The 40,662-nt window shown below is 69.4% G+C and carries 30 protein-coding genes (1 of these 30 running past the window's edge); 17 read left to right on the top strand and 13 right to left on the bottom strand.

Annotated elements, in window-relative coordinates; all coding sequences use genetic code 11:
- Nucleotides 1-171: 171 nt before the first annotated feature.
- The 5 genes from ENSA7_RS24955 to ENSA7_RS24935 form a co-directional block, all read right to left on the bottom strand.
- Nucleotides 172-1,911, bottom strand: coding sequence for an FG-GAP repeat domain-containing protein (locus ENSA7_RS24955; RefSeq protein ID WP_106091847.1), 1,740 nt, complete (start codon nt 1,909-1,911; stop codon nt 172-174).
- 127 nt (nt 1,912-2,038) lie between these two features.
- On the bottom strand, nt 2,039-3,742 hold the full coding sequence (locus ENSA7_RS24950) for an FG-GAP repeat domain-containing protein (protein ID WP_146158101.1): 1,704 nt from the start codon (nt 3,740-3,742) through the stop codon (nt 2,039-2,041).
- Nucleotides 3,743-3,887: 145 nt separating this feature from the next.
- A complete protein-coding gene (locus ENSA7_RS24945) occupies nt 3,888-5,012 on the bottom strand; it encodes a hypothetical protein (RefSeq protein ID WP_146158100.1) in 1,125 nt (374 codons plus the stop codon).
- 114 nt (nt 5,013-5,126) lie between these two features.
- Nucleotides 5,127-6,473, bottom strand: a complete 1,347-nt coding sequence (locus tag ENSA7_RS24940) for a FecR domain-containing protein (RefSeq protein ID WP_106091844.1) — start codon at nt 6,471-6,473, stop codon at nt 5,127-5,129.
- Nucleotides 6,473-7,051, bottom strand: a complete 579-nt coding sequence (locus tag ENSA7_RS24935) for an RNA polymerase sigma factor (protein ID WP_181234077.1) — start codon at nt 7,049-7,051, stop codon at nt 6,473-6,475. Before ENSA7_RS24935 ends, ENSA7_RS24940 begins: the two co-directional genes overlap by 1 nt.
- 462 nt (nt 7,052-7,513) lie before the next feature.
- Here ENSA7_RS24935 and ENSA7_RS24930 point away from each other — a divergent pair, with 462 nt between their 5' ends.
- Both ENSA7_RS24930 and ENSA7_RS24925 read left to right on the top strand, forming a co-directional pair.
- Entirely contained in the window at nt 7,514-7,942 is a 429-nt protein-coding gene (locus ENSA7_RS24930) for a response regulator transcription factor (protein ID WP_106091842.1), read from the top strand.
- A gap of 103 nt (nt 7,943-8,045) precedes the next feature.
- Nucleotides 8,046-8,324, top strand: a complete 279-nt coding sequence (locus ENSA7_RS24925; protein WP_146158099.1) for a hypothetical protein — start codon at nt 8,046-8,048, stop codon at nt 8,322-8,324.
- On the opposite strand, the gene ENSA7_RS24920 is transcribed toward ENSA7_RS24925, so the two are convergent.
- Together ENSA7_RS24920 and ENSA7_RS24915 are read right to left on the bottom strand one after the other, a co-directional pair.
- Complete coding sequence (locus ENSA7_RS24920; RefSeq protein WP_106091840.1) at nt 8,321-8,743, bottom strand: ExbD/TolR family protein; 423 nt, start codon at nt 8,741-8,743, stop codon at nt 8,321-8,323. The genes ENSA7_RS24925 and ENSA7_RS24920 overlap by 4 nt on opposite strands.
- A complete protein-coding gene (locus ENSA7_RS24915) occupies nt 8,740-9,432 on the bottom strand; it encodes a MotA/TolQ/ExbB proton channel family protein (RefSeq protein ID WP_181234076.1) in 693 nt (230 codons plus the stop codon). Before ENSA7_RS24915 ends, ENSA7_RS24920 begins: the two co-directional genes overlap by 4 nt.
- Before the next feature lie 121 nt (nt 9,433-9,553).
- Here ENSA7_RS24915 and ENSA7_RS24910 point away from each other — a divergent pair, with 121 nt between their 5' ends.
- Nucleotides 9,554-10,300 (top strand): hypothetical protein, encoded by a 747-nt coding sequence (locus tag ENSA7_RS24910; RefSeq protein WP_181234075.1) that lies wholly within the window; start codon nt 9,554-9,556, stop codon nt 10,298-10,300.
- A gap of 25 nt (nt 10,301-10,325) precedes the next feature.
- Here the strand turns inward: ENSA7_RS24910 and ENSA7_RS24905 are convergent, their stop codons facing one another.
- On the bottom strand, nt 10,326-10,676 hold the full coding sequence (locus ENSA7_RS24905; RefSeq protein WP_106091837.1) for a hypothetical protein: 351 nt from the start codon (nt 10,674-10,676) through the stop codon (nt 10,326-10,328).
- A gap of 309 nt (nt 10,677-10,985) precedes the next feature.
- Between ENSA7_RS24905 and ENSA7_RS24900 the strand changes: the two genes are divergently transcribed.
- The 4 genes from ENSA7_RS24900 to ENSA7_RS24885 all read left to right on the top strand — a co-directional run bounded on the left by ENSA7_RS24900 (nt 10,986) and on the right by ENSA7_RS24885 (nt 22,244).
- A complete protein-coding gene (locus ENSA7_RS24900; protein WP_106091836.1) occupies nt 10,986-12,659 on the top strand; it encodes an NAD(P)/FAD-dependent oxidoreductase in 1,674 nt (557 codons plus the stop codon).
- Nucleotides 12,656-13,495, top strand: a complete 840-nt coding sequence (locus ENSA7_RS24895) for a hypothetical protein (RefSeq protein WP_106091835.1) — start codon at nt 12,656-12,658, stop codon at nt 13,493-13,495. Before ENSA7_RS24900 ends, ENSA7_RS24895 begins: the two co-directional genes overlap by 4 nt.
- A 239-nt stretch (nt 13,496-13,734) precedes the next feature.
- Nucleotides 13,735-21,111 (top strand): thioester reductase domain-containing protein, encoded by a 7,377-nt coding sequence (locus ENSA7_RS24890; protein WP_181234074.1) that lies wholly within the window; start codon nt 13,735-13,737, stop codon nt 21,109-21,111.
- The gene (locus ENSA7_RS24885; RefSeq protein ID WP_106091833.1) at nt 21,108-22,244 is read left to right on the top strand and encodes an alpha/beta hydrolase; all 1,137 of its coding nucleotides are present in this window, start codon (nt 21,108-21,110) and stop codon (nt 22,242-22,244) included. The genes ENSA7_RS24890 and ENSA7_RS24885 overlap by 4 nt, the downstream gene beginning before the upstream one ends.
- A 62-nt stretch (nt 22,245-22,306) precedes the next feature.
- Here ENSA7_RS24885 and ENSA7_RS24880 read toward each other — a convergent pair whose 3' ends face one another.
- Genes ENSA7_RS24880 through ENSA7_RS24870 form a run of 3 tightly spaced genes read right to left on the bottom strand, consistent with a single transcriptional unit; the run spans nt 22,307 to nt 28,097 of the window.
- Nucleotides 22,307-22,573, bottom strand: coding sequence for a hypothetical protein (locus ENSA7_RS24880; protein WP_146158098.1), 267 nt, complete (start codon nt 22,571-22,573; stop codon nt 22,307-22,309).
- Nucleotides 22,574-22,575: 2 nt separating this feature from the next.
- Complete coding sequence (locus ENSA7_RS24875; RefSeq protein WP_106091831.1) at nt 22,576-22,845, bottom strand: hypothetical protein; 270 nt, start codon at nt 22,843-22,845, stop codon at nt 22,576-22,578.
- A 14-nt stretch (nt 22,846-22,859) separates the two neighbouring features.
- Entirely contained in the window at nt 22,860-28,097 is a 5,238-nt protein-coding gene (locus ENSA7_RS24870) for an RHS repeat-associated core domain-containing protein (RefSeq protein ID WP_280524034.1), read from the bottom strand.
- Between ENSA7_RS24870 and ENSA7_RS44125 the strand changes: the two genes are divergently transcribed.
- Together ENSA7_RS44125 and ENSA7_RS24865 are read left to right on the top strand one after the other, a co-directional pair.
- Nucleotides 28,030-28,263, top strand: a complete 234-nt coding sequence (locus tag ENSA7_RS44125) for a hypothetical protein (RefSeq protein ID WP_181234072.1) — start codon at nt 28,030-28,032, stop codon at nt 28,261-28,263. The genes ENSA7_RS24870 and ENSA7_RS44125 overlap by 68 nt on opposite strands.
- Before the next feature lie 352 nt (nt 28,264-28,615).
- Entirely contained in the window at nt 28,616-29,743 is a 1,128-nt protein-coding gene (locus ENSA7_RS24865; RefSeq protein ID WP_106091829.1) for a DUF1295 domain-containing protein, read from the top strand.
- On the opposite strand, the gene ENSA7_RS24860 is transcribed toward ENSA7_RS24865, so the two are convergent.
- Nucleotides 29,724-30,455, bottom strand: a complete 732-nt coding sequence (locus tag ENSA7_RS24860) for a ferritin-like domain-containing protein (protein ID WP_106091828.1) — start codon at nt 30,453-30,455, stop codon at nt 29,724-29,726. The genes ENSA7_RS24865 and ENSA7_RS24860 overlap by 20 nt on opposite strands.
- Nucleotides 30,456-30,765: 310 nt before the next feature.
- Between ENSA7_RS24860 and ENSA7_RS24855 the strand changes: the two genes are divergently transcribed.
- The 6 genes from ENSA7_RS24855 (at nt 30,766) to ENSA7_RS24830 (ending at nt 38,790) form a co-directional block, all read left to right on the top strand.
- Nucleotides 30,766-32,463: a B12-binding domain-containing radical SAM protein gene (locus tag ENSA7_RS24855; protein ID WP_181234071.1), complete on the top strand. Its 1,698-nt coding sequence runs from the start codon at nt 30,766-30,768 to the stop codon at nt 32,461-32,463.
- Nucleotides 32,451-33,236 carry a phytanoyl-CoA dioxygenase family protein gene (locus ENSA7_RS24850; RefSeq protein WP_106091826.1) on the top strand — a complete coding sequence of 262 codons (786 nt, stop codon included), beginning with the start codon at nt 32,451-32,453 and terminating at the stop codon, nt 33,234-33,236. Before ENSA7_RS24855 ends, ENSA7_RS24850 begins: the two co-directional genes overlap by 13 nt.
- A complete protein-coding gene (locus ENSA7_RS24845; protein WP_106091825.1) occupies nt 33,229-34,023 on the top strand; it encodes a phytanoyl-CoA dioxygenase family protein in 795 nt (264 codons plus the stop codon). Before ENSA7_RS24850 ends, ENSA7_RS24845 begins: the two co-directional genes overlap by 8 nt.
- On the top strand, nt 34,020-35,756 hold the full coding sequence (locus ENSA7_RS24840) for a B12-binding domain-containing radical SAM protein (protein WP_106091824.1): 1,737 nt from the start codon (nt 34,020-34,022) through the stop codon (nt 35,754-35,756). Before ENSA7_RS24845 ends, ENSA7_RS24840 begins: the two co-directional genes overlap by 4 nt.
- An 80-nt stretch (nt 35,757-35,836) precedes the next feature.
- The gene (locus tag ENSA7_RS24835; RefSeq protein WP_106091823.1) at nt 35,837-36,613 is read left to right on the top strand and encodes a phytanoyl-CoA dioxygenase family protein; all 777 of its coding nucleotides are present in this window, start codon (nt 35,837-35,839) and stop codon (nt 36,611-36,613) included.
- Between the two features lie 80 nt (nt 36,614-36,693).
- Entirely contained in the window at nt 36,694-38,790 is a 2,097-nt protein-coding gene (locus ENSA7_RS24830) for a methyl-accepting chemotaxis protein (RefSeq protein WP_106091822.1), read from the top strand.
- On the opposite strand, the gene ENSA7_RS24825 is transcribed toward ENSA7_RS24830, so the two are convergent.
- Nucleotides 38,698-39,606 (bottom strand): sulfite exporter TauE/SafE family protein, encoded by a 909-nt coding sequence (locus ENSA7_RS24825; protein ID WP_181234070.1) that lies wholly within the window; start codon nt 39,604-39,606, stop codon nt 38,698-38,700. The two genes, ENSA7_RS24830 and ENSA7_RS24825, sit on opposite strands and share 93 nt — an antisense overlap.
- Nucleotides 39,607-39,756: 150 nt before the next feature.
- On the opposite strand from ENSA7_RS24825, the gene ENSA7_RS44120 reads away from it, so the two are divergent.
- Nucleotides 39,757-40,572, top strand: coding sequence for a hypothetical protein (locus ENSA7_RS44120; RefSeq protein WP_181234069.1), 816 nt, complete (start codon nt 39,757-39,759; stop codon nt 40,570-40,572).
- Nucleotides 40,569-40,662: the 5' end (the start) of a TAXI family TRAP transporter solute-binding subunit gene (locus ENSA7_RS24820; RefSeq protein WP_181234068.1), read on the top strand. It continues 2,285 nt past the right edge of the window; only the first 94 of its 2,379 coding nucleotides appear in the window; it begins with the start codon at nt 40,569-40,571; the stop codon falls past the right edge of the window. The genes ENSA7_RS44120 and ENSA7_RS24820 overlap by 4 nt, the downstream gene beginning before the upstream one ends.

Here is a 40,662-nt window from a genome sequence, read left to right as displayed (position 1 = left end):
CAGCCCAAGGGGAGCGAGCGAAGCGAGTGACCGCGCAGTGCGAAACCCTCTGCGGGGGTCATACCAGAGCCCCCTTCTAGGGGGCCAATCATACCCCCGCGCACAACCAGCCCACGGGGAGCGAGCGAAGCGAGTGACCGCGCAGTGCGAAACCCCCTGTGGGGGTCATGACTAGTCCGAGGGCGCCGACTGGCACAGCGGGCCTGTGTAGCCCGGCGGGACGTTGTTGCGGAAGCTGTTGCTGGTCGCGGTCTGCCAGTGTGGCTGCTGCTCGACCGGGACCGTCGCGTCTTCGCGGATGTTGGTCACGTGGTACGCGTGCTGGTTCCAGATCCGCCGCGTGGGGGCGAACCGGTCGTCGGCGTTGTGCACCAAGATGACGCTGGCGTGCTCTTCGAGCTCGCCGTAGCCGTCGATTGGCTCGCTGCCCACGAGGATCAACTCGGCGGCACCGTCATTGTCGGCGTCTGCGATGACGGGGTTGGCGGCCGAGGGGCGGGCCCGGCGCTGAATTTGCGCGATCGCGTCGCCCTGCGCGCCGTAGATTCGCACCCACTCGAGGTCTGCGAACACGGTCTCGGCGGTGCCGTCGGCCAGGAAGTCGAAGCCCGTCGCGGCGCCGCTGGAGTCGTTGTTGACCTTGACCGACCACAGGGTCTCGCACTGACCGTCGACGATCGTGCTCGCGCGCAGCCATGTGCCGTGCCGGGCGAGGATCTCCGCCTTGCCGTCCGAGTCGATGTCGAGGATCGAGACCGGCATGCCCTTGCCCGGGCCCGCGGCTGGACCACAGTCGATCTTGGCCTGCCCGTCGTGCTCGATCACGTAGTGGCGCGCCGCCTGGATGTAGATCTCTGGGTACTCGTCGTCGTCGAAGTTGGCGACCGCGGCGACACCCAGGTTCTTGTTGCCGGGCAGCGGAAGCTCGAACAGCTCGGTGCCGTCGGCGGCGTAGACACTGCGGCCGAACAAGACCTCGAGCGTGCCGTCGAGGTCGAGGTCGGCGGCGATCGGGACCGAGTCCCCAGGTGGTGGGTCGAGCGGCGCCCACAGCAACACGCCGTCGGCCGAGAGCACGTGCTCGGGGGCGAGGATCTCGGGGCTGCCGTCGGCGTCGAGGTCGGCGATCGCCAGGGCACCGCCGCCATCGGACCAGACCCAGGTGTCGCTGACCCAGCGCACGCTGCCGTCGGCGTCGAACGCGATGACACGTCGCTCACCGACCTGGCCGAGGACCTCTTCGCTGCGCTCGAACGCGAGGATCTCTGGGATGCCATCAGCGTCGAGATCGGCGAGGGCCGGGGTCGCCGTGGCGTCGACGGGGTGATCGAAGACCAGCTTGGACTGACCGGTGTTGGAGTCGAGCAGGTAGATGTGACCCGCTGGCGGCGGATCGCCTTTGTTCTTTCCGCCGCCCGACAGATCGACGGCCACGACCAGGACGTCGGGCCGATCACACAGATCCACGAGGCCGTCGGCGTTGTCGTCATCGAAGTTGCCGACCAGGGGTGTGACGATCACGCTGTCTTCGCCCGCGGGGCCCGTCCACTTCCACGCGACGACTGGATGCATGTCGACGCTGGTGGGCCCGACCTCGCACGGAAGCGGCGCGTCGAGGTGGCTGTCTGGGACCACGCACGCCTGCGCCACAAACTCGTCGTCGCCGGGGTCGGGCAGGTCGAGCGAGGGCGAGCCGCTGGTACCGCCGTCGTCTTCGGGGTCCGTGTCGCCGCCGTCGAAGCCCGACTCTGTCTCCCCCTCGATACCTTGCTCGCTCGTGCCCTCCCCGCTCGCGCCATCGTCGAGGCCGGGCAAGATCGCGATGCCCTCGACCGTGCACCCCGCTACGCCGAACGCGACCGCGCAGGCGAGGTGCGCGGCGAACAGCGGGGCGGTGAATCGAGCAGCCATTGGTGACACTGGATGATATCGCAAACGCAGCCGAGCAGCGAGTGGAAAGTTCGCTGCCCACGGTTGAGCCGTCTATCGAATGGCGCCTGCAAGCGGGCGAGAAGCCTCGCCCGAGCTGAAAACAGCCTCATGGCCCTTCGGCCGGCAGCGGCGCGGGAATGCACATTTCGCCTTCATACACGTGGCTATTGGTACGGAAGCTGTTCTCGGTGTGCCAATGCGGGGGCTCGAATGCAGGGACCCGGCCGATCTCGTCGATGTTGCTGTGGTGATAGGTGTGTTGATTCCAGACCCGCCGGGTGGGCGCGAACCGATCGTCGGCGTTCTGCAGCACGATCAGGCTGGCGGTCGCCGACTTCGCGCCCAGCGGCGCGCTCGACACGATCAGAATTTCGGCGGCGCCGTCGCCGTCGACGTCGGCGACCACCGGGTTGGCGATGCTCTCGCGCGCGGTGTGGGCGAGCTGAAACAACAGCTCGCCGGTCGACGAGTACAGCTGGATCCGTGAGCGGTCGGCGTAGATCGCCTCGGCGTGACCGTCATCGAGCAGGTCGAACAGGGTCCCGCTCGACATGCCCTCGACCGCGTCGGTCTTCTTCGACCACTTGACGATGCAGGCGTCGGCCTCGAGCGCGAGCACGTAAAATTTGTCCTGGAACCCGAACAGCAGCTCGGCTCGACTGTCGCCGTCGAGGTCGTAGATCGCGACGGGGTAGCCACCCGCGCCCGAGATGTCCACGTTGCCGGTCGGGCACACCGCCTTGACGCTGCCGTCGTGCTCGAGCACCGCGTGCTCGCCGTCGTGCTGCACGTAGAGCTCGGGGAACTCGTCATCGTCGAAGTTGGCCACGGCCACGCTGCCGCGATCTTGCGGGACGGTGGGCGTGTCGAACCGCCAGCTGCCGTCGTGGTCGTAGGCGGTGCCGCCGAACAGCACCTCGAGATCGCCGTCGAGATCGAGGTCGACGGCGACCGGCATCGAGAGCGACATCGCCGGGTTGCTGGGCGCCCACAGCAGCTGCCCCGCCGCGTTGGTCACGTACTCGGGGGCGAGGATCTCGGGGCTGCCGTCGTTGTCGAGATCCGCGATCGAGATCGCACCGCCGCCGCGGGAGACCTGCCAGTGTTGGCCGGCCCACGCGAGCTCGCCGTCCGCGTGAAACGCCATCAGGCGCCGCTGTGACGGCTGGTACGGGCTGTTTGGACCCTGAGCTTGCAGCGCGACGATCTCGACGACGCCGTCGCCGTCGAGGTCGGCGAGCGCCGGGTTGATCGAGGCGTCGATCGAGGTGGGGATCACACGAGTCGTCGCGCCGCTGGCTCCGTCGATGACGTGGAGGTGCCCGACCGGCCACGGATCGGTCTTGCCAGGTGGCAGCTGCACGGCCGCGACGACGACGTCGGGCCGGTCGCAGAGATCGACGAAGCCGTCGCCGTTGTCGTCGTCGAGGTTGGCGACCAACGGGGTCACCACCACGCTGTCTTCTCCGCCGGGGCCCGTCCACGTCCACGCCGTGACCGGTGCGATCACCTCGCTCGGGGCCGCCAGGTCACACGGGAGCGCGCCGTCGAGCTGCTCCGGGCTGATCGTGCACACGGGCGTGGGCTCGAGCGCGGGGTCCTCGGGCAGATCCGACGGGGCCCCGCCGTCGTCGGCTTCGCCTGAATCAGCGTCGGTCTCGGTCCCGGTCGCGGTCACCACCCCCGAGTCGCTGAGGCTGCCCTCGCCGGTCTCGGTCTCGGCTGCCAAGATTGCGTGACCTGGGACGCTGCATCCAACGCCAACCACCAACAACGGCGTCAGCAACAGGGAGGTGGAGTTCGAGCCCATGGCCAGGTGCTAGGCAGCTGCGGAGCAGCTCACCGTTCAACATACCACCGGGTGACACAACTGGGGCGCGCTCGAGCTCACTCGATCACGGGATCGCGTCGCGCTGCAACCGATGTACGGGTGATCACAACCCGGACGACGACGCTCAGATCCAAAACTCCAGGCCCAGCGACCCGGTCGCAAACGGCAGCCCGTAGCCCGCGACGACCTCGTCGACGAACACGATGGTCGGCTGCGGCAAGATGACGCCGACGTAGCTGTCGAGCCTGGCCCACAGCCGGGGCGTGAGCTCGAAGCCCAGCCCGAGGTGCGCGTGGGAGGCGAAGCCGGCGAGCACGGTCGTGTTGCTGCGAAGCGGTGGCGTGGCGGCGCCGACGATCCCGGTGATCGCCGCGCCGAGCCCGAGCCCGAGCTCTGGATGAAACCACGACGCGCCGCCCGGCAGCCGCAGCTGCGGCTCGATGAACGCCATACCCACGAACACGCGCGCGCTGCCCTGCTCGTTGGCCACGCTGTTGCCGAGGCTCGGCAGCCAAACGGACACGCGCAGCGCAAACCGTTCGCGCGGGGTCCAGCGGCCGGCGAGCTCGATGTGGGTGGTGGCGCCCAGCCCACCTGGACCGCCGCCGATCATCGGGGCGAGGCTCAGGGCGCCGCGGGCCGGCTGCGATCGGTCTGGGGGCTGGTCGGGGACCGGAGGCCGCTCGCTCTCGGTCGCTTGCTCGCCCGGGTCATCGGGCTCCGGTGGATCGCCGCGTGGGGCGTCACGGGCGAACTCGAGGCGTGACGCTCGCAGCAGCTCGACCGCCGCGATCGCGAGGGTCCGCGGCTCGGCCTGCTCGGGATCGAGGGCGAGATCGAACCGGCGCGTGAGCGTCTTGCCCGTGGCCCCGTCGGCGACCCAGACCTCGATGCGTTGCTGGTCGATCGCAATCTCGATCGCCGCGCTCGCGCCCGCCTGCTCGAGCCGATCGAGCAGCTCGGTGCCGAGCACGGGCGCGTCATCGGGGACGTCGAGCAGCTCGGTGTCGAGCGCCATCACGTCGAGTTCGGCGCGCAGCCGAGCCGTGACGTGCTTGTCGTCGGGCACCACCCGGATCAGCACCAGCTCGGTCTGAGCTGAGCTCGGCACATCGCTGGTGGGCTCGGGCGGTGTCGCTGCCGCCGCCACGCTCGCGCACATGAGCAGCGCGCACACGCCCGCGAGCACCACCGTGGACCGCCAGCGTGTCGCTGTGCTCGCCCGAGCCGAAATCAGTTCGCTGCCCAAGGTGAACCAGTCTACGACGGTGCCTGCAAGCGGGCGAGAAGCCTCGCCCGAGCTGATAACAGCCTCGCCCGAGCTGATAACAGCCTCGCCCGAGCTGAAGACAGCCCGCTGCCCTCAGCGGGCGAGGATCTTAGCAGCCTTGTCGGCGTGCGGGCCCTTGGGGAATCGGGCGAGGTAACGCTTGGCTGCTTCGCTCGCGTCACCCTTGCGACCGAGAGCGTCGTAGCTGTCGATCAAGCGGGCCAGCGCGTCACCGGCGAGTGAGCCGTTGGGCAGCTCGACGAGGTACAGCTCGAACCAGCTCGCGGCCTTGGCTTGTGAGCCGCTGGTGGCGGCGAGCCGACCGAGCGCGAACGCGGCCTTGCCTGCTTCATCGCTGGCCGGGAACCGCTCGCGCAGCTGCTCGAGCAGCTTGCGCGCGTCGTCGCTGTGCTTGGTGTAGTGGGCGACGTCGGCGAGGTCGAGCAGGGTGTTCGCGTTGGCGTGGGTGGCCTCGGCGTGGATGCCTCCGGACAGCTGGGCGAGGGCCTGCCACGCCGCGGCGTAGTCGCTGTTGTCGAAGTGCTGGTCCCAGCTCAGCTGCTTGGCCTGCGCAGAATTGGGCTTGCTCGCCCCGGTGTCTGGATCTGCGCTGGCGACTGGGCCGAGCGGTTCGTCGCTGACTTCCGTAGCCTCACCCTGACCGACGCCCTCACCCGTCGGGATCCCGCCGGGATCCGCACCGATCGGGTCGGCGATCAGGCTCTCGGGCTCGATCGTCGCCTTGCCCCGCTCGCGGATCAACGTGTCGCCGCCGCGCAGGTTGGTGACGTCGCCGTCGGGTCCCTCGACGCGGACCGAGCCTTCGATGACCGCGACTCGAAAGCTCTGGACCGTGGGCTCCCACGCGACGCTGAACTGGGTGCCGGTCACGTGCACCTGCCACGGCCCGGCGTCGACCCGCCAGCTGGTGTCGCGCTCGTGGTGAACCGCGAGCGCGACCTCACCAGCGTCGAGCACCACGACCGCGCCGTTGCTGCGGATATCGTCGAGGTGCAGGCGCCCCCCGGGCGACAGCTCGACCGCCGTGCTGTCCGAGAACGCGAGCAAGCGGCTGGTCTGCTCGGCTGCGATCACGTCGCCGAGATCGTCGGAGGCGACCTCGGCCCCATCGAGCTCGAACACCAGCGCGTGAGCGGAGGACGGATCGCCAATGGGATCGGTCGAGCCGCTGGGCCAGCTCACGATCAGCGCGAGCGTGCACGCGGCCGCGGCCAGCGTGCCGACCCCCAGGCGCCATCCGAGCCCGCGCGCGCCTGTTGCTGGCACCACGCCAACACGGCTGCTGGCGTCGACGGCCTGCAGCAATCGAGCGCGAGCGCGGGCGTGCTCGTTGGGATCGTCGAGTCGCAGCGCTTGGTCCTGAGCCTCACGAACGGCGGTCAACAGCCGGGAAGTCGAGTCTTGATTCGTGTTGCCCATTAGCTTTCGTCTCCCAACCAATCGCGCAAGATAGGATCTTTCTTGGCCAGTCGATCAAAGGTCTTTCGTGCTCGGGCCAGCCGGCGCTTGATCGTGGACACCGAGCAGTCGCAGGCCTCCGCGATCTCGGCGAGCTCCATCGCCTCGAATTCGCGCAGCGCGAACGGGATCCGCAGATCCGCGTCCATCAGATCGAGCGCAGCGTGGGTCCGACGCAGGACCTCCGCCGTGTGGGGGCTGGGCTCCTTGGAGCTCAGCTCGGGCATCTGCGCGGGGTCGGCCGAGCGGAGCCACCAGCGACGCTTGCGTTTGCGCAGGTAGCCGCGAGCAGTGAACACCGCGATCCGGCTGATCCAGGCCTTGAGCTGCGCGTCGTCGCCCTGGTAGTTGGGCCCGCTCCGGTACGCGCCCAAGAATACGTCTTGGACCATGTCTTCCATCTCGGCGTCGCGCCCGATCGTGCGGATCAGGACGCGCTCGACGTGCCCCCCGTACAGATCAAACAGCTGGGCGATCGCTGCTCCGTCTCCGGCACGCAGCGCCTCAGCGAGCTTGCTGTCACTCGGTGCCGAAATCATGTCGACGGAGGCCGGGTGGTCTTCCGGTTCCGCTGCAGTTTCGACCGGAAAGGGGCGTGAGCTCATGTCGACGCCGGGTCGGCTAGTGTCCCACACCGCCCGCGACCTGTCATGAGTGTCCTTTAGACCAAGTACGCTCGCAAGCCGGTCCACCCATGGGCTCGCGGGGCGATCGTTGATCCGACGATCATCGCAGCCCATCGCCCCGTGCGGGTCGATTGGCTGCGAAGTCAAAGCCTCGTCGATGGTGTGGCACTGCATGAAGGTGAGGGCTCGGCGTGAAAGGGGGCCTGGCAGTCCCACCTGAGTGTCTTGCCCGCCAGTCTGGAGTTCAGAAAAATACCTTGCGTAGGCTTACATTAATTACCTGGTCCAAAGGACAGTAGCGCGAACACTGGACTCACGGTGGACACGCAAGCCTCGATTCCCGCTCTCCTCCCGCTCCGGCCCCACTGTGCCGCTGTGCCGTTTGCCCAGGCGCTGAGCGGATCGCACGCGATCTGCCTGGCGCTGCGGCCCCAGGCGCTCATCGTCGACGACTGTCGGTTCATCGCCGAGCGCATGGCCCGGGCCCTCGAGGCCAAGGGGTTCGACTGCACGATCGCGTCCGACGGCTACGACGGGCTCGAGCAGCTGCGCCGCCACCCGTTCGACCTGTTCGTGCTCGCCGTCGACACCCCGCGGGTCGATGGGTTTTGTCTGCTTCGCCAGCTGCGCCGGGACCCCGTCCACGCGGGGGCGCCTGTGCTCATGCTCAGCGCGGCGCACTCCAGCGCCGACCACGACCGGGCGATTGCGCTCGGGGCCGATGCGTATATGACCAAACCACTGCAGCTGCGACCGCTCAACGCGGTGATCGACGCCATGGCTTCGGCGCGAGGCATTCGCTGACGCAGTGACGAATGGCGTCTGCAAGCGGGCGAGGAGCTTCGCCCGAGCTGAAAGGAAGCGAGCAATGTACCGACGGTCCAAACACGAGCGGGCGCTTCGGCCGATGACGCGGGAGATCGAGCGCCAGCCACCGCACGCGGAGCTGTCCCGCGAGCTCGACGCGGTCCGACGCACGGTGGGCGGTGCTCGACCCCGCGCGCAGCGACGCCGCTATCTGTACGAGATCGAATTCTTCGACGCCCACCCGGGCCGCCCACGAGCGGCACTGGCCAGCCAGCTAGCGGTCGACGAGTCGGACCCGGCCCGCCCGCTCGATCCACGCTTGCGCGAGATCATCACCGCCGCCGCGTGCGGCTGGGTGATCGGCAGCGTCAAGATCTAGTTCTGGTGAAGAATTCCCAGGCTCTCGAACCCGCAGGTCTTGGCCAGATCCATCGCGAAGACCAGATCCTCATGCTTGCTGTTCTTGTCGGCCCGGATGTGGAGGGTGCGCTTGCCGTTGTTGGACTGGGCGCACAGGTAGCTCTCGAGCCCGCCTGGATCAACGAGGATCTGGTCGACCTCGAACGCCCCACGCGAGCTGATCGAGACGATCACGGCCTCGGTCTTCTGAGTTTTTTGCTGGTTCTTGGCGCGGGCGAGATCGACGTCGAGCGAGGAGCTCTCTTGAAACGTCGCGGTCAGCAAGAAGAAGATCAACAGCTGAAACACGATGTCGATCAGCGGGGTGAGATCGACGACGCTGCTCTGCTGGCGTCGGCGGTGGCGGAGGTGGCCCGAGTCGCGCGAGGCGATGCTCACTTGCCGGCTCCGTCGTCACTCCCGTCGCTGCCCCGGTCGCTCGCGCGCTTGCGCTGTTGCTCGAGCAGGCTCTCGTCGAGCAGCCCGACGATGCCCAGCGCGTCCTCCTCCATCTCGACGATCAGGCGATCGTTGCGGCTCTGCAGGAACTTGTAGAGGATCAGCATCGGGATCGCGACCATGAGGCCGTACGCGGTGGTGATCAGCGCGGTCCAGATGCCCTCGGCGAACACGTCGGGGGTCGCCTTGCCCTCGGCGTAGGCGTCGACGAAGCGCTGGAACACCTGGATCATGCCGACCACGGTGCCGAGCAGGCCGAGCAGCGGGGACACGGAGGCCACGGTCCCGATGATCTCGACGTTCTTGTCGAGGTGCGCGACCTCGCGCCCGCCGACCTCCTCGACGGCCTCCTTGATCTCGGCGCGGGACTTGCCGTCCGCGAACGCCTGCAGGCTCGCGACCATCATCCGCGCGATGCTCGACTGGTTCTCCTCACACAGCAGCTGCGCCTCGCTGGTCCTGCCCTTGGCGACCATCGCCCGGATTCGGTCGACAAACGCCCGGGGCACCACCCGAGCGCGCTGCAGCGAGTACAGCCGCTCGAAGAACACGAACAGGCCGATCACGGCGGCCGCGAGAATGGCCCACATGAGCGGGCCGCCTTTTTCGAAGAAGTACGCGAGATCCATGGCAGGCGGCTTGGGCCGGCAAGCATGCGACCCCGCCCGTGCAAGGGCAAATTCAGCTCTCGCGCTTTTTGCGCTCCATGTCGCTATGGACGTAGGGGCCCGCTTGCGCTTCGATAGGGGCATGACTTCTCTGCGGTTGACCGTCTCCACCATCTTCGCCTCGATCGCGCTCGGCTGCTCACCCGCGACCTTTGGGATCGGGGACACGGGGCTGGGCGAGGATGACACCGACGCGGGCGACACCTCCGAGGGAGCGACACCCGGGAGCGAGGGCAGCGAGGCCGAAGGTGGCGATGGGGATGGCGATCCCGGCGACGGCGATGGCGACCCAAGCGGTGATGGTGATGGTGACGGCGACTCCGGCGATGGCGATCCAAGCGGTGACGGCGACGGCGACGGGGACACGGGCGGGACCTGTGGCGACGGGACCGCGCAGGCGCCCGAAGAGTGCGACGGTCAGGACCTCGGCGGCCGGACCTGTGAGAGCGTCGGGTTCCTGGGCGGCGAGCTGACCTGCACGGGAAACTGCACCGTGGACACCTCGGGTTGCTACGAGCCGGGCTGCGGCAACGGGGTGGTCGAAGATGGTGAAGCCTGCGACGGCGGCGACTTCGGCGGCCTCGCCTGCGCCGACTACGGCGAGGGACCGGGCCAGCTCGCGTGCTCGCAGGAGTGCACCGTCAGCCTCGAAGACTGTGGGATTGAGGGCGACGGTGAAGACTGCGGCAACTGGGGCGCCTGTCCCCACGACGATCTCTACTGTCACGAGGGCAAGTGCTGGGACGGCAGCGTCGGCGACCCCTGCTTCGGCAACTGGCAGTGCGTCACCGACAACTGCGACGCGTTCGACACCGGCCTGTGTGAGTGATCCGGCTCCTGTCGGGGTCAGTCATTCATGGGTGTCCGCCATCGTGGAAGTCGTCGACGCCGCGCAAGGTCGCGGTCGTGGGTAGCGAGCGCGTGTCCCAGCTGCGGCCGGCGTCGCTGGTGATCAACGGGGTCCCCGCGCCGCCGACCGCCTGTCCGTGGCCATCGTGGCGCAGGTGCAGGCCGTACAGTCCCTGCTCGGCGTCGGGGAGCTCGATCGCCTCGGCGACGCCCTGCTCGACGCGGACGACGACTCCGGCCTCGCCGACCGCGATCGTCAGATCCCCGTCATGGCTCACGCGGACCGCATGCAGATCGCGCGAGGTGGGTAGATCGACCATCGTCCAGTCCAGCTGCTCGGCGTCGCTGCTGAGCATGAGGCCGCCGGCACCGACGGCGACCCGACCATGGTGGGAGAACGCGAGCCCGTGCAGCGGCGCGGCGGCTCGAGTGGTTGACCGAGCTCGAGCGAGTCCCAGCTGGCCCCGGCGTCGCGGCTGCGCAGCAGCGTCCCGCCCGCGCCGACGACCCAGGCCGTGTGGTCGCCGATGCAGGCGATCGCAAGATCGCCGCACGAGCGCCGCTGCGGCCGGCTGCGAGGGCTGCTGCACCAGTTTGAATCCATGGCCCAAGCCCGCGAGGCGCCGGTTCGAGGCCAGCTCTTTTGATCAGGGTGGGAGTCGACTATGCAGGTCGAGGTGAGCGAGCAGGCCAACCAGACCCAGTACGACGTCGCTGTGATCGGCGGCGGGTTGGTCGGGAGCATGGCCGCGATCATGCTGCGCAAGCGAGGGCTGCGGGTCGTCGTGCTCGAGTCGCGCGCGCGCGGGCAGGGGCTCAAGACGGTGGTCGGCGAGTCGCTGACCGAGGGCACCAGCGTGTTCTTGCATCACGAGATCGGCCTGGGCGAGTGGCTGCGCGAGCACTCGTTTCGCAAGTTCGGGTTCGACTTCGTGACGGCGCCGCGCGACCGCCCGGCCCCGCGGGTGCTCGACGAGTGCCACGAGCTGCTGCTCTCGCTGACCCCGCTCGAGCAGATCGCGGGGGCGTTTCCCCGGCTGATCCCCACCTACCACGTCGACCGCCCGCCGCTCGACGCCGAGGTCGCGCGGCGAGCCGAGGCCGCGGGGGCCGTGTTCATGTACGCCAGCTCGGTGCGTCGCGTGGAGCTCGGCGATCGTCACCACCGGGTCGTGGTCCAGGCCAACGCGGGCGCCGACGCCGACGCCGACGCCGAGCCATGCGTCGTCACCTGCAAGTGGGTGCTGGACGTCAGCGGCCGCCGCCGGGTGCTCGCTCGCCAGCTGGGCATCACCCACGATCTCGACGGGCTCGAGACCGCGGCGATCTGGACCCGCTTCACCAACGTCCGCCACGACCCCGAGTTCTGGCAGACCTTCCGCGGGATCGATCGTCGCCGTCACACGATCCACCTCAGCGGGCCGGGGTTTTGGTTCTGGTGGATCCACATCGACGACCACACGACCTCGGTCGGGGTCTCGTTCGACAAGACCCAGCACCAGCCTGACATCAAGTCCGACGATCGCGGGTTTTGGGAGATGGCCCAGAAATTCCCGGCGTTGGTCGAGGCGCTCGCGGGCGCCGAGCCGACCGAGCCGTTCTCGTACTACGCGAAGCTCGGCCACCGCACCGAGCACTGGGTCTCGCCCGCTGGCTACGCGCTGATCGGCGACGCCTCGGGCTTCGTCGACGCGCTCTACTCGATCGGGATCGAGATGGCGTGTCGGCAGCTCGTCGCGGTCGCGCCGCTGATCACCGCGGCCTGCGCGGGGGAGCAACCGTGCACCACGACGATCGCGGGCCTCAACCGCGACCACGAGCTGATGCAGGACTCGGTCCGGCTGCTCAACAAGTTCAAGTACGAGCAGGCCTGGCATCAACCGCACGTGCTGATGCAGACGGCGCTCTACGAGCTCGGTGAGATCGCGGAGCTGTACCACCTGCACCCGGCCGAGCTCTGGACGCCCAAGCTCTTGGCTCGGCACTATCGCCTGCAGTGGAGCAGCGAGACCCGGCGTCGCCGGTTGGTGCGGTTCATGACCGCGGCCCAACGTGACGGGGGTCGCGAGGGTGTTGGCGAGCGCGGGCCGCTGCTGGCCAAGGCCCTGCTCCCGGGGCGCCTGGTCTACGCGGTCACGTGGCCGCTGTGGCACCTGCCGAGGGCCCGCCCCTACTTCTTTATCATTACCCGGCTGTGGGGCTACATGGAGCGCCTCGCTCAGCGCCTGCGACTGTGGCCCGACTTCCTGAAGCTGATGGCGGGGCCGCGCGGCGCTCGATCGCCGCAGCTCGATGTCCACCCCGAGCCAGCTGGCGCGGACGGTGAGCCGAGCACGTGAGCGTCCGACGGCCTGATCGGGAGTTCGAGGCGGTCGCGGATCTCGACGCGCGGCTGGTCCCGCAGCTGCGGGCGATTCCGTACTTTCGCGAAGCCACGGCCGCCGAGGTCGACGGCTCGTTCGCGGCGTACCAGCGCGGCGATCCTGAAGCGCTGTGCCGGGTCTGGGCCGAGATCGCCGAGCCGACCCGGGCCACGCTGCCGCCCGTGATGCGGTTCGCGTACGCCCGCGCGGGTCTGGCCCCGCGGCTGCTCAACGCCGCGGTGTTCCTCGACTCGCTGCGCGCGGTGCTGGGGGCCGGCGAGCGGTTTCGCGGGCGGCTGCGGGCCGACGTCCAGGCCGCGCTGCGCTCGGAGTTCCCGTACCTCGAGCGACGCCACGAGCACATCCCGGCCAGCGAGCCCCCGTCGGCGACGCCACCGTTCGAGTTTCCCCAGGTGTTTGCGAGCTATGTCGAGCATGTCGAGCTCGACGCCAGCCGGGCCCGCTGGCAGCTCGCCGTCGGCCTCAACGAGGTTCAACAGGCCTGCTACTCCGACTTCGCGGCGCAGTTATTTCGGCTGCCCGAGCTGCATCGGCACGCGGCCCGCGAGCGCGAGCTGGCCTGCAATTACTTCGGCCACTGGGCGCCGCGATGCACCCTCGATCTGTGGCGCGAGACCATCCTCGTGCTCGATGCCCTCAACGCCGCGACCTTCGAGCTGGTGTGCGACCACCTGCTCCCGCGCGCGATGGCGCCGGCGCAGTTGGTCGGCAGCCGGACCCGACGCGCGCAATGGCGCGAGTTCGTGGCGAACCTCGACACGCCGCAATGGTTGCTGCCAGTGCCCGAGTGAGCCGCGGCGTCGGGCCGCGCGATCGTGCGCAGTGGCGCGCCGGGTGGGTATCGCGCGTCGCATGAAACGAGCTCACCGCCCACCCGCGGTGTAGTGTTTGTGATCGATCAAATGCACGCGATGGGTTCCTGCGCGGAGGGGACTTGGGATAGAGTCTCGAATCCGTGTGGTCGAGCGCGCGAGGGTCGGCGTTGAGCCGCCCGCCCCAGACTCTGGCCGAATTGCTGGAGCTGCGAGCCGTGAGTCACTCCGGCGAGGGCTATTCGTTCTTGCTGAGCGCGGACGTCGAGGGCCCGCGCGCGCAGCTGAGCTACGCGCAGCTGTATACGCGGGCGCGGACGGTCGCCGCGATGCTCGACGCGGCTGGGGCTGGCGGCGAGCGGGTCGTGCTGGTGTTCGGTCCGGGGCTCGAGTTCATCGTCGGCCTGTTCGCCTGCTCGATGTGTGGCGCGGTCGCGGTCCCGGTCTATCCGCCCAACCCCTCGCGGCTCTACAAGACCTTGCCCGTGCTCGAGGCCATCGCGATCGACGCGCAGGCTCGGTTCGGCCTGACCAGCGCGGATCTGATGGAGATGACCCGGGCCGTCGCGCAGCAGTCCGAGGGCCTCGCTAAGCTCGAGTGGCTGTCGACCGCCGACGCAGGTGACGCCGCGAGCTGGACCCCGCCTCCGCTCGATCCCTCGCAGCTGGCGTTCTTGCAGTACACCTCAGGCAGCACCGGGGAGCCCAAGGGCGTGATGCTCAGCCACGCCAACTTGCTGCACAACGAGGCCATGATCCAGGCCGGCTTCGGGCAGCGCGACCGGGCCCGGGTCGTCGGGTGGCTGCCGCTCTATCACGACATGGGCTTGATCGGCACGGTCATCAACCCCATGTGGGTCGGCGGCAGCGCGCTGTTGCTGTCGCCGATCGCGTTCCTCAAGCGACCGATGCTGTGGCTCGAGGCGATCTCGAGCTTCCGCGCGCGGACCAGCGGCGGCCCCAACTTTGCCTACGATCTGTGCGTGGATCGTCTGAGCGTCGATCGGGTCGATCGGGCCGAGCGGGCCGAGCAGCTCGAGGCCCTCGATCTGTCATGCTGGGAGGTCGCGTTCAACGGCGCCGAGCCGGTCCGCGCGGCGACCATGCGGCGGTTCAGCAAGGCGTTCGCGTCGACGGGCCTCAACGCGCGGGCGCTGTTCCCCTGCTACGGCCTGGCCGAGTCGACGCTCGCGGTCACGGCCGTCCGCGTCGGCGGCGGGCCGACGGTGCTCCACGCCGATCGAGCCGCCCTCGAGGCGGGCCGCGCAGAGCTTGCCGACTCGGCGGGTTCAACGGTTGGGGTCGATCTCGTCAGCTCGGGCCGACCGCTGCCGGGCTCGGAGGTCGCGATCGTCGACCCGGAGGTGCTCGCGGTACTCGACGACGGGCAGGTCGGCGAGATCTGTGTCCGCGGCTCCCACGTCGCCAGCGGCTACTGGGGCCGGCCGGTGCTCTCGCGCGCGACCTTCGGGCTGGAGCTCGTCGGTGATCAGCAGGGGCCGTGGCTGCGCACGGGCGACCTCGGGTTCATGCACGAGGGCGAGCTTTATGTGTGTGGCCGTCGCAAGGACCTGCTGATCGTCCGCGGCCGCAACCTGCACCCCCACGATCTCGAGCAGGCGATCGGCGACGCCCACTCGCAGGTGCGGCCCGGCTGCGTGGTCGCGTTCGCGACCGAGCACGATGGCCTCGAGGAGGTCGTGATCATCGTGGAGGTGCGCGAGTCGACCCCCAGCGATCGCTATCAAACGATCCTCTCCACCGCGCGCGAGGTCCTGGCCGACGGGTTTGGCGTGCGGCCGCTCGACGTCCTGCTGGTCCCCCCCCACACCCTGCCCAAGACCTCGTCCGGCAAGCTCCGGCGCAGCGCCGCGCGCGAGGCCTGGCTGGCCGGTCGGCTCGAAGCGCTCGCGCACAGTGACAGCCAGGATCGCGCGGCCCAGGAGACCCGAGCGGGCGGGGTCGATCCGCCGCGGGATGTGGTCGAGGCCTGCGTGCTCGACATCTGCGCCGAGGTCCTGGGCCACCCCGGGCTCACCCGCACCGACGACTTCTTCAAGCTCGGCGCCGACTCGGTCGCGATCGCGAGCATGACCGCGAAGCTCGAGGTCATGCTCGGCCGCGAGATCACGCTGGGCGCGGTGTTCGACGCGCCCTCGGTCGCCGGTCTGGCCGCGTGGCTGCGCGAGGAGGGCTACGACACCACCCAGCTGCGCGCGCGCGAGCTGCCGCTGACGGCCGACATGCAGCGGTTGTTTCGGGTAGCGAGCGGATCGGGGGCGGGCGCGGCGGGGCTCCCGGCCGACACGCTGTACCTCGCCGCCGCGTTCTCGCTGCGCGGGGGCGGGACCGACGGGCTCGACAGCTGGGCGGAGACCTGGGGCGCGGGCCGAGCTGGGTCCGAGCCCGACGTCGTCAGGGCGCTCGAGCTCGGGCTGCAGGCGTTCGCGGCTCGCCACGCGGCGCTGCGGACCTCGTTCGTGCTCGACTCGATCGAGCACCCCAACGTGATGTGCCAGCGGATCGCGGCCAACGTCCAGATCACGCTCGAGCGCGAGCCGCTCGCGGGCCTCGACGAGTTCGAGGCCGTGTACGCCGAGCAGGTCCGTCGGCCGATCGCGCTGGACCGCGCGCCGCTGTGGCGGTTCGTGCTGCTCGAGCATCCCGGCGCCGAGCCGGTCCTGTGCGTGGTCGCCCACCACCTGGTCTCGGATCACGCGTCGTTTCGCGTGCTCGTCAACGAGCTCGAGGCCGACCTTCACGGTGAGGCGCGCGCGCCCGGGCCCCCGGACGACGGCGCGCTCGCGCGGCTCGCAACCGAGGCGCACGGGGACCCGCACGGGGCCCAGTTTGGGGCTCAATTTGGGGCGCAGTTTGGGACTCAGGGCGACGCCCTCGAGGCCGAGTCGTTCGCGGGGATCGAGCCGCTCTCGTTCGTGAATTTCACCGGCCGCTCGCCCGACGCTGGCTACGCGGCCAAGTCGTTGTTCGTCGAGCTCGACGCGGCGACCCACGCGGGCATCGACGCGCTCGCGCGCTCGCTCGGGGTGCTGCCCGCCGCGCTCGGGTTCGCGGTCCTGCAGCTGCTGTTGCACCGGGTCTGCGGGGTCGAGCGGTTCGTGGTCGGGGTCCCCGTCGATCAGCGCATCGCGCTGGGCAGCCCCGACGCGGTCGGCTACTTCGGGGTCCCGGTCCCGATCGCGTGCCGCGTCAACGCGAGCGACACCCCGCGGGTCCTGGCCCGTCGCTCGCAGGGGCAGCTGCGCCGGGCGATGGACTCCCCGGGCCTGCCGGTCTCGGTCTCGGCCTCGCTCGAGCGCGCGCTCGGCTGCGTCCCCGGGGTCCCCGTGCTGCAGGTGCTGTTCAACGTGCTGCCGGCCAACGAGCACGCCCGCGGGGCCAGCCTGCGGCGCCTGCCGATCGGCCCGGTCTCGATGGACATCGATCTGTCGCTGTCGCTGGTCCGTGGGCCGCAGGGTGGATCGATCGAGCTGCACCACCGCGCCGACGTGCTCGATCGCCAGGGCGCGCGGGCGCTCGTCAACGCCTACGTCGAGCTGCTCTCGACGCTCGCGCGCGACGTCGACACCCCGCTGTCGCACCACGCCTGGCCAAGCAGCTGCCCGGCCGCGCCGACCCGCCGACGGATCGCGCTGGCCGCCACCTTCACCGCCGAGCCGATGATCCCGATCATCGTCGGCTGGGGCCGGCTGTTCGAGTGTCCGTTCGAGGTCGAGCCCGAGCCCTACGCCCAGGTCATCCAGCCGCTGCTCGATCCCGCCAGCGCGCTGCGCTCGGAGGACGTCGTCGCGCGGGTGCTGCTGGTCCGGCTGGTCGACGTGTTCCGGGCCCGCGCGGTCCCGCCTGGGCTCGACGACTATCGCGACTGGTGCGCGGACTTGCTCGACGCGGTCCGCGAGGCGGCCAGCGCCGGCCTGATGATCATCGGCTTGCCGCCGTCCGACGCGTCCGAAGATCTGCTGGCGCTCGAGCGCGAGCTCGGCGAGGGCCTGGCCGCGATCTCGGGGGTGCGGGTGCTCGGGCCCCAGGCCATGCTCGCGGCCCTGCGGGTCGAGTCGCTGTTCGATCCCCAGGCCGACGCGCTCGCTCACGTGCCGTTCACGAGCCCCGCCTACGCGGCGTTCGCCACCGCGATCGTGCGCGAGCTGTGGCGCCACGATCGGCAGATGCTCAAGCTCGTGGCGGTCGACGCCGACAACACGCTGTGGGCCGGGGTCGTCGGCGAAGACGGGCCCGCGGGGCTCGACCCCGCTCCGTTCGCGCCGCTGCATCGACGCCTGAGCGAGTGCCGGGCGGCGGGGGTGCTGCTGGCGATCGTCAGCAACAACGATCCCGATCTGGTCCGCGCCGCGCTCGAGCGGCCCGAGCTGCCGGGCGCCGACGACTTCGTGGCGATCGAGGGCGGCTGGGACAGCAAGGCCGCGCGGCTGATCAACCTGGCCGAGCGACTGTCGCTGGGCGTCGAGAGCTTCTGCTTCCTCGACGACAACGAGGTCGAGGTCGCGGCGATGCGCGACGCGTGCCCGGAGGTGCTCGCGTTCGTGCTGCCCAAGCAGCAGCTCGCGGGCCAACCCAGCGACGGGGGGCCGGGCTTCATCGAGCGGCTGTGGGCGCTCGACGTCGACGCGCGCACCAACGCGGATCTCGAGCGTCCGCGTCGCTACGCCGAAGAGCGGGCCCGCCGGTCGTCGCGTCGGGCCGGGCAGGGCCACATCGAATTCGTCCGCAGCCTCGAGCTGTCCGTGGTCGCGCGCCCGCTCGAGCGCCACCTCGAGCGCGCCGCCCAGCTGAGCGCGCGCACCAACCAGTTCAACCTGCGCAAGCGCCCCCGCACCGCCGACGAGCTGGCCAACGAGCTCGAGCAGCCCGACGTCCGCGCGACCGTGTTCGAGGTCCACGATCGCTTTGGTGACTACGGGATCGTCGGGCTGGTCGTCGCGCGCCTGCGCCAGGCCGAGCTGGTCGTCGAGACCCTGCTGCTCAGCTGTCGGGTGCTCGGGCGCGGGGTCGAGCTCGAGCTGTTGAAGTGGCTGGCCGAGCAGGCCGAGCAGGTCGGGGCCGCGACCGTGCGGCTGCTGGCCGAGCCCTCGCCGCGCAACACCCCCGCGCGTCGGTTCGTGCGGCGGGTCGGTGACGCGGGCGCGGGTGAGTTGGTCGAGGGGCTCGGCGGCGCGCTCGAGCTGCGGATCCCCGCCGCGGGGCTGCGCTCGATCGGCCTGTCGGCGCTGCTCGAGCGGGTCGAGCACGCGGCCGGCGACTCGACCTCGCGCCGGCTCGACATCGATCGGCGCCTCGAGGCCAAGCGGCTCGGGTGGATCGCCAGCGAGCTGGTCACCGGTGAAGACGTGCTGCGTGCGTTTGGCGTGCGCTGGCTGCAGCCGGGGGTCGGCGGCTCGACCACGTCCGAGGCCGGAACCACGCTGGCCCGCGAGATCGCGGCGCGCATGGCCGCCCTGCTGCACCTCTCCCACTTCGATCTGGACGCGGAGTTTCTGGCCGCGGGGGCCAGCTCGCTGACCGCCGTCGAGCTGCTCGCGGATCTGCGCCGCGAGCTGGGGCTGCAGCTCACGCTCGACGACCTCGTCAACGCACCCAGCGCGCGGGCGCTCGCCTCGGTCGCCGCAGGCACCCTCGACGCGGGTGTGCCTGCCCGCGAGCTCCCGCTGCCCGAGCGGATCGCAACCGACGCGCAGCTCGATCCCACGATCTTCCCGGCGGGGACGGGGGCATGGGCGTGGAGTGGGCCCGGGGCCAACTCAGCGGGTCCGTCAGCGGGTCCGTCAGCGGGTATGGCAGCGCGTCTGCGGCCGGGGTCGAGCACGACGGCGCCCGCCGTGCTGCGCCGGGTCCTGCTCACGGGCGTGACCGGCTTTGTCGGCGCCCACTTGTTGTTCGAGCTGCTGCGCCAGACCGACGCGACGGTCGTGTGTCTGATCCGAGCCCGCGACGCAGAGCATGCGTGGGAGCGGCTGCGCGCGGCGGTCGAGCGGGTCGAGCTGCCGTGGTCGATGGCCCTGCGCCGCCGCGTCGAGGTCCAGCCGGGCGATCTCACGGCACCGCGGCTCGGGCTCGGCGGCGACAGCTGGCGGCGCGAGGCCGAAGAGCTCGACGCGATCTATCACTGCGGCGCCGCGGTCAACTTCGCCCAGCCCTACGAGCTGCAGCGCGGGCCCAACATCGAGGGCACGCGCTCGCTGATCGAGCTGGCCTGCGCCCAGCGGCCGACGGCGATCCACCACGTCTCGACGATCGGCGTGCTGGTCGGCGCGGGCTGCCTCGCGCGCGACGTGCTCGACGAAGACACCCTGCCGGGGCCCGGGGCCGCCCTGCCGATCGGCTACCAGCAGAGCAAGTGGGTGGCCGAGCGCCTGGTGCTCGAGGCGGGCGCCCGCGGGCTGCCGGTCGTCGTGTATCGGCCGGGCACGATCGGGCCCCACTCCACGACCGCCTGCCACAACCCCGACGATCTGTTCATGCTGTTGCTGCGCGCGTCCGATCGCCTGCGCTGTCTGCCGGACATCCGTGACGTCGACGTGGCCCCGGTCGACTGGATCGCCTCGATGATCGTCGCGGTCTCGCTCGGCGGCGCGAGCTCGGGCGACGTGCGCGGCCGGATCCTCCACCTGGTCAACCCCGCGCCGGTCTCGATCGCGCAGATGCACCAGTGGTACGAGCTCGGCGGCAGCGGCATGCGGATCCGTGACTTCGAGGGCTGGCTCGAGGCGGTCCGCGCCGAGCTCGGCGAGGATCCCGACCACCCGCTCTCGGCCCTGCGCGCGATCCTTGGCAGCGACAGCGGCCGCGAATTTTGTCGGCTCGTCAACCTCGCGCCCCGGACCGACGCGCGCCGGGCCACGCAGCTGGCCGCGCAGCTCGAGCTGCCGTGTCCGCCGCTCGACGCCGCTCAAATGATGCGCTGGGATCGAAAGCTGCGCGCGGCCGGGCTGCTCGAAGATCGCCTCGACGCGGCTGGCGTTCCGGCCCGCTACATGTGGTTTCGCGAGCACCTGATCGGCGCGGCCGCCGGCCCGAACGGCCAGTCCACGCCGCTCGAGCTCGACTTCACCGCCTCGGTCACCAGCTTGCGGCAGCTGCTCGACGATCGCCGCATCGACGTGTCCGGGCGGGTGCTGTGCCCGGCGCTACACCCGGCGCCGCTGCAGGTCCGCGACGGGCACTGGTGGGTCCGGCCCAACTCCGGGCTCGGCCGCCCGCGCTCGAGCGAGGCCACGCTCATGCGGATCCGGGTCGAGCTGGTCGACGAGGACGGCCGCGAGCTGTGGCTCGAGGGCCACAAGGTCGCGCGGCCCCGGTTTGATCTGTGGCGTCAGAGCCGAACCTTCGAGCTCGAGCTGGGTGACGCGAGCGGCACCCTGGTGTCTGGCCAGGCCGCGGTCGAGGGCAAGACCTGGGTCGAGGACCAGGTCTACAACGTCGAATTTCACCCGGACGTGCCCGAGGCCGAGCGCCGCCGCGCGCGGCTGTTGTACCTCGCGTGGCTCGGCGGCAACATCGGGCGGACCTTCTACGATCTCGCGCTGCGGCTCGGGGTCTCGGTGGTGTCAGGTAAATGACCGCGCTTCGACCCCTGATCGCCGACGTCGACGCCGAGCTGCGCGAATTCCCGCTGCTGACGGACGACGGGCTGACCCTGGGCCTGACCCGATTTCGCCGCGGCCCCAGCGATCGCAGCGTGGTGCTGATCCACGGGCTCACGACCTCGACCGACATGTTCGTGATGCCCGAGCACGACAACCTGGTCGAGTCGCTGCTCGACGCGGGCTGGGGCGACGTGTGGTCGATCGACTGGCGCGGCAGCTTCCGCCTGCCCTACAACACCGACGCGCGCGGGTTCAACGTCGACGACGTCGCGCTCTATGATCTCCCCGCCGCGCTCGCGGCCGTGCGCCGTCACAACGGCGGTCGGCCGGTCGCCGTGATCGCCCACTGCGTCGGGGCGCTGGCGCTGAGCATGACGATCGCCGCCAAGCTCGCGGGGCCGCTCGCGGGCGTCGTCGCCAACTCGACCTTCCTGACCCCGAACCTGCCCGAGTTGTCGCGGCTCAAGCTCTCGCTGCTCCCGCGCGTGCTCGAGCGGATGCTGCCCGAGGGCTACCTGCCGATGGACCTGGCCCAGGTCGGGCTGTTGTCGCGGCGGGCTGCCCTGTTCGCGTTCGCGGCGGCGGGGTCGAGCTGCAAGGACCCGACCTGTCAGATGATCTCGTTCGCGTGGGGCTCGAGCTTGGGGCTGGCACCCGGGCTGGGGCCGGGAGCCTCGGGCCGGGCAGGGGAGTCGGCGCTGTACGAGCACCGCAACCTCCACCCCGTCACCCACGCGCGGCTGCGCGAGCTGTTTGGGCCGGCGCCGCTGAGCTTCTATGCCCACCTGCGCAAGATGGTCAGCGAGCGCGCGGTGGTCCGGCATGATCTCGCCGATGCCCGCTACGATCGCCTGCCTCGCAGCGCCCTCGACGGCCTGGCCGACTGGGACACGCCGCTGCTGCTGGTCGACGGGATGCTCAATCGGGTGTGGACCGGCTCGATGGCGCTGTGCCACGGGTACCTGGCGGATCGCCACCCGCAGATCGACGCGACCTTGATCGAGATCCCCGGGTACGGGCATCAGGACACGTTCATTGGTCGGGCGGCGGCGCTGGATGTGTACCCGCGGATGATCTCCTGGCTCGACGAACGGCTCCCGCCGTGAGACACGAGCGGGCGTCGCTTGGCTGCGCTGCCGCGTGATCGAGACGCGGCAGCAGGCGGTGATCACAGCTTTGTCAGCGAGTGACGAACCTCGTAGGTGGTCCCATCGCGGGTGTAGCGGATCGTGGAGGTCTCGGTGTCTCGATCGATGGTGAGCTGGGCGCCGAGAAGGTCCGTATATTGCGGATCGAGGCGATCGTAGATGGTGTCGTGGAGCCGGTACACGCCAGACTCGACCAGATCGAGCGTACCGCAGTCGTAGGTGATACAGCTGGCCACTTGGGCGGCGCCCGCGAGCAACACGAGGCAGGTTGTGAGTCGAACAGTCATCACTATTCTTCCTTCTCGAGTTCGAAGCCTTGGTCGTCTACGTGCAGCACGCGTGGACCGTCGAGGTAGATCTGGCCGATGCTTGACCAGCGGTCCTGCTCCTCGGTGGCGTCACCAGGGCCGTCTATGACGATGAGCACCGGATCGACGAGTTCGAGGCCCTCACCCCCCGGACATGACACGGCCTGTGCGGGCAAGCTGCACAACGTTGCCGTCGTGAAAAATGCGGAGAACAAGAACGCGACTCGGTGTCGCAGCGGGTGCGGGGTCATGGGTGCCGAGAATGTCATCGGGACGCTCCGTAGTGTTCGTAGTTGGCGGCGTTCCAGCTCGCTCGAACGGGTTTCCTGGAGGCGAGCTCTTGAACCTCGTCATGGAGGCTCACTTTTGAGCCGTTGAGCCGCTTGTCTCCGATTGCATTGATGTTGTGAGAGACCTCGTGCAGGATTGTCCCACCGTTGAAGATCTTGCTATCGTACCGCGGTGTGCCATTCGAGCGAAACATTCCCCGCCTGCCGTTCTTGCACACGCGAATCCACGCATGCCAAGACGAGTGCGTCCAGGCGGACGAGTCCGTGAATCCACAGAACTCACCCGTGCTGCGGCACTTGAAGGTGATCACGTTCTTCGAGCAACGACGAACGATCTTGCGATAGTTCCACTTGATTCGGTGAAACCGGGTGTTGTCGTAGTTCCCCCACCACAGCCGGCCATCGTTCTTGTTCTTGTTCCAGTCTGTCTTGCGACGCTTGCGCTTGCGCTCCGCCTGTCCGTCAAACCAGCTCCGCGCTCGCCGGGCTTGGCGCTCGGCCTCGCCGAGCCACTGCTCGATGTCGTACCTGGCGCCGTCGTGGCAATTCTTGATGTGCGGCTTCTTCCACTCGCCGGTCGGATCCGTCGCGCTGCCGGGGGTGTTGGTCACGTAGGTGTAGCCGTTGCCCAGGTTCTCCTCGTCAGCCCAGATCCCAAGGCTGTCGCGGGTGATGAAGCGGCCGGCGACGGGGTCCAGGTGGCGCGTACGCAGATCATACAGGCCGATGCTCTGCAACCACCGTCGGCCCGCGAACAGATAGGGATTCCCGCTGAGCGAACTCGCCGCGGGTGAGCCGGCCACGAAGAAGCTTGGCTCGCCGAAGTCCTGGTAGCTGTAGCGCTCGACCAGCAACGGCCCGTCCGAGGGCTTGTGACCGAGCGCGGTCGTCGAGCCGGTCTCGTCGTCGAAGAACCACCACGAGTCTTTTCGGATCATTTGTAGTCGGCTGTCGAGCCCGTCGCCGTAGAGGTACGTGGCGCTCGGTGTCCAGTCCGCGGTCGTGTATTCCTCGATCACGTTCCAACCGTCATAGACGTATTGCTCCGTGACGCTCGAGGCTCCGTGGGTAGACGTCGCCCGGATCTTGCGACCCAGCGCGTCGTAGGCAAATTCGATCGCAACCTCGTCGGGAGCACCAGGGCTGATCACGACATGGACGAGCCGCCCGTGGTGGTCGTACTCGAACTCGCGATCGGACCCGTCGCTGGCCGTCGCGCTGGTATCGACCAGGTGGCCGGCGGGGTCGTGCGACCAGGCCTCGCACGGAGTCAGGGTGTACTGGTTGAGCACCGCGTCTACGCCGACCTGCGTGTAGGAACCGGGGCACTTGCTTCCGCTCGTGCTGGTTCGGTTGCCAGCGCCGTCAAACATGTAGTCCACCGAGCGATCGCCCGCAACACTACCGCTGACGTCGCTGCCCACCATGCGGCCAAGCGAGTCGTGCGTGATCGTCCAACGCCCGCCCAGGTTACCGAGTGTCAGATCCTGCTCGGATTGCTTGTTGTTCGCGTCGTCGAAGCCGTAGATGCGTTGGTCGACTACGTCAGTGACCACATCACCAACGAACTCGACGTGTTGGCTGCCCACCATGCGGCGGGCGGGGTCGTAGCTGTAGTCGCTCCGGGTGCTGGGTTCGAGGTAGGTCCGGCGCAGCACGCTTGGGCCAAGGTACTCGAGCTGCACGAGCTCGGAGCCGCCCTCGCTGATCGTTCGAGTGCGAGCGAGGCGGTCGAAGCTGCGGTCGATCACTCGCCCCGCGGGATAGGTGGTCGTCGTGGGGTTGCCGAGCGCATCGCGGACGTAGCCGAGCTCACGCGCGGGTCCGCTCAGATAGGTCTGAGTCTCTGCCAGTATGGCCCCCAGCGAGTCGTGACGCCGCGCGACATGGCTGTCATCGTCGTCCGCGCCGACGAGCAGGGAGCGACCGTCGAAGGTGTAACGCTCGAAGGTGGTGTCGGCGCTCACGCCATGTCCGGGTGTGATCGCCACGCTGACGCGGCGATCGAGTCGATCGTAGCCGAAGACCAAGGACGTACCGCTCGGGTCCACGAACTCGACGATATTGCCATGATCATCATAGGTAAATACATTGAACCGGCCGTCGGCGTACGTTTCGCGCGTCACCCGATTCAGCGAGTCGTATTGATACTCCGTGAGGTTGCCGCCAGGATCCTCCCGGGCGATCAATCGATCGCTGGCGTCCCAAAATTGTCGTGTGACGGCGACGCTGACCACGCTGCCGGCCCCGGTCCCGTCGTCCGTCAGCTGGTACGCCGACTCGGTCAGGCGTCCGGTGCCGTCGTAGCTGTAGGTCGTACGGTTCTGGCGTGGGGCGACCGTCTCCGCGAGGCGACCGAGGGAGTCGTAGCAGCTGTGGGTCGTGCTGCCGATCGGGTCCGTGGTCTGGACCAGGTTGTCCTGCTCGTCGTAGGCATACGTCCAAACACCGACCAAAGCAGCGCCTGCCATCGTCGGGGCGTCGGTCAGCTCGCGCTCACTGACGTTGCCGTTGTCGTCGTACGCGAGCTCCACGGCGTTCCCTTCGGCATCGACAGTACGCCACGGTCGGCCGACGGCGTCGAAATCGTGGGTGGTCTGGCCGCCGCTGTCGTCGGTCTCGAGGATCACCCGCGACTCGCCATCATACGCAAGGGTGGTGACCGATGCGCCGTCTCCGATCTGGGTTTGGGTCATCGGGTCAAAGTGATCCCGCGTCGTCACGACGGGCCGGTTCATCGTGTCGTAGCTGACGGTCGTCCGCCGCGAGAGGAGGTTGCCCGACGCACCGGGTAGATCGACGAGCTCCCCCTCGAACCGTTCTTCGACTCGGTTGCCGGCCGGATCGTACCGGTACGTCGTCTGGTTGCCCATCGTGTCTTGGATCGAAACGAGTCGATCGGCACAATCGTAGACATAGTTGGTCACGCGCGTCGGGCCCTCGAGCACGCGCCGCTCGTTGCCGTTGGCGTCATAGTCGTGCTGGGTGGTCTGCGCGAGCGGTGAGCCCTGTCCGCGGATCTCCTGATACAGCAGGCCACGCTCGTCGTAGACTGAGCTCACCGTGTTGAAGGGATCCGTCTGTGACACGGCCTCCCCAAGCTGTTGTGTGGTTAGCTCGCGATTGGCGTCGTAGCTGAGCAAATTGACGATCGCCTGGCCCTCGTCGAGCTCCGCGCTGGTGAGCGTCAGCTCGTTGAGGATGTCGTACTCGAAAAACGTCGAGATCACGGCATTGGCCTGAGGGTTGCCTTCGCAGTCGAGCGCCTCCTCGTCGACGCGCACCAAGTTCATGTTGGCGTCGTAGATGCGATCGGTGTAGGCCCGCGTCGGGGTCCCGCCACCGCAGGTCGCCGAGCAGGTGGTCAGCGGGCTCAGTTCGCGAACCAACTCGTCGTGGGAGTTGTAGCTGTAGAGCTTGTCGTTGCCGGCCGGATCGATGCGTCGGACTTCATTGCAGGCTGCGTCGAACTCCGTCGTCGTTGTCAGCGCGAGACCTTGGGGATCCTCGATCTCGCTGCGGAGACGGCCCTCATGTTCATACGTGAAGGCCAGCTCGCGGCGGGCGCCATGCTGATCTTTTGGGAATCGGTGACGCGTCAACTGTCCGAGCACGTTGTATTGCATGTCCTCGCGGGTGTCTGGCTCTGGGTAGATGATCGATATCCGGTTGCCCCTGCCGTCATGGCTGGTCTGTGTCACGTTGCCCCGGGGATCGGTGGCGCGGGCCACGAACTCCTGCTGATCGTGTTCGTTGCCCAGTCCCGGCACGTATTCGAAGTACTCGCTGATCTTTGGTGCGCCGCTGTCGCAAGCTTGGATGTCTAGGCCTAGGTGACGCTCGCGCAGGTTTCCGCGGACCCGCGGCGACGCGGCGGCGTTTAGATCTCCCTCGTACACCGAGACAGTCGCGTTGCCGCGCGGGTGGGTCACGCGGATGACGTGACCATCCACATTGTACGCGAAGCGCGTCTCGAAGAACTCGGGGTCGTCGCCGCGCAGCTTGTCCCCCGGCGGGTTGAACCCGTCGCTGGACGGCAGGTCCGGGCTGGCGAACCCGGTGTATTCGCGGCGCAGCACCAGGTGGTTGCCGCCGTCGAAGAAGTGGGAGCTGACCCGGCCGACCCGATCGTTGACCCAGGCCATCGTGATCGCGAAGTTGTTGGTGGCTGAGGGCTCGACGCTGGCGTAGATCATGCTGATGCGATCATTCGAGTTGCCCCATGCCTGCGTGAGGAGTCGATCAAAGTTGAAGTCTCCGGGGTCCTGGGTGTCGGAGTAGGTGTTGCGCAGATAGATCTGACCCAGGCTGTCTTCGATCGTCAGGAGATTGCCGTCGAGCTCCGTGTGTCCGGTGCCGGTCGCGTAGGTGTAGGTCGTGCTCGTTCCATCTGGGAAGTCGTTGCCGGTGACGGTGCCGACGATCGGCGGGAGCGTGACGCGGCGAAGGTCATGCGGGTTGCCGCCGGGGTCATCGGCCGCGTAGCGGTCATAGTGAATCGTCCGCGAGGTGTCGGGGCCGAGCTGCGCGGTGACCTTGGTGATATGATCGGTCGCGTCGTACTCGAAGTCGAGGGACTGCCCGACAGCGTTGACGACCTGCTCGAGTCGGTCATTGTCGTCATACTCGAGCTCGACGATGTTGTGGTTGCGATCCGTAATTCGCCGCAGCTTGCGCGTGCCCACCCGAGCCGAGTCTTGCGCGGCGTTGAACGTCCACGTGCCGCCGTCCGCGAAGGTCAGCACAAAGCGGCCATCGTCATCGAACGTGCCGACCCGATGATAGCCAGGCGCGGTCCACTGGTGGCTCGAGTCGAGCGAGAATTCGGCGGGACGTGCGTCGCCATCGTAGATCATGATCGGCTGACTTGGACCCGCGCCGAGCTCGATATAGATGTTGTAGCTGTGGTCCCAATTATTGCCGAGCGGCGTCTCCCCAGGGTGGCGACTCACGCGCGACCGATAGCGACGGGCCCACACGAGGTCGAGCCCCACGGTGCAGCTTTGAACCCGCAGGTCGACGACCCGTTCGTGGAATTCGCCTGAAAACAGGTAGGCAGCCTGCTCCCGCGGACAGGCGCCCTCGGGGCAGTCAGTGAAGGCTCGCGGCTCGCCAGGGGCGTGCCCAGGCGGCTCGAGTCGGTGTATGTCCAAGGTGCTGCGCGGCTGCGATTCGGGAACAACCGGCCGCTCTACACAGGCACTCGGGAGCACGCTACACGCCGCCGTGACGACAAAGAGGAGCTTCCGCGCGGCCGACATCGCCATGCGAATCTATCACGCGTGCATCCTCGAAAACTGGAAACACAGCCAAGCCCGCCCGGCAACTTTCACGTCACGTATGGTTGACGGCGATCGATCTGCCGCTGGAATGACGTGACTCGAGTTGGACACCAGGGTTGCGAGTCCAGTCGATGCCGTCACCCCATTCGGCGCCGAGTCCGGCTCACGCGACCGATCCGCGGATGTCGTTTGGCCTGACGTGGTTCCCGAGGTGCGGTCGAAGATGAGGATGGTCTGGCCCGCGTGCTCCGATGGCGCCGCCACGTCGCCGTGACGATCGCATGGGTGGAGCGGGGACGGGCGCTGGGTTGACGCGAGCGTCGTCCCGCGCAGGGCCTCCAGTCGCCCGTCCGCGTCATCGCGTGGGTTCCGCTGTCTGGAGTCGCTCCGACACCTGATCTCCTGGCTCGACGAACGGCTCCCGCCGTGAGACACGAGGGCTCACGCCCATGCTCGACGATCTCAGTCTCGACTCGTGCTTCGATGTCGCCGGCCTGCTGGCCCCGGCGCTGATCTACACCGCGATCCTGGCGCTGCACCTGCTGCTCCCCGCCCGCGTGGTCGACGGCTACGTCCGCGATCCCGACACGGGTGAGCCGCTGCGCTATAGGCTCAACGGCCTGGGCGTGCTGTTCGTCGCCGTGCTCGGGTGGGTGGTGCTCGGCTGGATCGGGTGGCTGCCGTTCGACTGGCTCTACCATCACCGCTGGTCGGGACTGATCGGTGCGTTCGGGCTCGGGGTCGGCTTCACGCTGTGGATCGTCCTGACCGCGCCGCCGGCCGAGCACGCCGAGCCGTCCGCGAAGTCGCTGGCCGCCGATCTGTTCTTGGGTCGGCGCGAGAACCCGCAGTTTCTCGGCGGCCGCGTCGACGCCAAGATGCTCCTGTACTTGGTCGGCGCGGTCATGCTCGAGCTCAACATCCTGAGCTTCGCGGCCCATCACTACATGGTCTACCCGGGCGATCCCTCGCCCGGCGTGGCCCTGCACCTGGCGCTGCTGAGCTTCTTCGTGTGTGACTATCTGTGGTTCGAGCGGGTCCACCTCTACACGTATGATCTGTTCGCCGAGCGGGTCGGCTTCAAGCTGGGCTGGGGCTGCCTGTGCTTCTATCCGTACTTCTATGGGATCGGGCTGTGGGCGCTGGCCGATCGGGGCAACCCCCACGTCAGCCCGGTCCTGAGCGTGGTCGCGGCGCTGGTGTTCTTCGCGGGCTGGGCGCTGGCGCGCGGGGCCAACCTGCAAAAGTTCACCTACAAGACCGATCCCGAGCGGGTGTTCCTGGGCGTGCTGGCGCCGCATGTCCTCACCGATGGCGCCCGCTCGCTGCTGTGCGGCGGGTTCTGGGGGGTCGCGCGCCACGTCAATTATCTCGGCGAGATCCTGATGGCGACCGGGCTGGCGCTGGCGCTGGGCTGGCTCGGCAGCCCGTGGCCGTGGCTGTACCCGCTCTACTACGTGGCCCTGCTGGTGCCGCGCGAGCGCGACGATGACCGCCGCTGCGCGGCCAAGTACGGCGAGCTGTGGACACGCTACTGCGAGCGGGTGCCGTACCGGATCATCCCGGGCGTGTATTGAGCTGATCGAGCCAGGCCTGGGCCGCGCTGGTGTCGACGCCGCTGTGGGCCAGGCCGGGGAACACGACCTCGGTCAGGCACTGCACGAAGATCTCGCGGCGGTTGGCCCGGGGCAGGCCGCCGAGCCCGTCGAGCTGGTCGCCCGCGCCCGGACCGTCGGCGAACAGCTCGGGGGTGTCCAGGGTCCCGCGGAGCATCGCGGGGAGCCGTGAGCCGAGCCAGGCCAGGCTCGGGCCGCGCCTGGCCTCGTGGGCCAGGTGGAGCCAGCCCAGGCGCGCGTGCTGAACCTCGTCGCGGACGATCTCGTGGACCACGGCGCGCACCCGAGGATCCTCGCAGCGGGTCTGGATCTCCAGCAGCAACGCGGTGCTCAGCGACTCGGTCACGCACGACATGCTCACGACCTCGTAGAGCATGCGCTCGCGCGGCTCGGTGAGATCGCAGCGCAGCGGCTTGGCCGGCTGCTCGCGCGCGCCCGAGGGCTCGCCCCCGAAGTACGCGACGAGCTCGTCGCAGCGGACCTGGTGGCGGCGCTCGTCGACCGCGGCGGACTGGGCCAGCTCGATCACCTGCGCGGGCGCGTCGAGCTTGGCGAGCTCGTCGGCGAAGCGTGAGAAGCGCGCAGCGGCCTCGAGCTCGGCGTGGGCACGCATGGTCCACAGCTGCGCGGCGTGGCGCCGCCGGGTGGGCTCGAGCGAGGGGTCGACCGGCATGTCCCGAGCATGGGGGCGAGCCGGGCGGGACACCATCGATATTATGGATACCCAACCATGAACGAAGACTGTACGATCGAGGGCGGTCGCCCGACCCGGCGCCCGACCCGGGATCAGCCCACGCGAGGCCAGAAACCGCGGTGCAATGCCTCGCGCCGCCTCGCCTGGCCACGCCGAAACATGCGTACGCCCGGTGCAACTGGGTCGCGGCGCCTCGCCCTCGGCGGAAATTCCGGTGCGAGGCGACACGATGCATTGCACCATGAGGTCCCGACGACGCCGCGTTGGATAGTTGCTATCGTTTGCGCGCGTGGAACGTCGAATCGTACTGGTTGCGGTAGATGCGCGGTGGCGGGATCCCAACGGGACCTTCTTCTCGTTCTCGTACGGGATCGAGAAGCTCAGAGCGTCGATCGTCAGCGCGCCCGATCTCGCCGACACCCAGATCCTGCTGCTCGATCTCGCCAGCGGTGACGCCGAACAATTCTTCGAGGCGGTGCGCGCGTTTCAACCAACGATGGTCGGGCTCTCGACCTACGTGTGGTCGCTGAACATCTTCGCCGAGCTGACCCGGCGCCTGCGCGAGGACCAGCCCGATCTGGTGATCGTCGCGGGTGGGCCGTCAGCCCGGCGCTCGGTCCTGGATCTGCCGCAGTATCACCCGCTGCGCGATCGGGTCGACGCGGTGATCCCGGGCGAGGGCGAGGCGGTCATTCGTGAGCTGGTGCGCCACCACCAAGCGCCCGACTGGCGCAAGCGCGTGGCCGGGCTGCAGTTCCCGACCCGCGGGTTGTGGCGCAGCAGCGAGGTCGCCGAGCGGCCGGCGATCAACGAGTACCCGTCGCCGTATCAGCTCGACTTGGGGCCGCTGCACAAGACCGGCTACATCGAGACCTTCCGCGGCTGCCCGATCCACTGCGCCTTCTGCCAGTGGGGCGAGCAAAAGTCCGACCGTGTTCACGACGCCGCGTACCTCGAGGCCCACCTCGAGGGTCTGCGCCGGGCCAACGTCCCCAACGTGTTCTTCCTGGACGCGGCGTTCAACCTGAGCCCGCGCGCGTTTCGGGCCCTGGTCGCGGCCGAGGACCAGGTCGGGGTTCTGGCCGGCTCGGTCGTCCACGGCCACCTGTATCCGACCTTCCTCGAGGACCACCACCTCGAGTTCTTCGATCGGATCAAGCAGGTCCAGGCCAGCATCGGGATCCAGAGCTTCGACGTGGACGTGCTCGAGCGCCTCGGTCGGCCGTTCGACGTCGCCCGGTTCGAGAAGGTGCTCCAGCGGATCCGCGGCCGCCTGAACTTCGACATCGAGCTGATCTTCGGGCTGCCCGGCGACAACCCCGAGTCGTTTCGGCGCACGGTCGAGCGCTCGCTCGAGCTCGGTGACACGGTCAAGGCGTTCAAGTGCCTGGTCCTGCCCGACGCGCTGCTCGAGCGCGCCGCGGATCTGTCGATCGAGTACGACCCGGTGACCTTCCAGATCCTCTCGTGCGAGGGCTGGACCGCCGACGATCTCGCGCGCGAGTGGGAGTGGCTCTACGACCTCGCGGCCCAGTGTGATCGGCCGATCCTCAACGACGACTGGGTCGGGTTTGCGATCACCACCCAGACCGGCGAGGTGGCCAGCGGCGCGGAGCCGCGCCGCGAGCGTGGGGCCGAGCCGGCCGAGCCGGTCCCAGCAGTCAGTGTCAGGCCCGAGCACCGCGCCCTGGGTCGGCTGCGCGACGCGATCGCGCAGCAGGCCGTCGGGTGGGGGCTGTCGGCGGTGCGCGGTGAGCCCGGTGGGGTGTTCTTCGATCTGCTTGGTCCGCAGGGCGCGGTCGTGCTCGAGGTCGTGCGTTTCGAGCAGGGCGCGCGCTACTTCGCCGAGCGCGACGGCTTGGCGTACTCTCACCGTGGGCCCGTCGATCGCGTCAGCTCCCCCGGCTTGCGGCAGGTCATCGACGTGGTCCACCCCGAGGCGCTCAACCTCGTGGCCGCGCCCCGACACCGCACGTGGACCACCTAGTACCCAGCGCGAGCACGCAGTCACTGATCGAGCATGGGTTCGCCGTGCTCCCCGGCAGCTACGCAGCCGCCAAGGTCGCGCGGCTCCGCGGCGCGCTCGAGCAGGTCTACCTGCGCCTCCACGAGCCGCCGCTGTGGTCGGACGAGCCGCAGTGGCTCGGCGACGACCTCGAGGTCTCGGGCACGGGCCTGGTCATCCACAAGCTGCTCAAGCTGTGCCCGGATCTGCACCGCGACATGCTCGAGGACGACGCCGTGCAGGTGCTGCGCGGCGCGCTTGGATCCGACATGCGGCTCGAGTTCGCGGGCGCGGTGGTGACCAACCACACCCGGCCGTTCTTCAAGTGGCACAACCACGTCGGCGGCATCGAGGACGAAAAATTTCGGCGGCTCGGGCTGCGCCCGCCGATCGAGACGCCCGAGCGCGTGGCGATGATCGTCTACCTCGATGAGATGGGCCCCGAGACCGGGCAGCTGCTGATCCATCCGCATCGGGTCAGCGGCGCCTCGGGTCCGCCCGCGCCGGTCGAGCAGCCAGACTGGGACGGGCGCTACGAGGTCGTGGGGCCGCCGGGCACCGTGGTCATGCTCGATCAGACGACCTGGCACGCCGCGCTGCCGCGGACCGTCGACCACGAGCTGCGCTTCTTCTTTGGCCTGTGGTTTGCGTCCGCGAGCGCGCCCGCGGCCGAGCGGGTCGACGAGTCGCTGCTGAGCGTCGACACCCGAGATCCGCTGCTGCGATCGCTGCTGCCGGGGGGGCCGCGTGCTTGACCACGCGGCGCAGCTGCGGGCCAGCGGCTACACGCTGCTCGACAGCCTGTTCTCCGTGGCCGACGCCCAGCGGTTCGCCGCGGCGCTGCGGGCCGAGTGGGTTCGGCTCGGCGAGCCTTCGTTGTTCTCGCAGGCCGACGTGGTGGTCGAGCCCGGCGTCCACGTGAGCCCGGTGGGCATGACCTGCATGGGGCTGCTCGACCGGATCCCCGAGACCGCGCAGATCCTCCACGAGCCGCGCTTGCTCGCGCTGCTGACCGAGCTGCTTGGGCCTGGGTTCGAGCTCGAGTTCAGCGCGGGGGTGATCAGCGACGCGACCCGCGGGTTCTTCTTTTGGCATCACCACGTCGGGGGGATCGACGCCGAGGACATGCGCGGCGCCGACTACCCCAGCTTCGATCAGATCGAGCGCCTGGGCTTCACGCTCTACGCCAGCCCGCTCGACGATGAGCATGGGGTCATGCAGGTGTGGCCGCGCGATGTCCTGACCAGCACCGCGCCCCCGCACCCACCCGGGCGCGATCCGTGGCCCGGCGCCGCGCAGGTGCGCGCGCCGATCGGCTCGGTGATCATGTTCGAGCAGGGCACCTGGCACGCCGTCACGCCCATGACCCGCGCCGGCCAGCGCTGCTTCTTCGGGTTCTTCGTGCGCCGGGCTGGGCTCGCGCCGACCAAGCGCCGCGACGAGCGGACCCAGGCGGCGGTCGCCCGCGACGGCGCGCTGCGTCGGATCTATAGTGGCGGGGGTGGCCGGGGCGGCCGGGTACGTGATCGGGGCGCGCCATGAAGGTGCTGTTGCTGTTCTTCACCGATCCCCGGCGGGCGTTCAGCTCGTCGGTCGCGGCGCTGTCGGCCGTCGTGCGCGAGGCGGGGCACGAGCCGATCGCGCTCGAGATCTTTCGCAAATTCCGCATCGACCACGTCGCCGCGTACATCGACGAGCTGCAGCCCGACGTGATCGGGGTGTCGAGCATGACCCGCGACTGGCCGGGCGCGAGCGCGCTGTTGTTGGCGCTGGCGCGTGATCGCAGCGATCAGCCCCGGCCATTCGTGGTGGTCGGGGGCTACCACGCCAGCCTCGCGCCCCACGACGTGGCCGGCTGCGCGGCGGTCGACGCCGTGTGCATCGGGGAGGGCGAGCGACCGCTGCGAGCCCTGCTCGATCGCGTAGCGGCGGGTGAGCGCACGCTGGCGAGCACCCCCGGGCTGTGGGTGCGGCAGGGCGACGGGTGGACGGATCCAGTCCCGCCTGCCGACCCCGTGCCCGACATCGCCAGCTTGCCGCGCTGGGACTACGAGGTGTTCGGCGAGGTCAGCCAGATCATCGACGACGGCATCAACACCTTTGGCCCGCTGGCCGACGGCTTCTTGCCGACCCGCGCGGGCCGGGGCTGCCCGTTCACGTGCGCGTACTGTTCGGCCCCGCGGTGGGGCAAGCTGCAGGACTTCGCTGCCCGCGACAAACGCAACGCCCGCCCGGTCGCGCACCTGTGTGATGAGCTCGCGGACCTGCGCGATCGCTACTCGCCCGAGGGCTTCGAATTTTGGGACGAGCACTTTCCGCTCGACCTCGCGTGGCTGCGCGAGCTGGCCGGCGAGTACCCGCGCCGGGTCGGCCTGCCGTTCAAGGTCGAGATGCACCCGAGCGCGGCCAGCCGCGAGCGGCTCGCGTTGCTGGCCGAGGCCGGCTGCGTGCTGTTTCACTGCGGGATCGAGGCCGGCGACGAGGGCTTTCGCCGCGACGTGCTCAACCGCCGCACGCCCGACGCCAAGCTGCAGCAGGTGTTCGACGACTGCCGAGAGCTCGGGCTCGAGACCAGCGCGTCGCTGATGACCATGCTGCCGGGCGAGACCCGGACCCACACCCGATCGACCACGGATCTGCTGCATCGGCTGCGGCCCGGGTCGTTCATGTGGTCGACCTACCACCCGCTGCCCGGGACCGTGCTCGGTGACGCCGCCGTCGAGCGCTGGCCCAGCCCCGCGCGCGAGACCTTCGACGACTACGACGAGGTCCAGACCCTGACGCCGCCGCTGGTCGACGCGACCGAGCGGTCCGAGACCTTCCTCGAGCTCGGGCAGCTGCAGACCCAGCTGGTTCAGATCGCGGCCAAGCGGATCGACGACAGCGACAGCGCGCTGGTCGGGGACGGGACACCCCGTCGTCGCGCGCGGCCGATCGAGATCCCCATGCCCAAGCGGCCTGCGCCCCGGGGTCTGGCGGCGCTGCTCGGGCTCGCGAGCCCCGACGCCGCGCTCGAGCGGGCGCGGGCCGGCCTGGTGTCGTTCGAGCAGGGCGTGCTGCGGGTCGAGATCGATCATCCCAGCTTCGTCGGGTCGGCGGCGTGGGAGGTGAGGGTCGCTCCGCTCGATGGCTCGCGGCACTTCATCGAGGCCGGCAAGGTGGGGCTGTCGTATCGCGGCCGCGAGGCGCCGACCGAGCTGCTCGACACGATGCGGAGCATGGCGGTCGCGCTGCGTGACGTGGGGATCGAGCAGCTGCGCGACGCGCTGGACTGAGCGTGCGATCGGCGAGCGTCCGACTGCGGGCCGCGCCGCGCGAGCTGGTGGCCGCGCTCGCCCGCTGATAACCTGCAACGGTGAGCACGCGCGACGCTGAGCTCGATGCCCACGTCCACGCGCTGCGCGATCGCGGCTTCACGATCGTCGAGCGCAGCCACAGCCCCGCCACCGTCGCGTCGCTGCGAGCCGCCCTGACCGAGCTGTACCAGCGCTCCGGCGCGCCCACGCCCTACTCGGCCAAGGGCGAGCAGCTGGGCGCGGACGTCCAGCTCGCGCCGACCGGGTTCGTGGTCACGCGCTTGCTCGCGCAGGTCCCCGAGCTCGCCCACGAGCTGTTGTCGCCCGCGGTCGTCGAGGTCGTCCGCCGCTTGCTCGGTCGTGACATGCACCTCGAGCTGACCGGCGCGGTCTTGTGTGACGCCGCGCGGCCGTTCTTCTCGTGGCACAACCATATCGGCGGGATCGACGTCGAGGACTACCGGGCCCGCTCGACTTGGCCGCGCTTCACCGAGTCGCAGCGGGTCATCGCCGTGCTCTACCTGCACGACATCGACGCGCGCGGGGGTGAGCTGCGCGTGTACCCGCGCCGGATCGGCGACCCGACCGAGGCGCCGCACGACGAGATGACCCCCGACTGGCCCGGCCATGAAAAGCTGCACTTCGCAGCCGGCTCGACGGTGATCCTCGAGCAGTGCACCTGGCACGCGGCGATGCCCCGACTCACGCCGGGCCTGCGGATGTTCGTGGGCGCCTACATGACCTCGGCGCGGGCGCCCAAGACCGACGCTAGCGATGATTCACTCGCCGGGTTCACTGGCGGTGGTCCGCTGCTGCAGTCGGTGTTGCGCCGTTAGTTTGCTTGGCGCGAAGTCGAGCGAAGCCGATCGCGTGGCCGCGGACGGCGCGGTGGGTGTAGAGTCGGATCGCGATCGTCATGCGAGACTGGACCACATCCTGGCGGACCCTGGCCTGGTTTCAGCTGATCGAGGCGCCGTTTGTCGTGCTCTTGGCGCTCGGCTGGGCGACGCTGCTCTCGGTCGAGCTGGCGGCCGTCTGGGTCCCCGCGGTGGTGGTCTCGGTGATCCGGTGGTTCACCACGACGACGTACTTGAAGCTCGAGCTCGCGCCGATCGACGGCTGGCGCGACGCGGCGAGCAGCCACGACGACGCGCGCCTGCTCGCCGCTGGCGAGGCGCTGCAGCGGGCACCCACACGATTCATGCGCGTGTTCTCGCTCGCGTGGGTGGCCTCGTTCCTCGTCGCCACGATCTACGTGTGGGTGGGGATGGCCGAGACCGCGCCGATCGGCCGCGGCGAGCTGGTGGCGGTCGGCTTGATGCTCGTCGCGATCCTCAGCGGGGGCTGGTCGTTCGCGTTCTCGGTCACGACCAAGCTGCTCAACCGCGAGCGAGTCGCGGTGTCTCGGGTGCTGACGGAGCGGGGCCTGCGGGTCAGCGCCCCCCGGACGTCTCTGAGCGCGCGGCTGATCTTCTTGATGCTCTGCTACGTCACCGCGGCGGGCTCGCTGATCGCCGTGGTCGGCGTCTCGACCAACGCCGCGTTCAACCGCTACCACGGGGTCGCGGAGCTGGTCCGGCTGGGCTCGGTCGAGGCCGATCGAATCGCAGCCGGGCGCGCACCCGAGCGCGGTCGGATCGTCGACGCCGCTGGGCTCCCACCGGTGCCGGTCAACGCCGCGCTCGACCAGCTCCCCGAGCTTCCCGTCCACCCGATCCACGGCCCGACGCGGGTCAGCCTCGATCGGCGCAGCGCTCGGGCCAGCGTGGCGATCCCGCTCGCCGCCGGGCGCTGGCTGGTCCTCGAAGGACCCCTGACCCGCGACGACGATCACTACGTCCTGATGCTGCTGGTGTTCGGGCTCGTCCTCGCGATCTGGGGCCCGATCACCGCGGTGCTCACGACCGACTCGCTGATCGATCCGCTCCGCCAGATCGAGGCCTCGATGCATCGCCTGGTCGAGGTCGGCGACGTCAGCGAGCTCGAGCCGCTGCCGATCATGCAAGCGGACGAGCTGGGCGCGCTGACCCACTCGTTCAATCGCGTGGTCGACAATCTGCGGGGCCTGTCCTCGGCCGCGCTGGCGGTCGCGCGCGGAGATCTGTCGATCGTCATCGAGCAGCCCGGCGAGCTGCCCGACGCGTTCCGGGGCATGCTCGAGCAGCTCCACCAGATGGTCGTGGAGATCCGCGACACCGCCGTCGAGGTCGCCGCGGCCTCGGCCGAGATCCACGCGGCGGCCCAGGTGCAAGAGGCGGCGGCCGGGGAGACCTCGTCGAACGTCAGCGAGATGAGCGCGACGGTCAGCTCGCTGGCCGAGTCGGCCGAGCGGATCACGATCAAGGCCAACGACGTGCTCGACAACGCCGAGCGAACCCTCGCGACCACCGACGCGATGGTCATCAAGATCAACGACCTCAGCACCCGCGCCGGGGGGGTCGGCGAGCTGCTCGAGGTCATCCGCGACGTCGCCGATCGCAGCGATCTGCTCGCGCTCAACGGCTCGCTGGAGGCGACTCGGGCCGGGGAGGCCGGGCGGGGCTTCGCGCTGGTCGCCGCCGAGATGCGTCGCCTGGCCGAGCGCGTGACCGGGACGGTCGCCGACGTCCGCGGGCAGGTCGCGGGGATCAAGGGCTCGAGCGCGAGCACGGTCATGGCGACCGAAGGCAACCGCAAGCTGGCCAACGACACAGCCAACGCGGCGCGCGAGATCTTCGAGGTCACGCGCAGGCAGAGCGAAGCCACCGGGCAGGTGTCCGAGACCATGCAGACCATGGCGCAGTTCGTGATCACAGCCTCGGCCGCGACCTCGCAGACCCGCGCCGCCGCCGAGGGGCTGCGCCAGCGCGTCGAGGATCTCGATCGGCTGACCCGACAGTTCGAGCTGCGCGACGGTGCGGCGGGCGAGGCCCGGCCCAAGCTACCGGCCCGCTATCGCCTTGGAGATCAGCCAGACCCCGACCGCGACCAACACGATCGCGATCAGCGCGAGGTGTCGCGCCGTCGGCAGTGACTTGGTCCGCTTCGCGCCCAGCCACGCGCCCACGAAGGTCGCGCCGCCGACGGTCGCAAACGCGAGCAGGGAGACCCGCCCGCTGCCGATCGCCCCGAGCGCTCCAGCGACGCCAGTGAAGAAGCCGATCGCCATGTTGGTGCCCGCGGCCTTGGGTGCGCTCACGCCCAGGCGAAGCATCGCGGGCAGTCGCAGGGTCCCGAGCAGCAGGCCGACCACGCCCGAGAGCGCGCCGAGGGCCACACCGATCAAGACCTCGAGCGCGAGCAGCCCGCCGCGTAGTCGCGGTGGTTCGGCGGGGCTGTCGGTCGCGCCGGGTGGTGCGTCGCCCCCTGGCAGGTCCGACTTGGCGGGGCTCGACTTGGCGGGGCTCGGGTCGGCGGGGCTCGACGTGGTCGCGCTCGACCGGTGGATCTTCATGGCCCTGCGGGTCAGCGGCAGCGCCGAGATCAGCAAGGTCGCGCCGATCACCGCCTCGATCCACCACGCCTCGAGCTTCTCGACGCTGCGCGACGACACATACGCCGCGATCGCCGAGGGCACGCCAATGCTCAGCAACAAGCGCAGCTCGACCCGGCCTTCGCGGGCGTGGGCGAACGCGCCAGTGCCCGCGCCGAGCGAGGAGATCGCCAGGTTCGAGGCCGCCGCGGCCGGAGCGGAGCCAAGCGCGACCACCAACAGCGGCAGCCGAAACTGGCCGAGCACGAGCCCGACCATGGCGCCCACGTAGGCCATGATCCCCGAGACCAGCGCGGCGGCGACCAGCCACACCAGCGCGGGGTCGATCGCGGCCGCGCCCGCTTGCGGGCCGAACACAGCGGCGAGAGCGGGAAGCGAGAGCGTCGTGCCCTGGATCATTGATTGCGTCCAAGCGTGCAGAGCACCACGGGCGGCCAGGGGCGCGGTCGAGCGGAGCATACACGCGCTTGACACCTCGCTCCAGCGCTCGGCATCGTCGCTGCCGCAGTGAGCGATCCAGACCAAGATGATCAAGCTGGATCGACGCGCGGCCCAGGCGTCGTGGTGCTGCACTGGTCACCGGCGAGCGCGGGGTTGATCGACGAGCTCGCGCGCACGATCACCAGCGTCGGCGTGAACCGGATCACCTGCGTGCGCGATGGCAACGCGCCGCTCACCACCCACCACGTGCAAGGGGTCGAGGTCCGCACCCTGGCGATCGACGTCAAGCCGGGCTCCGACGCGTATCCAGGCCGGCTCGTCAGCGACGTCGACATCGTCGCGGCTCGCTCGGTGATCGTGCTGCCGCGCGCGGGCGTGGACGAGCCCGACTCGGCCTCGCGCCTGACCTGCGCCGCGATCCGTCGCGCCTGCGGCGACGAGGTCGGCCCCAACGTGCTGGTCGAGATCGAGGATCCCGAGGCGGCGTTCGAGTTCGTCGGGCTCGGGGTCTCCAACGTGTTTTATCCGGGTCACCTGCGCGCGGCCCTGCTCGGGCAGGCGTGCGTGGATCTGGGCGTGTTTCAGTTCATCGTGGGCCTGCTGAGCGGCCGCCACCATGTCCGGAGCCTGGCGATCCCCGAGGACCTGCGCGCCGGTAGCTTCGCCGACGCCGCGCTGACCCTCGAGTGCGACAGCGCCGGTCGGGCGATGACGGTGATCGGCGTGGCCAAGGGCCGCGGCGAGGGCGGGCAGCCGATCGACGTGGTCGTCAACCCAGGCCCGCGCACGCGCCTGAGCGAGTGTGTGTGCCTGATGGTGTTGGTGTCGGGCGACGAGCAGGATCAAGCGGGCGAGCAGCCGGGCATGCAGGTGGGCGCGTGAGTCGGCCGGCCAAGCTCGCGGCGTTACTGGTGGCTGTGCTTGTGGTCTGGATCACCTGGTGGACCCCGGTCGCCCGCGCCCAGGATCCGG

The organism is Enhygromyxa salina (assembly GCF_002994635.1).
GTDB lineage: Bacteria > Myxococcota_A > Polyangia > Nannocystales > Nannocystaceae > Plesiocystis > Plesiocystis salina_B.
This window is presented reverse-complemented; position numbering and strand designations above follow the sequence as displayed.

Bases quoted from the DNA above. Each gene is read 5' to 3' on its own strand.
- ENSA7_RS24955 (WP_106091847.1), bottom strand. From the start codon at position 1,911: ATGGCTGCTCGATTCACCGCCCCGCTGTTCGCCGCGCACCTCGCCTGC.
- ENSA7_RS24950 (WP_146158101.1), bottom strand. From the start codon at position 3,742: ATGGGCTCGAACTCCACCTCCCTGTTGCTGACGCCGTTGTTGGTGGTT.
- ENSA7_RS24940 (WP_106091844.1), bottom strand. From the start codon at position 6,473: ATGGGCAACACGAATCAAGACTCGACTTCCCGGCTGTTGACCGCCGTT.
- ENSA7_RS24935 (WP_181234077.1), bottom strand. From the start codon at position 7,051: ATGATTTCGGCACCGAGTGACAGCAAGCTCGCTGAGGCGCTGCGTGCC.
- ENSA7_RS24925 (WP_146158099.1), top strand. From the start codon at position 8,046: ATGACGCGGGAGATCGAGCGCCAGCCACCGCACGCGGAGCTGTCCCGC.
- ENSA7_RS24915 (WP_181234076.1), bottom strand. From the start codon at position 9,432: ATGGATCTCGCGTACTTCTTCGAAAAAGGCGGCCCGCTCATGTGGGCC.
- ENSA7_RS24910 (WP_181234075.1), top strand. From the start codon at position 9,554: ATGACTTCTCTGCGGTTGACCGTCTCCACCATCTTCGCCTCGATCGCG.
- ENSA7_RS24905 (WP_106091837.1), bottom strand. From the start codon at position 10,676: ATGCTCAGCAGCGACGCCGAGCAGCTGGACTGGACGATGGTCGATCTA.
- ENSA7_RS24900 (WP_106091836.1), top strand. From the start codon at position 10,986: ATGCAGGTCGAGGTGAGCGAGCAGGCCAACCAGACCCAGTACGACGTC.
- ENSA7_RS24885 (WP_106091833.1), top strand. From the start codon at position 21,108: ATGACCGCGCTTCGACCCCTGATCGCCGACGTCGACGCCGAGCTGCGC.
- ENSA7_RS24880 (WP_146158098.1), bottom strand. From the start codon at position 22,573: ATGACTGTTCGACTCACAACCTGCCTCGTGTTGCTCGCGGGCGCCGCC.
- ENSA7_RS24875 (WP_106091831.1), bottom strand. From the start codon at position 22,845: ATGACCCCGCACCCGCTGCGACACCGAGTCGCGTTCTTGTTCTCCGCA.
- ENSA7_RS44125 (WP_181234072.1), top strand. From the start codon at position 28,030: ATGTCCAAGGTGCTGCGCGGCTGCGATTCGGGAACAACCGGCCGCTCT.
- ENSA7_RS24865 (WP_106091829.1), top strand. From the start codon at position 28,616: ATGCTCGACGATCTCAGTCTCGACTCGTGCTTCGATGTCGCCGGCCTG.
- ENSA7_RS24860 (WP_106091828.1), bottom strand. From the start codon at position 30,455: ATGCCGGTCGACCCCTCGCTCGAGCCCACCCGGCGGCGCCACGCCGCG.
- ENSA7_RS24840 (WP_106091824.1), top strand. From the start codon at position 34,020: ATGAAGGTGCTGTTGCTGTTCTTCACCGATCCCCGGCGGGCGTTCAGC.
- ENSA7_RS24830 (WP_106091822.1), top strand. From the start codon at position 36,694: ATGCGAGACTGGACCACATCCTGGCGGACCCTGGCCTGGTTTCAGCTG.